The sequence below is a fragment of the Kitasatospora sp. NPDC097643 genome (assembly GCF_040302625.1).
In the GTDB taxonomy this organism is placed as follows: Bacteria; Actinomycetota; Actinomycetes; order Streptomycetales; family Streptomycetaceae; genus Kitasatospora.
The window spans coordinates 56,303-104,812 of the sequence record NZ_JBEOSA010000005.1 but is presented as its reverse complement, the minus strand read 5'-3'; the positions used below and the strand labels follow the sequence as shown (position 1 = coordinate 104,812).

Sequence of the window (48,510 nt, the reverse complement as noted above, 5' to 3'; positions counted from 1 at the left end):
GGTGGCTTCGACCGTGACCGTGGCGGCGACCGTGGCGGCTTCAACCGCGACCGTGGTGGCTTCAACAACCGCGACGACCGTGGCGCCCGCTCCGGTGGCTTCGACCGTGACCGTGGCGGCGACCGTGGCGGCTTCAACCGCGACCGTGGTGGCTTCAACAACCGCGACGACCGTGGCGCCCGCTCCGGCGGTTTCGACCGTGACCGTGGCGGCGACCGTGGCGGCTTCAACCGCGACCGCGACGACCGCGGCGGCCGTTCCTTCGGTGACCGTCCGGTCCGCTCCTCCTTCGGTGACCGCCCCTCCTTCGGCCGGGACCGCGACGAGCGCGGCGGCAGCAGCCGTCCGTTCTCGCGCCGTGACGACCACCGCTCCGGCGGCCGTCCGCAGGCCTCCGGCGGCTTCGGCCGGGACGACCGCGGCGCCCGCGCCGGCGGTTTCGACCGTGACCGCGGCGAGCGCGGCGGCTTCAACCGCGACGACCGCAAGCCGCGCTGGAAGAACTGACGCCGGACCACCCCTGACCGGGTGACCCGCTGATCGACGCCCGACGGGCCCGCTCCACAGCTGTGGAGTGGGCCCGTCGGCGTTTCCCCCCGAACGACCCCCCGTGTCCCCCGTGTCCCCCGTGCCCCCCTGGACATCCCCCCGAGGCGTTGTTCTGGGAGTGAGAATAACCTGTGGCGCGCGACGGTGGAAGTCCCGTAGCGTCTCGGCCATGAGTAGCAGACTGCATGACGTGGCACGGGTGAACGAGGAGATCGCCGAGCGGGGGAGCTACCGGGCAGCCGGTGGCCAACTCGTCCAGGTGGGGGAGCAGTTGACGGCCGCCCAGGCCGGTACGGTGTCCTACGCGCCGGGCGCGCTGGACGCCCTGGTGAAGGCCGGGGAGCCGGGGCCCGGGCCGCGCGGCCCGGTGGAGGTGACGGCCGAGGGCAGCATCGAGGCGGCCCGGCGCCTGGTCGAGGGCGGGGCCGGGCCGGTCGGGGTGCTCAACTTCGCCTCCGCGCGCAACCCCGGCGGCGGCTACCTGCGCGGCGCCCGCGCCCAGGAGGAGGACCTGTGCCGCAGCGCGCTGCTGTACAGCTGCCTGCTGGAGGCGCCGGACTACTACGAGGCGCACCGCGCCTCCACCGACCTGCGGTACAGCCACCGGGTGATCGTCTCGCCCGGCGTGCCGGTGATCCGCGACCGCAGCGGTGACCTGCTCGCGCGGCCGTACCCGGTCACCTTCCTGACCTCGCCCGCGCCCAACGCCGGTCAGCTGGAGCGGCGTTCGGCCGGTGCGGACGTCCGGGAGGTGCTCGCCGAGCGGGCCGTCCGGGTGCTCGCGGCGGCCGCCCGGCACGAGCTGCGCACCCTGGTGCTCGGCGCCTGGGGCTGCGGGGTGTTCCGCAACGACCCGGCCCAGGTCGCCGAGGCCTTCGAGGGCGCGCTGACCCGGTACGGGGCGGCCTTCGAGCGGGTGGTGTTCGCGGTCTGGGACCGCACGCCGGTCTCGGCGAACCGGGCCGCGTTCGAGGCCCGCTTCGGCGCGGCGGTGCACCCGTCCTGAGCGACGGTGTGACCAGGCCTCAGCCCCGGCGGGCGGACAGCGCCGTCGCGGCGGCGGAGGCCGCGGCCACCACGCCGGTGACGGCGAAGACGGACGGCCAGGCGCCGATCCGCTTCGCCAGCGGGTGCGAGCCGCCGAACGCCGCCACGTACAGGCCGGTCAGCGCCACCGCCGTGGCCGTGCCGGACTGCCGGCGCCACTGCGCGGCCGCCCCGGCGCCGGCCACCGCCAGCACCGCGCCGCCCAGTTCGCGACGGCCGCTCCAGCGGGCGACGCCGTAACCGCCGACCAGACCGCTCGCGGCGGTCAGCGCGGCGGGCGCGGCGGCCGAGAGCACGTTCGGGACCTTCGCCATCGTCGACTCCAGGTGGTGCGGCTGGTGGGGGTGTTCCGTCGTCCGACCATAACCCGGGCAACGCCACGGCCGGCCTCAGGCCTGGCCCGCCCCGAAGGCCTGCTGCGCCGACCGCGCGGGCGCCGTGGTGGCCAGCAGCCGCGCGGCCTCCGCCGGGGACAGCACCCGCTCCAGCCGCAGGTCGCCCGGGATCTCCTGGATGAACCGGCCGGCCGACCAGCTGCGCTCGTACGGCAGCGGGTCCAGCACCAGGGTGCGGACGCCGTCCACCACCGGGATGTCGCTCGGGGTCCCCTCGTTCCAGAGCCACGAGCCGTCCGGGGCGACCAGGTTGAACGCGCCGGTGGCGATCACCCGGCGGCCGTCCAGGAACTCCGTACGGGCCAGCGCCACCACCTGCGGGTCCTGCGGGACGCCCGGCAGGTGGCCGCCGCCGATCAGCACGTCGGCGAGCAGGGTGTGCAGCTGGAAGGTGTCGCTCAGCCCGCTCATCCGCAGCAGGTAGCCGGTGCCGGTCGGGCGGTCCAGGACCAGCAGCGGCTCGTCGTCGAGCATGCCCGCCAGGTGGGCCAGGCCCTTGAGGTCGTGCTGCTCGCCGCGGTAGCGGCGGATCAGCCCCAGCAGGGCGGCCGTCACCCCCGAACCGCGCGCCTCGGTCCGGACCGCCGGGTGCGCGTACACCGCCCAGGCGGCCCGCTGCCACAGGTGCAGCGTCCACCAGGCGACCACGGCCAGGTGCGCGTGCCACGCGTCCAGCACTGCCGGGTCCGCGATCCGCTCGTGCGCCTCGGCCGGGTCGTCCTGCTCCGGGTCCGGCAGCGGGCCGCCGCCGGTCCGTTCCCACCCCTCGACCAGCCGCTGCGCGCCGGTCAGCGCCCCGCGCAGGCCCGCCAGCACCGGGCCGGAGCAGGCCACCGGGTCGGCGCCCTGCTCCACGCAGGCGCCCACCACCATGGCCAGGTGCGCGCGGGGGAACGGCGGGGCGTCCGGCAGCAGCGCGGCCAGCCTGGGGCCGGCCGCCGCCGCCTCGCTCGGGTCGGCCGACCCGAACAGCCCGCCCACCAGGCCCAGTGCCGGGCCGAAGCCCTCGTCGTCGAGGTCGGCGACGACCGCCTCCAGTGCGGCCACCGCCGTCAGGAAGGTGGGCTGCTGACGGGGCGGGGGAGTGTGTTCGGAGGACATTCGCCGCAGCATAGGCGGCGGCGCGACCGGATCTGACGGCGGGTCCGGTGGTGTCCGGCCGGTACCCGTCCAGCGGAAACCCCGGCGCCGGGGCGGGTGCTTGTCGCATACTCGCGCGGTGACCGCGTTCCGTGCCCTCGACCCCCGTGCCGCCGCGATACCGCGAACCGCGCGCGCCGCGTCCGACGAATCGGGTGAACTCGCCGAGCCCGCGCTGAAGGCGGCCCCGCTCGAACTCTTCCTCGACCTCGTCTTCGTCTTCACCATCACCCAGCTCACCGGCAGCCTGGTGCACCACCTCACGTTCGGCGGGTTCACCCAGGTGCTGGTGATGCTGGCCGTGATCTGGTGGATGTACGACGCCTTCATCTGGCTCACCAACGCCATGCCGCCGAGCACCCACGGCCGCCGTGGGCTGCTGCTGCTGGCGATGGCCGCGTTCCTGGTGATCTCGCTGTCCATCCCGCACGCCTTCGAGGGCAGCGGCATCGCGTTCGGCTGGGCGTACCTGGTGGTGGTCGCCGTGCACACCGGGATGTTCGCGGCCGCCGGGCCGGCGCTCGCCCCGGTGCTGCGGATGGGCGGCTCCAACCTGATCGGCGGCGCCCTCGTGGTGACCGGCGGCTACTTCACCGGCACCGTCCAACTCGCCTGCTGGGGCCTCGCCTTCGCGTGGCAGTTCGTGACCCCGCGGCTGGCCGGACTGCCCGAGTTCCGGCTGCGCGCCGACCACTTCGTGGAACGCCACGGGCTGATCGTGATCATCGCGTTCGGCGAGTCGGTGATCGCCATCGGGGTCGGCGCCGGCACCACGGACGTCAGCCTGCCGCTGGTCGCCGTCGCCCTGCTCAGCCTCAGCGTCTGCGTCGGGCTGTGGTGGGCGTACTTCGGGCACGACGACGACGTCCGCGCCGAGCACCACATGGCGGCCCTGCCGTCCGACCGACGCAACGAGACCGCGGTCACCGTCTACAACCTCGGCCACTTCGGGCTGCTGCTCGGCGTCCTGCTGTTCGCCGCCGGGGTGAAGTCCGCCGTCGCCCACCCCGGCGACCCGATCAGCCCGCCGCAGGCCGCCGCGCTGGCCGGCGGCATCGCGCTCTACCTGGTGGTCAACACCGGCATCCGGCGCGCCTTCGCGCTCGGGCCCAACCTGCCCCGGCTGGTCGGCGCGCTGCTGGTGGCCGCGACCGTCCCGCTCGGCACCTCGACATCCGCCCTCGACCAGGTCGCCGTCACCGTGACCGTGCTGGCCGCGACCTTCGGCTACGAGGCCCGCCGCGACGCCCCGGACCGTCGGCGGCCGGTGGCAGACTGCCCCCGTGACTGACACCGCGATCACCGACGGCCGCTACCGGATCCGCAACGTCGGCAGCGGGCTGCTGCTGGAGGTCGCCGACGGCAGCCGGCGCAGCGGCGCCCGCATCCGGCAGGGCGCGGACGACGGCTCCGACGCCCAGCTCTGGCAGCTCACCGCCGTCCACCCGGGCGGCGCGCTCTACCACGTCGAGAACGTGGCCAGCGGCAAGCGCCTGGACGTCACCGGCGCCTCGCCCGACAACGGCGTCCCGATCCAGCAGTGGTCCGCCAACGCCTTCGGCGCCCAGGAGTGGCTGCTGGAGCACCACCTGGACGCCCCCGGCACGTACACCCTCACCAGCTTCATCAGCGGCAAGGCCCTCACCGTCCAGCCGCCAGATGCGACGGCCGCGGGCGCCCCGGTGCACCAGTGGGAGGACGTGGACTCGGCGGCGCAGTGGTGGCGGTTGGAGCGGCAGGCCTGAGGGGGTCGGGGCGGCCCTCAGCTCAGGTTGGCCCGGACGGCGGTGAGTTCGGCTTCGGTGGTGCCGTGCGCCCGGAGGTAGGCGGGGACGGAGCCGTGGTGGTCGTGGATCCAGCCGAGGGCGGAGGCGAGGAGTTCGGCGCTGACGGGGCGGGAGACGCGCTCGGTGCCGGTCTCGTCCACGTAGGGGGTGGGGCCGTCGAGCAGGTCGAGCCCGGTGTTGGAGAGCAGGAAGTCGGCGGCGATGTCGGCCTCGGAGGCGCCGAGCAGGGACTGGAGGACGGCGACGGTGAGGCCGGTGCGGTCCTTGCCGACGGCGCAGTGGACGACCGCGGGCAGCGCGCCGGGGGCGGCGAGGCGGCGGATGACGGCGGCGAGTGAGGGCCCGGCGGTCGCGGCCATGAACGGGTAGAGCGTGGCCTGGTCCTCCGGCCAGGGCCGGTCGACGTCCTCGCGGTTGGCGGGCAGGGTCGGCAGGTTCAGCGTCTCGTGGTCGAGGCCGTGCCGCAGGTCGGGCCAGACCTCCAGCTCGAACGGGCTGCGCAGGTCGATCACGGTGCGCAGCCGGAGGGCCTTGAGGCGCTGGGCGCCCTCCGGGGTGAGGGTGTGGAAGGAGCCGGAGCGGTAGAGCACGCCCCGGCGGAGGGCGCCGATCCCGCCGGCGTCACGGAAGTTGCGCACGCCGGGGATGTCGATGAAGGCGTCGGTCATGGTCCTTACCGTACGGGCGGCGGCCGGGCCGCGGAAGGAAACCGGAGGGGACCTTTCGGCGTCGGGCGGGCACGGCCGGCTCAGCGCCTGCCGGCACGCCCCGCTCAGCGCCCGCCGGAGACGTCGAGGAACGCGCCGGTGGTGTACGAGGCGGCGGGGGAGAGCAGGAAGAGGATCGTCTCCGCGACCTCCTCCGGGCGCCCGCCGCGCCGCATCGGCAGGTCGGGGGCGACCCGGTCGACCCGGCCGGGCTCGCCGCCGAGGGCGTGGATGTCGGTGTGGATGAGGCCCGGGCGGACGGCGTTGACCCGGATGCCCTCGGCGGCGACCTCCAGGGCGAGGCCGCGGGTCATCGAGTCGACGGCGCCCTTGGCGGCCGCGTAGTCGACGTACTCGTTGGGCGAGCCGATCCGGGAGGCGGCCGAGGAGACGTTGACGATGGCGCCGCCGTGCCCGCCGTACCGGGTGGACATCCGGCGGACGGCCTGGGCGGCGCAGAGGAACGGGGCGGTGATGTTGGAGGCCCAGATGCGGTTCAGCCGGTCCTCGTCGATCTCCTCCAACCGGCACTGCTTCTCCAGCGTGCCGGCGTTGTTCACCAGGCCGGTGAGCGGCCCGAGTTCGGCGTCCACGGTGGTGAACAGCCGCTCCACCTCGGCGGTGCGGGTGACGTCGGCGCGGACCGCGATCGCGGTGCCGCCCTCGGCGCGGACCGCGTCCACCACGGCGGTGGCCGAGGCCTCGTCCGTACGGTAGTTGACGCAGACGTGGTGTCCGCGGCGCCCGGCCAGCAGCGCGGTGGCGGCGCCGATGCCGCGGCCGGCGCCGGTGACGATGAGGACCTCGGGACGGGTGGTGTTCGCCATGGTGCGCACGCTACCCCGTGGGGCGCCCGGTCGCACCGGCGGCCGCCGCCCGGAGCGCGGCGATCTTCGGCGCCCGGCTCTTCGGCGAGTCGAGGCTGAACCCCCGTGCGTCGCCGAGCTGTTCGCGGATGAAGGTCTCGGTGCGGGCGACCGCGGCGCGCAGCGCGTCGTCGGGCGGGACGAAGGGCAGGTGGACGATCTCGGCCCGCTCGGTGTCGTACTCCCAGAGGCCGACGATCCGGCCGCGGTCGAGCACGACGTGGGTCTGCGGGTCGGCCTCGGTGCCGAACGAGCGGCCGGCCCGCCCGGCGGGCAGCGGGCGGGCGGCGTCGGCCGGGTCGAGCAGCCGGGGCAGGTCGCGGTGCAGCAGGTGGATGCCGTCGATGCCGGCCAGCAGGGTGTGGTGCGGCGCGGCGGGCGGCTCGAACGCGGCGAACTCGGCGGCGAGTTCGGGGTCGAGCAGGAGGTCCGAGCCGGCCGCGAGCGGGGTGATCCCGGCCTCGGTGACGGCCCGCCGGGCGGTGGCGGCGGTGAACCCGGAGAACCAGCGGAAGTGCTTGAGGGTGGCCGGGCCGGCCCAGGCGAAGTAGCGGCGGGCGAGGTCGGCGGGGCTTCCGGTGACCGGCTGGTCCCAGCCGACGTAGCCGTAACGCTGTTGGTCCAGACGGCCGTTGACGGGCACCCGGCGGATCCGGCCGCGCGACTGCATCAGCCCGAGGGCCAGCGGCAGGGTGGTGGCGACGCCGCGTTTGCGGCCGGCCTCGCCGAGCGGGCGGACGGCGTCGCCGACCAGCTCGCGGATGGTGGTCGGGTCCAGCGGCTCGTCCTCGGAGAGCACCCGCTCGACGGCCAGGCAGAGCTTCTCCACCTCGTCCCGGCCGACCCCGAGATGCTTCTCGGCGGCGGCCAGTTCAGCCGCCGGGGCGGGCGCCCCCGCCGCCAGGCCGAGCGTGAAGTCGGCGGCCGGCAGCAGGTAGGTGCATCCGCGCGCGGCGGGCAGCTCGTGCACCTCCAGCCGGGCCACGGCCGCGTCCACCTCGGCCCGCCCGAGCCCGGCCCGGGCGAACAGGCCGAGGTACGGCGCCGAGCCGCCCACCGAGCGGGCCCAGCCGGTGGCCGCCAGGACGTCGGCGGCGGACGCGCCGGTGTGCGGGCGGTCCAGCCACTGCCGGTGCGACCACCAGGCCCGCAGCTTCTCGGCACCGGCCGGCGCCCGGTGGGGGTCGTGGTGCGGATCGTGCTCCATGGGGCCAGTATCGGCGCCCGGACGGGCCCCGGACGGGAATTCGCTCGCCCGGCGCGGCCCGTTCCGGCGAGGATGCGGTACCGCCCGCGCTGCCGGAGCCAGGCCGAGAGGAGACCGCCCGATGTCCGCACCGCCCGCCGTACTGCCGGCCGTACTGCCCGCCGTACCCGGCACCGTCCTGCTCTCGGGCATCGTCGGCTCCACCGCCTACGGCTTCGCCGGGCCCGGCTCCGACGTCGACCGGCTCGGCCTGTTCGCCACCCCCACCGAGGAGTTGCACGGCCTGCACCGCCCGGCCGAGTCGCACGTCTCCACCACGCCCGACGTCACCCTGCACGAGGCCGCCAAGTGGTGCCGGCTGGCGCTCTCCTGCAACCCGACCGCCTCCGAACTGGTCTGGCTGCCGGACGACCTGTACGAGCTGCGCACCCCGCTCGGTGCCGAACTGGTCGAGATCCGGTCGAGTTTCCTCAGTGCCCCGGCCGTGCGGAAGGCCTATCTCGGTTACGCCGACCAGCAGTTCCGCAAGCTGATGACCCGGGACACCACCGAGCCGGCCACCCGCCGGCGGGCCGCCAAGCACGCCCGGCACCTGGTCCGGCTGGTCGAACAGGCCGTCCGGCTGCACCGGACCGGCCGCAACGCGGTCCGGCTGCCCGACCCGGAGCGCGTCCGTGACCTGGGCGAACGCATCGCCGACCGCCCCGCCGTCGCGGAGACCCTGCTCGCCGACGCCGCCGACCGCCTCGCCCGCCCCGGCGTCCTCCCCGACGCCCCCGACCCGCGCCCCGCCGAATCCTGGCTCCGCCGCGTCCGCGCCGCCCACTACGCGCCGCCGCCCGGCCCCGGCGCGCCCTTGCAATCCACTGGCGGAGCCCTGGGCCCCACCGGGTAGGATCGCGGTGGCCCTACCCTCCCGGGATCTCCCGGGGTCCAGGGCCACGGGCCACTAGCTCAATTGGCAGAGCTGCGGACTTTTAATCCGTAGGTTCAGGGTTCGAGCCCCTGGTGGCCCACCGCAGCCGAACGGGCGTCCTCCCCACCCGGGGAGGGCGCCCGTTCGGCTTCTCCGCCGGGGGAGCGGGGTCAGCTGTTCTGGTGGGCCAGCGGGGCGGCGGCGGGCTCCGGGGTGGGGGGCTGGGGGCGACGGCGGTCGCGCTGGAGCAGGTCGACGGCCGGGGCGGCCGCCGCCGTGGTGATGACGGTGATCAGGACGAGCACCGAGAAGATCTCGGGGGTGATGACGCCCAGCTGCATGCCGACGTTGAGCACCACGAGTTCGGTGAGGCCGCGGCAGTTCATCAGGGCGCCGATGGTGAGGGAGTCCCGCCAGGACTCGCCGGTGGCGCGGGCGGCGAGTGAGCTGCCGCCCCACTTGCCGACGACCGCGACGACGAGCAGGGCGGCGGCCCAGCCCCACAGGGTCGGGTCGGCGGCGAGCTTGGAGAAGTCGGTGTTGAGGCCGGTGCCGACGAAGAACATCGGCAGCAGGACCGGCACGGCGAAGGCGCGGAGTTGGGTCGCGGCGTGCTCCAGCGGGGCGTAGCCGCGCGGGGCCACCACGCCGAACAGGAAGGCGCCGAAGATGGCGTGCACCCCGATGCGGTCGGTGGCGAGGGCGGAGAGGCAGATGCCGCTGAAGAACACGACCATCAGGGCGGCGCCGGCCGGTCGTTCGAAGCGGGCGGCCAGCCGGGCGAGCAGCGGCTTGACCAGCAGGATCATGGCCGCGGCGAAGGCGACGGTGAGGACGCCCGTCAGCAGCGCCTTCTGCGGGTCGGAGTCGGTGCTCACGGCCGCGACGAGGGCCAGCAGGCACCAGGCGACGATGTCGTCGACCGCGGCGCAGGTCAGTACGAGCGTGCCGATCGGGGTGTGCTGCATCCCCCGGTCGGTCAGGATCCGGGCCAGCACGGGGAACGCCGTGATGCCCATCGCGACGGCGATGAAGAGGGTGAAGGCGAGTTGGCTGCGCTGGCCGTGCTCGACGCCGTTGTACATCGGCACCGCCACCGCCGCCCCGAGCGCGAGCGGGAGCAGCAGGCTGGCCAGGCTGACCGAGACGGCGGTGCCGCGCGAGCGGCGGACGGTGCCGAGGTCGAGCTCCAGCCCGAGCAGGAACATGAAGGCGAGCAGGCCCAGGTTCCCCATCGAGGTGAGAAAGGGCAGGACGGCGTGCGGGAGGAGCGCGTGTTGGACGCCCGGTGCGAGCCAGCCGAGCAGCGAGGGGCCGAGCGCGATCCCGGCCACCACCTCGCCGACGACGGGCGGTTGCCCCACCCGGCGCAGCAGGCGGGCGCCCGCGCGGCAGGTGAGGATCACCACCGGGACGGCCTTCAGCAGGTCCGGAAGCGGGTCATAGGCGGGCACGGTCGACTCCCTGGGAGGATCGGAAGGGGCGGTGCGGTCAGCGGTTCAGCGTGTCATCGGGGGAGCGGTCGGTGGCTCGGCGGTCAGCGGGCGGCGGCCGGGACGGCCACCGCGAGGGCGGCGGGCCCGGCGAGGTCGAGGGACTGCCAGCTCACCTCGTCCCAGCGCCCGGTGTCGGCGCCCGGCGGGACCGGGATCCGCCACGGCCGGCTGAGGACGCCGCGGCCCAGCGACTTCACACAGGCCTCCTGGACCGACCAGACCCGGGCGAAGGCCCGCGCGCGCGGCCCGGCCGGGAGCGCCAGCACGTCCTCGGCCCAGCTGCCGCAGACCCGGCGCACCAGCCGGTCGTCGAGCGGGTCGGGGGGCCGCTGGACGTCGATGCCGACCGGGCCCGCCAGCCGTACGGCGGCGGCGGTGCAGCCCTCGGTGTGCGACAGCGAGACGCCGGCCGGCAGGCCCGGCAGGTACGGGCGGCCGCCCGGTTCCAGGGCCAGCGGGACGAGCGCGCCCGGGCGGTCCAGCAGCACCTGCCCGACCAGGCGGCGCAGCAGGGAGCGGCCGCGGACGAACTCCGGCCCGCGCACGCCGTCCATCCGCTCGGCGGCCCGCTGCTCGTGCGCCGGCAGCTGGGTCCAGTCGGCCGCGAGCGGGCGCCGGCCGGCCCGCTCCACGGCCAGCAGCAGCGGGAGCTCGTCGGTGCCGACCGGCACCTCGATCACCCGGACCAGGCCGTCGGCCTCCGCCACCGCGAGGCCGCCCGCGGCGCCCGGGGTGGCCGGGGTGGCCGGGGCGCCCTGGCCGGGGCCGGTCATTCGCCGGCGCCCCGGATCAGGGCCCGGCCCAGCCGGGTCCAGCCGGCTCCGGCGGCGGCCTCGCCCGGGGTCGGCCTGGGGTGGTCGGGGTCGAGCGCGGGCAGTCCGTCGATGCTGTGGGCGTTCTCCTCCGCCGTCCGGTGCTCCCACTGGTCGGCGGAGTGCGTGGCCTGGACCTTGTCGAGCACCGGGCGTTCGCCCTTCAGCTCCATGTAGGGGACGGAGTACCCGCAGGAGTCGGAGATCCGCTCGACCTCGATGACGATGATCGCGCGCTTGCCCGGGTGGTCCAGGTTGAACGTGGCGCCGACCTCGGCGAACTCGGGCTCGTCCGGGCGGACGACCCGGCCGTGGCCGTGCAGCCGGACGATCCGGGAGCGGCGGTCGAAGGAGCAGAACATCACCACGATGCGCCCGTTCTGCCGGAGGTGGGCGATGGTCTCGGCGCCGGATCCGGAGAGGTCGAGGTAGGCGACGGTGTGGTCGTCGACGATGGTGAACGTGTCCCGGTAGCCCTTGGGCGAGATGTTGACGCGGCCGTCCGAGCCGGAGGGCGCGGTGCCGACGAAGAACATCGGCTGTGCCTCGATGAAGCGGCGCAGCTCTTCGTCGAGCGCGGGGAACACCTTGGACACGGGATCAACCTCCTTGCCGGCGCGGATGGTTCAGCGAGCGGTGCACGGGGCGGCTCACGGCTTCGGCGCCAGCGCGCCGAGCACCGCGTCGAGGATCTCCAGGGCCTCGGCCACCTCGGCGTCGGTCGCCACGATCGGCGGCAGCAGCCGCAGCGTGGTCGGGCTGCTCACACAGGGCGAGACCAGCAGGCCGCGCTTGGCCAGGGCCTGGACGGCCTGCCCCAGCAGGGCCTCGTCGCGCAGTTCCAGCGCCCACAGCAGGCCCTGCCCGCGGACCTCGTGCACCAGGGCGGCGTGCCGCTCGGCGAGTCCGGTCAGGCCGTCGCGCACGGCGGCCTCGACGGCCCGGCCGCGTTCGGCGTGCCGCTCGACGGTGGCCAGCGCGGCCGGCACGGTCGCGCAGGACAGCGGGTGGCCGCTGAAGGTGGCGGTGTGCATGGAGGGGTTGTCCTCCAGCGGCTGGTAGAGCGCCTCGGTGCACAGCATGGCGGACAGCGGCATGACGCCCCCGCCGAGCGGCTTGCCGAGCAGCAGGGCGTCGACCGGGAGCCCCTGGGCCAGGGCGAGCGAGGGTTCGCCGCAGCGGCGCAGGCCGGTCTGGATCTCGTCGGCGATGACGACGGCGCCGTGCTCGCGGGCGGACCGGCACCAGGCGGCCAGGACCTCGGTGGGCAGCGGGCGGACGCCGTACTCGCCCTGCACCGGTTCGAAGACCAGCGCGGCGACGTCGCCGCGCCGGCACTCGCGGTCGACCGCGTCCGGGTCGTCGGGGGAGAGGTGCGTGGTGGCGGGCAGGCTGTCCTCCAGGCCGGCCCGGAAGCCCGGATGGTGCGTCAGGGCGAGGGCGCCCAGCGACTTCCCGTGGTACGCGCCGGTCACCGCGAGGATCCGCGGCCGGCCGGTGACCAGCCGGGCCAGCTTGGTGGCGACCTCGACGGCGTCCGAGCCGTTGAGGCCGAAGTAGACCCGGGGCAGCGCGGGCCGGGCCGGGTAGGCGTCGGCGAAGTGGCCGGCGAGGGCGGCCGCGGCCCGGGCGGTGGTCGGGTTGGCCAGGATGCGGGTGCTGATGGTCATCCGGTCCAGCTGCTCCCGGACGGCCTCGACGACCTCCGGCGGCCGGTGCCCGAGCAGTCCGACCGCGTACGCGCCGAAGTCCAACGGGGTGCGCCCGTCGGAGAGTTCGACCCGGCAGCCGGAGGCGGCGGCCTCCACGGCGTTGCGGCCCATCAGGCGGTAGGTGACCGAGGCGCGGGCCGAGAAGTGCTGCTTGAGCTGGGTGAAGACCTCGGCGGGGGCGGGCGTCACCATGCTGCTTCCTCCATCAGGACGACGGTCCGGCCGGTGCCGGCCGGGGCGGCTCCGTTCACGACCGCGGGAAGGTCGTCGAGACCGATGCGGGTGTCGATCAGCGAGCCGAGGTCCAGCCGGCCGGCCCGGACGTGCTCGGCGAGCAGCGGGATGTCCTCGGCGGGGTGGCTGTTGCCGTAGACGCATCCGCGCAGGGTCCGGCCGGAGGTGCAGAGCTCCTGGACGCTGAACTTGACGGTGTCGGTCTTCCGGCCGATGCCGACGACGGTGGTCACGCCGCCGCGCCGGGTCAGCTTCCAGGCCAGGAAGATCGACTCGGACGCCCCGACGCAGTCGAAGACGTGGTCGGCGCCGAGCCCGCCGGTCTCGCGCAGGACGCCGCGCAGGGCCGAGGACTTGTCGCTGTGGAAGTGCGTGGCGCCCTGGAGCCGGGCGGTGGCCTCCTTGCCGGGCACGGTGTCGAAGGCGGTGATCGAGCCGGCGCCGGCCAGCCGGGCGGCCTGGATGACGGCCTGGCCGACCCCGCCCACGCCCAGCACGACCACCGATTCCCCGGGTTGCACGAGGGCGGTGCGGTGGACGGCGCCGAAGCCGGTGAGCACGGTGCAGCCGAGCAGGGCCGCCTCGGCCGGGGAGATGCCGTCCGGGAGCGGGACCACGGCGCGCTCGGGGAGCACCGCCTCCTGGGCGAACGCGGCGATGCCGAGCGCGGGGGCCAGCACCGTGCCGTCGGCCAGCCGCCCGTAGTCCGCGGTGCCCGCGGCCGAGGCCACCTGGCACAGGTAGGGCTGCTGCCGGGTGCACATGGCGCAGGTGCCGCAGGCGGGCATCCAGTTGAGCACCACCCGGTCGCCGACCCGTACGCCGGTCACCCCGTCACCGACCGCGGCGACCGTGCCGGAGGCCTCGTGGCCGAGGATCGCGGGCAGCCGGTGCGGGATGGTGCCGTCGGCGATCGAGAGGTCGGAGCGGCACACGCCGGCCGCAGAAATTCGTACCCGAACCTGGCCGGGGCCCGGTTCGGATATCTCGACATCGGCGATTTTGCAGGCGTCGTTCACCGCCGCGACTATGGCAGCCTTCACTGTCGCCAGAACCCCCTTGGCGCCTTTCCCGGCGCCGTCCGTTTCCCCGTGGCGAGTTTGGCCGGTGCGGGTGCCGGAAATGCTCGGCCCGGCCGTCGAATTCGCCGGGCCCGCGCTCCGGGAAAAGCCGGGAATGGTCTCGGGAGAGCGGGCCGAGGCCGTCTGCGTATGGCTCCGGGCCCCGCCGGGAGCCAAACACGGTGCCAACGTCGGTGTCAAGGACGGGCCGGTGAGCGGGCCGGTGGTCGGGGTTTGGCCGCTGCGAACAAGGTTCTGTCCGGATGAGACAAGACTTTGGATTGATTCTCAAGTTAGTGTCCGCAGTCGGATCTGTCATTCGGGTGCCGGTGGCACTCAGACCTGGAGAGAACGGGCGTCCTGTGCAGTGAGTGCCACAACAGCAGCAGAATCCTTCCGTCTTCTGTCCTGGCTGGACTCGGCGAGCCCGGAAAAGGGTCTTCGGGTAGCCGAATCCAACGGCGAATGGTCTTTCACGCCCTACAGCGAGCTGGCCGGCGAGGTCCGGCATTTCGCGAACGAGCTGCGTGCCACCGGCGCCGCGCCGGGTTCGGTGGTCACCATCCTGGCCACCGAGGTCAAGAGCTTCGTGACGTCCTTCATGGGGACGCTGGCCGCCGGACTGACGCCCTCCCCGGTCGCCCCGCCCCGTTCCTACCGGACCATGGAGCGCTACTCGGCGCACCTGACCCGGATCATCGCGGTGGCCGAGCCCTCGGTCGTGGTCACCCAGGAGGCGACCCACGAGGCGGCCGAGGCGATCTGCCGTGAGCTGGACGCCAAGGCCCGGCTGGTCGCGGCGCCGCCCGCGCACGGCGGGCCGACCGCGGCGGCCGCGGACTTCGCCCGCTCGGACCGCGCGGACGAGGAGCTGGCGCTGCTCCAGTTCACCTCCGGTTCCAGCGGGAACCCGAAGGGCGTCCGGGTCAGCTGGGGCGCCCTGACGGCGAACGTCGGGGCGATCCGGGACTGGCTCTCGGTCGGCCCCGAGGACGTCTTCGCCAGCTGGCTGCCGCTCTTCCACGACATGGGTCTGGTCGGGGCGATGATCATGCCGGTGGCGAGCGGGATCGACCTCTGGCTCATGACGCCCGAGCAGTTCATCCGTTCCCCCGAGCGCTGGCTCGCCTGCTTCGGGCGCCACGGCGCCACCCTGACCACCGCGCCCAGCTTCGGCTACTCCTACTGCGCCCGGCGGGTGAAGCCCGAGCAGCTGGCCGACCACGACTTCTCGGCCTGGCGGGTCGGCATCCTCGGCGCCGAGCGGATCGACCCGCAGGGCGTGGCCGACTTCACCGCGCTGACCGGGCCGTTCGGCTTCGACGAGCACGCGCTGGTCGCCGCGTACGGGCTGGCCGAGTCGACGCTCGCGGTCACCGGGGTGACCCCGGGCGACGGCTCCCCGATGGTGCGGCTGGGCAACGGCAACTCCGAGTTCGGCACGCCCGCCACGGTGCTGGCGGACGGCGTGCTCGGCCGCGACCGGGCCAGCGGGAACTGGCTGGTCGGCTGCGGCCGCCCGGTCGGCGACCTGGCGGTCCGGATCCTCGACGAGGACGGGAACCCCGTCCCCGAGGGCCACTTCGGCCAGATCGCGGTGACCGGCTCGTCCGTCGCCGACGGCTACCTGTACAGCGACGGCACCCGGACCGACTTCACCGGGGGCGTGCTCGCCACCGGCGACGGCGGCTTCCTGTGGCAGGGCCAGCTCTACGTGATCGGCCGGATCGCGGACTCCCTCAAGGTCCGCGGCGCGGCCGTGTTCGCGGAGGACCTGGAGACGGAGCTGGGCACCCTCCCGGGCCTGGGGTCGAGCCGGCTGGTGACCCTGCTGGGCAGCGTCGACGCGGCGGACCACGTGGTGCTGCTGGTGGAGGCGGCGGACTCGGCGGAGTGGCTGGACGCGGCGGTGAACACGCTGCGCGCCGCCACCGGCCCCGAGATCAACGTGTCGGTGCTGCTCGGCCGCCGCGGGGCCGTCGAACTCACGTCGAGCGGCAAGCCGCGGCGCCGGGTCCTGTGGCACCGCCTGCTGCGGGGCGACACGGCCGGCTGGCAGCCGGTGCACGGCACCGCGCCCCGCCCGCTCGCCGCCGAGACACGAACTGGAGAGATCGCATGACGGTGACCGACGACCACGTGGTGGACATCCTGGACGACGGCCCGGAGGACGCCGGGCCGGCCCGGGCCGGGCGGCTGCCCACGCCGCGCGCGCTGTACGACCGCTGGGAGAAGCAGCAGTGGAGCATCGCCGAGGTCGACGTCCGGCGTGACCGCGAGAGCTGGCAGCAGCTGCGCAGCTTCGCCCGCGGCCAGCTGTTCGAGGCGCTCGCGGAGCTGGAGGTCGGCGAGGTCTTCGTCTCGCGCACGCTCAGCGGGCTGGTGACGCACGCGCCGACCGACGAGGACCGGCTCTACCTCAGCACCCAGGTGGCCGACGAGGCGCGGCACGCCCAGTTCTTCCAGGACTACCTGCACCTCGCCGTCGGCGAGGAGCAGACCGTCAGCGAGTCCGGCACGCAGGACGCCGACTCGGCGTACGGCCGGTACTTCGAGCCGCAGCTGCGCGCCAGCATCGACCGGGTCCACGAACTCGGCGGCGACCGCGCCGCGTGGCACACCGCCATCGTGGAGTACCACCTGGTCACCGAGGGCGTGCTCGCCGCCGCGGCGTTGCAGAGCACCCGTCAGCTGGCCCGCCGGTTCGAGCTGGCGGCCCTGGAGGAGGGCCTGGGGAACGTCGCCCGGGACGAGTCGCGGCACCTGACCTACGGGCTGGCGGCGACCCGGCGCCTGGTCGACTCCGGGCAGGCCGACCCGGTCTTCGAGATCTACCGGTCGGGCGTCGTGCTGGCGGCCCGGGTGCTGGTGAACCCGGCGCAGAAGGCGGTCGCCCCGGTGCTGCGGCCCGCGCTGGTCGCGCGCGCCGCCCAGGTGAGCGCGCAGTGGCACGCGGCGCGCACCCGGGCCGTCCGGCAGCTGCGGCTGATCGGTCTCGCGGACCGGCACCAGGAGCTCGCCGCCGCGTGGGACGCCGCCTGTGACCGGGCCATGGACGAGTACGCGGCGAACTGGGGCGTGAAGCACCCGGTCGCCGTCGTTGCCGAGAACGCATAAGGAGCCAGAGAGATGTCGAGCACTGAAGTCGCCGCCCGGGTCCGCCAGTTGGTCGGAGAGATGGTCCCGTCCGGTCCCCGTGAGGTCGGTACCGCCGACCGCCTGATCGAGGACCTCGGCTACAACTCGGTCACCATGATCGAGCTCGCCCTGGTGCTGGAGGTCGAGTTCGACCTCCAGGACATGGCCGGCGAGGAGGCCATGGACCTGGTGACCGTCGGGGACATCGAGACGACCATCGCGCGTCTCGCGACCGCCGGCTGAAGGCGGGTCGGATGACCACCCACACCGAAGGCGCCCCGGAGCGGGACGACCCCTACGTCCTCTCCCCGCAGCAGGCCGACGACCTGCTGCGGGGGTTCCCGTGGCGCCGTTTCGCCGTCCTCGGCGACTCGATGGCCGAGGGGATCCTGGAGGCCTCCCCCGGCTACCGGAAGGCCTCCTGGGCCGACCGGGTGCACGGGGCGCTGCTGCGCGGCAACCCCGACCTCGCGTACCTGAACACCGGCTACCGCGGGGTGGTCTCGGCGCAGGTGCTCGCCGACCAGCTGCCGAAGGCCCTGGAGTTCGAGCCGGACCTCGCGGCCGTGCTCTGCGGCGGGAACGACTTCCTGGCGCCGGAGTTCCGGGTCGAGGCCTACCAGGAGAACCTGGACGCCATCGTCGGCGCGCTGACCGGGGCCGGGGCCACCGTCTTCCTGTACAGCCTGATCGACATCACCAGCGCGTTCTCCCGGCTGGCGGTGATGCGCCCGCGGATGGCGCAGCTGAACGCCGCCACGCTCGAAGTCGCCCGCAAGTACGGCGCGGTGTGGGTGCCCTGCTGGGAGCACCCGGCCGCCGGCGACCGGTCCGTGTACAGCTCCGACATGCTGCACATGTCGGCGCGCGGGCACGCGATCATCGCGTCGCTGACGGTCGAGGCGCTCGGCCGCCACCTGGGCAACGCCGCCGCGGCGGACGACCCGGCGGTTCCGGCCGCGGCGGCGCCCGCCCCGGCCGCCGGGGCGGGGGACGACACCGGGGAGCAGAGCATCTCCGGCGTCTACGACTACTTCCTCGGCGGCGCGGAGTACTCCGAGCACGAGCGGGTGGTCGCCGAACGGGCGCTCGCGGCCGTCCCCGGCATCAAGATCATGATCTGGGAGAACCGCAAGTTCCTGAAGCGGCTGGTCCGTTACGCGGTCGCCCAGGGGATCACCCAGATCCTCGACCTGGGCTCCGGGATCCCGGCCCGCGGCAGCGTCCACGCGCTCGCGCACGCCGTCGACCCGCAGGTCCGGGTCGTCTACGTGGACAACGACCCGGTGGCCGTCGCGCGCGGCCGGGAGCTGCTGGCCGACGTGCCGCACAGCACGGCGGTGCAGGCCGACCTCACCCGGCCCGAGGAGCTGTTCGCCCGGCCCGAGGTCCGGGAGCTCCTGGACTTCGACCGGCCGATCGCGGTGCTGTTCCTCGGCGTGCTGCACTTCATCCCCACCGAGGAGCTGGAGCCGGCGCTGCGGGTCTACCGCGAGGCCCTCGCCCCCGGCAGCCTGCTGGCGCTGAGCCACACGGCCAGCGGGGAGGACGCCGACTCCCAGGCGGCCTACCGGGTCTACGCCGAGGCCTTCGGGTTCGCGACCAAGCGGACCAAGGAGGAACTGACCGCCTTCCTCGGGGACTTCGAGCTGGTCGAGCCCGGGGTGGTGCAGGTGCCGGACTGGCGGCCCGACCCGTCCCCGCTGAGCAGCCGGTTCGCCGAGCAGATCGGGTCCGTCCACTACCTCGGCGCCGTGGCGACCAAACGTCCCCCTTCGAACATCGGAGCATCATGAGCAAGCCTGAGGCCGCGGGCGCCGCCCGGCCGGTCAACCCCGGGCTGATCCTTCTGGTCGCCTCGGGGGCGACCTTCGTGGCGTTCCTGGACACGACCGTCGTCAACGTGGCGTTCGACGAGGTCCACCAGAGCTTCGCCGGCGAGCCGATCTCCAACATGACCTGGCTCGTGACGGCCTACGGCGTGCTCTTCGCCGCGCTGCTGACGATGGCCGGCCGGCTCGCCGACGTCACCGGCCGCAAGCGGCTGTTCCAGCTGTCGGTCGGGCTGTTCACCGCGGCGTCCGCGCTCGCGATGGCCGCGCCCGGCTACGGCGTCCTGGTCGTGGCCCGCGCCCTCCAGGGCATGGGCGCGGCCGGCATGATCCCGGCCGCCCTCGGCCTGATCCTCTTCAACACCCCCGCCGAGCGGCGCGCCGCGGCGATCGGCTCCTGGGGCGCCGCGGGTTCGCTGGCCGCCGCCGTCGCGCCGGTGCTGGGCGCCGGCCTGGTCGAGGCGCTGGGCTGGCGGGCGATCTTCGCGATCAACCTGCCGTTCGGCCTGCTGATGCTGTTCGGCACGTCCCGCGCGGTGCACACCGACGAGCCGACCGGCCGGCCGCTGCCGGACCCGGTGGGCACGGCGGCCTTCACCGTCGGCATCGCCGCGGTGGTGCTCGGCCTCTCCCAGGGCGAGAGCTGGGGCTGGACCAGTGCCGGCGTGCTGGCCGCGCTGATCGGCGGCGCCCTGCTCACCCTCCTGGCGGTCGTGCTCTCGGCGCGCGCCGAGGAGGGCAAGGGCCGTACCGCCGCCCTCGAGGTGGACCTGTACCGCAACCGCCGCTTCGCGCTGTCCGGCGCCGGGTCGGCGTTCCTGGGCGCGGCGCTCTACACCTGGCTGCTCTCCGGCCCGATCTTCCTGGCGACCTACTGGCACTACTCGATCATGGAGATCGGGCTGGCGGTCACCCCGGGCGCGCTGACCTCGGCGGTCAGCGCCATCGTGGTGGGCCGGCGGATCAAGCCGCAGGCCCAGGGGATGGCCGTGCTGATCGGCTCGCTGCTGTTCGCGGCGGTCTGCGGCGTGATGGCCCTGACCCTGGACGAGCAGCCGGCCTTCCTCGCGGTCTGGCTCTGGGTCTCGATCTTCGGCGGTCTGGGCGTCGGCGCCGCGCTGACCGGCCTGACCGCGATCTCGGCCTCCGCGGTGCCGCCGCTGCGGTTCTCGGCCGGCACCGCGCTGACCCTGACCGCGCGTCAGCTCGGCGGCTCGGTGGGCATCGCCGTGATGGCGATCCTGCTGAGCGCCACGGGCAAGGACCCGCTGCACCAGATGCTGCTGGTGTTCGGGCTGAGCGGGGCTACCGCCCTGGTCGCCGCGCTCTGCGGGCTGCTGCTGCACACCGCGGCCAAGCCGGCGCCGGCCCCGGCCGCCGCCGCGCCCACCGCCGCCAGGACCCCGGCGGGCAAGGACTGAGCACGTGACCGTGAACTCGACGGCCGAGCGGTGGACGGCCGCACTGGAGAAGGTGTACCTCGTCCCGGAGGAGTACCGGACCGGGTACTTCGACCGGGCCGCGGCCCTGGACCTGCTGCGCTGCGGCGAGGAGGTCCTGGACCGCCTGGTCGCGGCCGGCCTGCCGTCCACCGGGGAGCCGGGGGACGAACGCTACGACCGCTACGACCTGTTCAACCTGGCACTGGCCTCCGGATCCGCCGAATCCGTCCCGGAGAAGGCGATCGCGTACGCCCTGCGCTGGATGAACCAGGGGCCGGAGAGCTGGACGGCCGAGCTCGGCTGGTCGTTCGCGATCACCGTGGAGTGCCCGACCGGCGAGTGCGGCGAGCAGTCCTCGCTGTCGCACGCGCGGATGCTCCCGGAGGCCGTCGGCGGCGAGGTCCACCGGTGGGACGTGAGCCCGGCGGCCGCGCGGCAGGGCGAGGACGGCCGGCTGACGCTGGACGGCGCCGGCCCGCTGCACTTCGAGGCCGAGCTCTCCACCCGCGGCCGGCTGATGCCGCTGCGCTCGCCCGTCCTGCGCGGGATCGTGGACGACTTCATGTCCGCGGGCTACCGCTGGGTGCGGGTGCCGGAGCGGCTCCAGTGGGACCACCCGCGGCTGCTCGCCGCCGGCGTGGCGCCCTGCATCTCGGCCAGCCTGTTCCTGGCCGAGGAGTTCACCAGGGCGGGCTACCAGGCGTTCGCCCGCCGCGGCTGGCTGCTGGGCATCCTCGACCTCGCCCACTCCTGGGTCGAGGTCGTCGACGACGACGGCGTGGTGAAGCCCGTCGACCCGATCGCCGCCTGGCTCTCGGAGTACGCGGACCGGCCCCACCCCGAGCTGGCGAAGGCCGCGATCGGCTCCTGGCTCAACCGGCAGCTGCCCGCCGCGCTGCCGGCCGACGGCCTGATGGCCACCCACAGCTGCCGCGGCCGCGCGGTCGAGCCCCGCCGCACCACCGTCATCCGTAGGAGCAGTACCCCCGTGAAAGGACCGGCATGACCCAGACGACTGCCGACGCCGCGGCCCGCACGGCCGGCTACCTCGCGGATCTGCCGTCCATCCTGGGCGGCAACCCGCGGTTCATCGAGATCCTCGACCGGCTCACGACGCTGTCGGAGCGCGGCTACTACGACCCGTACAAGCTCTTCGAGTGGCCGGACTCGCTCCAGGAGGACGCCTACTGGATGAGCCCCGAGCTGATGACCGTGCACGGCACCGAGGCCGCGACGAAGCTCGACGAGGCGCAGCTGCACGCCCTGAGCAAGTTCGAGAGCGTCAACTTCTACAGCCTCAACGTGCACGGCATCCGTGAGCTGCTCACCGAGATCGTCGCCCGGATCCACATGCCCGGCTACGAGGTGGCCTCCGAGTACTTCCACCACATCATCGGCGAAGAGAACGACCACATGTGGTTCTTCGCCAAGTTCTGCCTGACCTACGCCGGGAAGATCTACCCCGACCGGTCGATGTCCTTCGCGGTGCCCGGCGTCCCCGAGGCCGACACCTTCCTGCTCTTCTCCCGGCTGCTGATCTTCGAGGAGTTCGTCGACGTCTTCAACCAGAAGATGGCCGAGGACGAGCGGCTGGACCCGACCATCCGGAAGATCAACAAGGTCCACCACCAGGACGAGTCCCGGCACATCGCGTTCGGCCGGCAGATGGTCGCGCTGCTCCACCAGGACCTGCGCACCCGGATCAGCAAGGCCGAGCTGGACGACCTGGAGCTCTACCTCAAGCGCTACATGCGGGCCTCCGCGGAGTCGCTGTGCAACCCGGCGGCGTTCCGCGACGCGGGCATCCCCGAGCCGTTCGCGGTGCGCCGCTCGGTGATCGCCGACCCGGCTTTCGACGAGTTCGTCCACCGCGTGTTCAAGCGCTCCCTCGCATTCATGACCAGCGAAGACATCTTCGCGGACGGAAGGATCCCCCAGCGATGACCGACTCTGCCGCCGCAGTACCCGCCCGGTCCGGCGACCTGGTCCTCGACTTCCTGATGGCGCGCCGCCCCGACCTCGGCGTCATCGACCCGGACTACGACCTGATCGACAACCGGGTGCTCGACTCCCTGGGGTTCGTCAACTTCCTGTACGTCCTGGAGGAGCAGACCGGCCGGGAGATCAGCCTCGACCAGGTCTCGCCGGAGGACTTCCGCACGCTGCGCCGGATCAGGGAGCGGTTCTTCGATGCCGAGCAGTGAGACCCGGGGCGGCCTGGCCACCCTCGGACCCGTCGAGCTGGGCGTCCGCCAGCTGCTCGACCAGCTCTTCACCGCATGGGGCCAGGAGGCCGGCGCGGACCCGATGGCCTTCCCGCCGCTGCTGCGCACCTCGGACCTCGCGGCCTTCGACTACTGGACCAACTTCCCGCACCTCGGGCTGCTGGCGACCGGCGGCCACCCGGACCGGGTCGCGGAGCTGTCCGCCGGTCCGCACCAGGAGATCGCCCCCGAGCTGCTGTCCCCGGCCCAGTACGCGCTGCCGTCCGCGACCTGCTACGCCGCCTACCTGCACCTGGCGGGCAGCCGGCTGGACGGCCCGCGGCGGATCACCGCGGTCGGCACCTGCTACCGGCGGGAGGACCACTACGACGGCCTGCGCCGGCTGATGGGCTTCTCCATGCGCGAGGTGGTCTGCGTCGGCGAGCGGGAGACCGTGCTGGAGCACATCGCCGCGTTCACCGAGCGGGTGACCACCTTCGCCGACCGGCTCGGCCTGCCGCTCGCGGTGGAGGCGGCCACCGACCCCTTCTTCGAGAAGGACGCCGCCCGCACCCTCATGCAGCAACTGTTCCCGGTGAAGCGGGAGTTCGTCTACGGGGAGAAGCTCGCCATCGCCTCGGTGAACTTCCACCGGAACTTCTTCGGCGAGCGCTGCGACATCACGCTGCCCGACGGCGGCCCGGCCTTCACCGGCTGCGTGGCCTTCGGCCTGGAGCGCTGGCTGGCCGCGCTCGACGACCGGTTCGGCCTGCACGCGCCGGATCTGACCGACCGCATCCTCGCCGCGGCCGGCCGGTGACCCCACCGGCGCGGCCCGAGCGCGCGACGCCTACCGAACCACTTGGAAAGGGCCCCACCTTGTCTGACACTCCTGCCTCCCGGACGCGCGTCCTGGTGATCGGCGGCGGTCCCGGCGGCTCCACGGCCGCGACCCTGCTGGCCCGTCAGGGGATCGAGGTGACTCTCCTGGAGAGCGCCGTGTTCCCCCGCTACCACATCGGCGAGTCCATCCTGCCGTCGGTGCTGCCGATCCTGGACCTGCTCGGCGTCCGCGAGAAGGTGGAGCAGCACGGCTTCGTCCGCAAGGACGGCGCGTACTTCGAGTGGGGCCCGGAGAACTGGGACCTGAACTTCGACCACCTCTCCGGCGCCAACCGGCACAGCTACCAGGTGATCCGCTCCGAGTTCGACCACATCCTGCTGGAGAACGCCAAGGAGCAGGGCGTGCGGGTGCACGAGGGCACCCGGGTCAAGGAGATCCTGTTCGACGGCGAACGCCCGGTCGGCGCCCGCTGGGCGGCCGGCGAGGAGTCCGGCGAGATCGCCTTCGACTACCTGGTCGACGCCTCCGGCCGGGCCGGCGTGATGGCGACCAAGTACCTGAAGAACCGCCGCTACCACGAGGCGTTCAAGAACATCGCGGTCTGGTCGTACTGGCGCGGCATCACCCCGCTGGACCGCGGCCCCGAGGGTGCGATCGCCGTCTGCTCCGTCCCCTACGGCTGGTTCTGGGCGATCCCGCTGCACGACGGCACCTACTCGCTGGGCCTGGTGGCCAAGCAGTCCATGTTCGCCGAGGAGCGGGAGCGGCTCGGCAGCATCGAGGCCGTCTACGAGGACGCGTTGAAGCAGGCGCCGCGCATCGCCGCGATGACCGAGGGCGCCGAGCGGGTCACCGACTTCAAGGTGGAGCAGGACTACTCCTACGTCTCGGAGCGCAAGTGCGGCCCCGGGTACGTCATGGTCGGCGACGCCGCCTGCTTCCTCGACCCGCTGCTGTCCACCGGCGTGCACCTGTCCACGTTCTCCGCGCTGCTCGGCGCCGCGGCCATCTCCGCGGTCATCGAGGGCGAACTGCCGGAGGACGAGGCGATGTCCTTCTACGAGAAGGCCTACCACCAGGCGTACGAGCGCCTGTTGGTCGTCGTCTCGTTCTTCTACCAGAGCTACAACCGGCAGTCGCAGTTCTTCGAGGCGAACAAGCTGACCCGCCGCGAGCGCCACATGCTGCACCTGTACGAGTCCTTCCTGCACATCGTGACGGGCATCGAGGACCTGGACGACTCCACCGCCGGGGAGAAGGCGCTGGACGCCGTCTCCGAGCAGATGGCCGTCCAGCGGAAGATCTCCGCAGGTCACAACGAGGCGCTGAACTCGATGCCGACCGACCCGCAGAGCGCGGTCGGCGGGCTCTACCTCGAACTCGAGCCGAAGCTGCGGCTGCGGCGCGCGACGGCCCCGGTCGCCGGGGCGGCCACCGAGGCGGCGGGATAGTCCGGGTGTAGACCTGTGAGGTTATGATCACCCGGAGATAACAAGGGGGGATGGGCGCGGTGCTCCGTCACGTCGCACGCCCCGCCGTCCGGCTGTTCCTGTTCCACCACGCCGGTGGCTCGGGCACGTTGTTCGACGGGTGGGCCGAGCGCCTCCCCGCGGACTGGGACGTCGTCCCGCTCGAAGCGCCCGGCCGGGGAGCCAAGCGGACGGTGCCGCCGTGCGTGGACGCCGCCGGGCTCGCGGAGCACTTCCGGCAGGAGATCCGGCCGGGAACGGACGTGCCGTACGCCTTCTTCGGGCACAGCATGGGCGCGCTCGTCGCCCATGAGCTGGCGCAGCGGTTGTGGCAGGACGGGGAGCCCGGGCCGATCTGGCTCGGGCTCTCGTCCTGCGTCGCGCCGGGCCGCGCCGGTACTGTCACGGCGCGGTCCGGGCTGTCCGACCGCGCCTTGCAGGACTGGCTGGTCTCGCTCGGCGGGACCCCGGCCGAGGTGGTGCGGCACCCGTTCGTCTGGTCGATGCTCGGGCCCGTGCTGCGCGGCGACCTCCGCGTGGTCGAGTCCTGGCGCCCGACGCCCGCGGTCCCCCCGACCGGTACGCCGTTCACGGTGTTCGGCAGTACGGACGACGACCTGGTCCCGGTGGCGCAGCTGCGGGAGTGGCAGGACGTCGGAGATCACGTCCGGATCCGGCTGCACCAGGGAGGGCACTTCTACCTCCAGGCGCGGCCGGAGCCGTTGATCGACCAGATCGCCGCCGCCGTGCAGGCCTGTTTGACCGAGAAGGAAGGTATCGCCCGATGACCGCCTCCAGGATCACCGGAACCGGCTACTACCAGCCCGCCAGGGTGCTGACCAACGCCGAGCTGGAAACCATGGTCGACACCACCGACGAGTGGATCCGCAGCCGGGTGGGCATCGAGGCCCGCCGCATCGCGGACACCGAGACGGTGGCCGACATGGCCATCGAGGCCGCCGGCAAGGCCCTCGCCGCCGCCGGCGGGGGCGTCGACGACGTGGACCTCGTGGTGGTCGCGACGACCACGGCGATCGACCGCTGCCCCAACACCGCCAACCGGGTCGCCGCCGCGCTGAACCTGACCGGTTCGCCCGCCGCGATCGAACTGAACACCGCCTGCTCGGGGTTCAACCACGCGCTCGCGGTCGCCGACCAGTCCGTCCGGCTGGGCGTGGCCAAGCGCGCGCTGGTGGTCGGCGCCGAGAAGATGTCCCAGGTCACCGACTGGACCGACCGCAACACCTGCGTGCTGGTCGGCGACGGCGCCGGCGCGGTGGTCATCGAGGCCTGCCCCGACGAGGAGTGGGGCATCGGGCCGGTGCACTGGGGCTCCGTCCCGGAGAAGTCCCGTGCCGTGCTGGTCGAGGGGGACGTGCCGCGGTTCAGCCAGGAGGGCCAGACCGTCTTCCGCTGGGCCACCGGCGCCCTCGCCCCGTTCGCGCGCGAGGTCTGCAAGGCCTCCGGGGTCGAGCTCGACGACCTGGTGGGCTTCGTCCCGCACCAGGCCAACCTGCGGATCATCGAGCCGCTGGTGCGCCAGCTCGGCCTGGGCGACAAGGTGATCGCCCGCGACGTGGTGGAGTCCGGCAACACGGCGGCGGCGAGCGTGCCGCTGGCCTTCGCGAAGCTGGTCGAGCGGGGCGAGCTGAAGTCCGGGGACCTCACCCTGCTGCTCGGCTTCGGCGGCGGGCTGGCGGTCGCCGGGCACGTCGTGCGCTGCCCGTGAGCAGACCGGGACGCAGACCGGGGAACAGGCCCGGTCGCCGGGGTCCGGCGACCGGGCGCCCCGGCGCCCCGTGGCGGGGTGCCGGATGATCGAGCGCCTCCTCCCGGGGGCGGTGGCCGCCCACGAGAGCTTCGGCGACCTGGACGACGCCCGCCTGCTGCCCGCCGAACGCGACTGGATCGCCTCCTCGACGGCGGCCGGCCGGCGGCAGGAGTTCGCGACGGTCCGGCACCTCGCCCGCGCGGGCATGCGCGACCTGGGGCGTCCCCCACAGCCCGTGCTGCCCGGGGCCGGGCGGGCGCCGCGCTGGCCGGAGGGACTGGTCGGCGCCATCACGCACTGCGCGGGCTACCGGGCCGCGGTGCTGGCCAGGAGCTCCGAGGTGCCGGGCCTGGGCATCGACGCGGAACCCAACCGGGCGCTGTCCGCCGGAGCGCTCGGGGCGATCAGCCACCCCGAGGAGCGCGACCAACTGGCCGGGCTCGCGCGGGAGTTCCCGGAGGTGCACTGGGACCGGCTGCTCTTCTCGGCGAAGGAGTCGGTCTACAAGGTCTGGTACCCGCTGGCCGGGCGCTGGCTCGGGTTCCGGGACGCCCGGGTGGAGTTCGACCCGCTCGGCGGCCGGTTCACGGTGCGCCTGCTGGTGGCCGGCCCGGTCCTGGCCGGGGCGCCGTTGCAGGAGCTCGACGGACGCTGGCAGCACGCCCACGGCCTGCTGACCACCGCGATCGCGCTCGGCCCGGGCGACCGCGCTCTAAACGCCCGCTAAAAGCGGCGTTACCAGCCACCGGCCGTGCCCCTGAAGGCCGGTGGCCATCCCGCGGAACGGCATTGCGGGCCCCGGCGATCCGCTTCTAAGCTGCGAACGCGGGGGCGCTTCAGCGTGCGGTCATCACTGGGCCGGCGCGAATCAGCCAGCTGAACCGACGTCATTCGACTGGCCATGGGGGGCGAGATGGGCGACAGGCGTGCGTCGGCCGGAGGCGGGTGGCGAACACCGGTCGCGGCGGTGCCGGAGACCGACCGGCTTCCGGTCCTGGGCGCGGCGAGCGCGTTCGTGATGATGGAGACCGCCGGCCGGCTCGGGATGATGCCGGAGGAGTGCCTCGGCGACACCGGGCTCACCCGGGCGGCCGTCGCCGACCCCGGCCGGATCGTCCGGCTGGACCAGGAGTTCGCGGTCGCCCGCAACGTGCTGCGCAGCCACGGCCACGTGCCGGCCCTGGGCATGCTGTGCGCGGACCAGTACGGCGTCGCCCTGTACGGCAGCTTCGGGCTCGGCCTGCTGGCCGCACCGACCGGCCGCGCGGCGCTCGCGTTCGCGAACCGCTTCGCCGACCTCACCTACACCTGTGCCGCGGTCCGCTGCCACGAGCAGCAGGGCGAGCTGCGGCTGGTCGTCGACGGCAGCCATCTCCCCAAGGACATCCGGGAGTTCCTGGTCGACCGCGCGCTGATGGGCCTGATCCGGCTGCTCGGCGACCTGCTGCCCGGCACGGACTGGCTGCGCTGGGTCTCGCTGGCGCGGCCGGAGCCGGAGCACGCCCAGGCGTACCGCACGATCGTGCCCGCCGAACTGCACTTCGACCGCGAGCTGAACCAGCTGGCGATCGACGCGGCCGCGCTGGACCGGCCGCTGCCGATGGCCAACACGTGGGCGTACCGCGCCGCCGAGCAGGCCTGCGAACGGGAGGTGACGGATCGTCGGAGCCGGGTCGGCCTGGCCGAGACGGTCCACGCGTACGTGGCCAGCCACATGTCGGGCCGGCCGCGGATCGTCGACGTGGCCCGGCAGCTCGGCCTGAGCGAGCGCTCGCTGCGCCGCCGGCTGGCGGTGGAGGGCACCTCGTTCACCCGCGTGGTCGACGACGCCCGGCGGTCGGCGGCCGAGCAGCTGTTGCTCCAGGGGGCGACCCCGTCCCAGGTCTCCCGCAACGTCGGCTTCCTCGAACAGGCCGCGTTCAGCCACGCGTTCAAGCGCTGGCACGGCGTCTCGCCGAGCGAGTACGCGCGGACCCGGCGCGGGGGAGCGCCCACGCTGCGGTCCGTCCCGTGCACCGGGGAGCAGCTCCGGCACGGCTGGCGCGCCGGCGTCGACCGGCTCCGGCAGGACCTCCCGGCCTGAGTCGCAGGCCCCTGGCCTGTGTCCCGGGCGGACACCAATGCACCATCAGAACAGGGGACTTGAGCAGTGATCGGCTCTCGCATTCTGGCCCTCGGCCACTACCAGCCCGCCAAGGTGCTGACCAACGACGACATCTCCGAGCTGGTCGACACGAGCGACCAGTGGATCCGCAGCCGGGTGGGCATCCAGACCCGGCACGTCGCGGAGGACGAGTCGGTCACCGACATGGCGACCGAGGCCGCCGCGAAGGCGCTGGCCAACTCGGGCCTCGCGCCCGCGGACATCGACTTCGTGGTGGTCGCGACCTGCACCGCGCTGGAGCGCACGCCCAACGTCGCGACCAGGGTCGCCGCCCGGCTCGGGATCCCGGCGCCGGCCGCGCTGGACGTCAACACCGCGTGCTCCGGCTTCCCGCACGCCCTCGGGCTGGCCAATCTGGCCATCGGCGGCGGCTCGGCGCGCGCCGCCCTGGTGGTCGGGGTGGAGAAGCTCACCGAGTTCACCGACTGGTCCGACCGCAGCACCTGCGTGCTGGTCGGGGACGGCGCGGGCGCGGCCGTGGTGGTGCCCTCGCCGACCCCGGAGATCAGCCCGGTGGTCTGGGGCTCGGCGCCCGACCTGGGCCGGTCCGTGCTGATCGAGGGCCGCGAGGGCAGGTTCACCCAGGAGGGGCTGACCGTCTACAAGTGGGCCACCGCGACGGTGCCCGAGGTCGCGCAGCGGGTGCTGGAGCTGGCGGGCGTCCGCCCGGAGGAGCTGGGCGGCGTCGTGCTGCACCAGGCCAACCTGCGCATCATCGAGCCCGTGGTCCGGGAGATCGGCGCGGTCAACGCCGTCATCGCCCGGGACGTGGTCGACTCCGGGAACACCTCGGCGGCCAGCATCCCGCTGGCCTTCTCCAAGCTGGTCGAGCGCGGCGAGCTGGAGCGTGGCACCCCGGTGCTGCTGATCGGCTTCGGCGGCGGCCTGTCCTACGCCGGCCAGGTCGTCCGCTGCCCCTGACCGGGGCCGCCGCCCGCCGGAAGTCGCCGGAGGCCGCTCAGGCGGCCTTCGGCGACTCGTTGTAGGTGTCGGCGAACTCCTGGCCGGACAGCCGCTGGATCGCCGCCATCACCTCGGTGGTGACCTGGCGCCGGGCCTGCGCCGAACGGGCCTGGCCGTGCAGCTCGGTGAAGTGCAGCGGCTCGCCGAAGCGGACCGTCACCTTGCGGACCCGGGGGATCCGGGTGCCGACCGGGAGGATGTCCTGCGGGCCCTCCAGGGCGACCGGGACGATCGGGACCCCGGCGGTCAGCGCCAGCCAGGCCGCGCCGGTCTTCCCGCGGTACAGCCGTCCGTCCAGCGAGCGGGTGCCCTCGGGGTAGATGCCGAAGGCCTTGCCCTCGTTCAGCAGCACCAGGGCCTGTTCCAGCGAGGCCTGGGCGGAGCGGTAGGTGCCGCGCTCGACCGGCACCGCGTTGATCACGTTGGTGAAGATCGCCCGGGAGACGGCGCCGCGGATCCCGGTGCCGGTGAAGTACTCGGCCTTGGCGAGGAAGTAGACCTGGCGCGGGGCCGTCAGGGGGATCACCACGCTGTCGATGAAGGACAGGTGGTTGCTGGCCAGGATCACCCCACCCTTGCGCGGCACGTTCTCGATCCCCTCGATGACCGGCCGGTAGACGGCCTTCGCGAGCGGCTTGAACACGAGCTTGGTGATGAGATTGAGCATCGGCCCTCCCTGGCCAGTTGGCTCCGCTGCGGATCGGCGGCGGAGCCGAGGTCAGACCGCAGGCTACGACATGCGCCCCGGTGGGTGTCCACCGTCGGCCGGCCGGCCCCGGGCGGTGCCGGGGCCGGACGAATGGTCAACTTCCGTGGTTCTCCGGGGCCATGGTGCGCCAGAATCCGTCCAGCCAGGTCAAGGTGTCCCGCATGACGTAGTGGTTGGCGTTGGGCCGCAGCGCGGACAGCAGGAACGACCGGGCGCCCTCGGAGGGCACCCCGAGCACGGTGATCCGGGGGTCGGTGCCGCCGTCGGAGCCGACCGGGTGGAAGTCCGCGGTCAGCTCCAGCCCGCCCGGCTCGAAGGCGGTGCCGTCGGCGGACTCGTTGCGCCAGAGCCGGACGGTGCCCCGGGCCAGCAGGTTGCGGTAGAGCGGCAGGACGTCCAGCCGGGGGTCGAAGCCGTGCATCCGGGCCTCGACCAGGGCGTCGACCGGCCGGGAGTACCCGGTGTGCGGGCCCTCGACGACGACCCGGCCGGTCCGCTCGTCGAGCGCCACCCGGGCCTCGGGGCCGGCCCCGACGTCGAGCAGCCCGTGCTCGATCAGCGCGGCGATCTTCACCATGATCTCCGGGGCGGCTCCGTTGGCCAGCCGGTTGTGGTGGCGGACGTAGCGCTGGAGGAAGCACCGCTGGGACTCCGCGGTCAGCCCGGCGTGGTCCACGGCGTAGGAGATCACCGAGCGCAGGTCGCGCCAGACCCCGTCCGCGGCGGCCTTGTGCGGGTTGCGCAGGTTGCCCTGGCGGGCCCAGGTCTGGTCGTCGGCCATGAACTCCAGGACGGCGCCGCGGAATTCGTCCGGGGAGCCGGTGCGGCGCACCGGCTGGACGGCGGCCTGCCAGGAGAAGCGGTTGCCCTTGGGCGCGGTCTCCAGCGCCCAGGGCGAGCTCCGGCCGTCCAGCACCGGCCGGACCGGCTCCCCGGCGTCGACCAGGCGCTCGACCTCGGCCCGCACCGCGGGCCCGAACACCGTGTCGGTCCAGTGCAGCAGGACGTCCCGGACCGGCCAGGAGACCGACCGCTGGGCCGCGGCCAGGCCGAGCCCCCCGTCGAGGACGGCCGCCAGCACGTCGGCCACCTCGTCGACCGCGCCGTCCAGCGGGGCCAGCAGCCGGCCGGGATCCTCGCCCGGCCCGGCGGCGCCGCCCAGGAAGGCCAGGTAGCCCGGCAGGGCGCGCTGGGTCAGCAGCAGGGCGCTGCCGGGCCCGAACAGGGTGACGTAGTGCAGGTGGGCCATCTCCAGCACGATCAGCGGCAGCACGTCCTGCTCGAAGTCGAGCTGGGCCGGCCGGTCGGCCCCGCCGGGGTTCGGGCGGCCGACCTGGGCCCGCAGCCGGCGGATCGCCTCCTCGGTGAGGAAGGTGCCCGGGTGGTCGCCGGCGCCGCTGCTCGGCTTGTGGTTGTCGGGCCGGGCGAAGGTGAACAGGCCCGAGCCGCTGAACGCGACGATCCCGGCGGGCTCGGCCCCGCTGGGGCGGTAGACGAGGCCGCGCCCGGGCTCCTCGTGGAAGGTGCCGCCGCGGCCCTCGGTCAGGTGCAGGACCGCGTCGATGGCGGTGAGCCCCATGCCCGCGCAGCCGACGACGGCCCCGGGGCCGCTGTGCTCGGGCGCGAGTTCCACGGTCATCGGGTAGGGGTGGGCCACGTACCGGGCGCCGCCGCGCTCGGCCAGCTCGGCCAGCCGCCGGCCCGCCGGGGCCCGCCGCTCGTCGTGGTACGAGTGCCCGGTGAGCAGCACCACCTCGTCGGCCGGGTAGTGCTCGCCGTCCTTGGTGACGACCCGCAGGCCGTCGCCGTCCGGTTCGACGTCCACCACCTCCGCCTCGTGCAGGTGGAGTTCGGTGCCCGGGTGCCGGGTCAGGTCGGCGGCGAAGGCGTCGAACATGTCCCGCAGCGCGAGCCCGTGGACGTACCGCTTGGGCCAGTCCTCGGGGGCCAGGTCGAAGTCCGGCTCCCCGGTCTCCGCGAACCGGCGCCGGCACCACTCGTGCAGGGTCGGCCGCTCCGCCTCGGGCCGCAGCGGCCCCGCCCCGACGACGGTGTCGTCGGCGGCGAAGCTCACCTGGCAGCCGATCCGGTTGAGGTAGCTGGTCCGCGCCTGCGTGGGGCTGTGGGCCTGGCCGGCCCCGAACTCGCCGGTCCGCTCGAACACCCGGACGTCGAGCCGGCGCCCCTCGCCGAGCCGGTCGACGGTCGCCGACAGCCGCTCCAGGAGGTAGGTCGCTCTAGGACCCCCACCGACCAGGACCAGCCGGTACGGCCGGGTCGCCGGCGCGGTCCGGGCCGATGCGTCGTGCGCTCGCGGAGTGGTCACCTGTGCCTCATTCACTGGGTCTGCGGATTGCCTGACGGGGCGCGGGTCAACTGCGGGCGGGCAGCAGGCGGGCCAGCACGGCCAGGAAGCGCTCGATGTCCTCCGTGGTCATGCGACCCATGGTCGACAGCCGGAAGAAGTCCTTGGCGAGCTTCTCCTGCGCGCTGTAGATGACGAAGCCCTCGGCCCGCAGGCCCCGGTGGAGCTCCTGGTAGCTGCTGCCCGCGGGGATGCGGATGGCGGTCAGTCCGGCGGCCCGCTGGTCGGCGGGGAGCAGCAGCTCCAGGCCGAGCCGCTCCAGGCCGGCGCGCAGCTGCCGGGCCAGCCCGGCGTACCGCTCGTTGCGGGCCTGCCAGCCCTCGGCCAGCGCGAGGTCGAGCGCCGCGTCGAAGGCGTAGAAGGCCGGGATGCCGGGGGTGAAGGCGGGGGCGACGGCCTTCTCCTGCGCCGTGTAGTGCCGGTACAGGTCCAGGTAGTAGGTGCGGCGCGGGCCGCCGGCCAGCCCCTCGAAGGCCGTCCGGGCGGCGCTGACGAAGGCCAGGCCGGGGGCGCCCTCCAGGCACTTGTTGGCCGAGCCGGCCAGCCAGTCGATCCCGTCCTCGGCGAGCGAGAGGCGCTCGGCGCCGACGGTGCTCACCGCGTCGACGATCACCTGGCGGCCGTGGGCGTGCGCGATCCGGGCGATCGCGGCCACGTCGTTGAGCATGCCGCTGCTGGTCTCGTGGTGGACCACGCCGACGTGGGTCAGGCCCGGGTCCTCGGCGAGCGCCCGGTCGACCGCGGCGAGGTCGACCGGGGTGGCCCAGCCGAACTCCAGGTGCCGGGTGCGGATGCCGTGGGTGGCGGCGATGTGCTGGAAGCGCTCGCCGTAGTGGCCGTTGTCGACGACCAGCAGCGCGCCGTCCGCGGGCACCGCCGAGGCGACGGCCGCCTCCACGGCGGAGGTGCCGGAGCCGGTGAGGACGACCGAGGTGTGCCGCTCGTCGCCGCCGGCGGCGCGGGTGGTCTTCTCCCGCACCCGGGTCATCAGCTCGGAGAACTCGGGCTCGCGGTGGCACATGTCCGGGCCGGCCAGCGCCGAGCGGACCCGGTCGTCGGTGATGACCGGGCCGGGGTTCATCAGGACCAGGCGCTCGGGCCGGGACGTCGTACGGTCGCTCATCGGGTGATCGCCTCCGCGAATCGGGCTGCTGACTGGGGTGGGGCGAGGGCGGGGCGGCCGAGGCCCGGGTCCGAACCGGGGGCGATGCGCACCCGGATCAGGTGGGCGCCGCCCTCGGCCTGCGCCCGGACCACCGCGGCCCGCAGCGCGGGCCCGTCGGAGACGTCGTGGCTCGCGCGGTAGCCGCAGGCGGCGGCGATGGCGCCGAAGTCCACCCCGGCCGAGGCGGTCGGCTGGCCGCCGGTCGACTCGTACGCCTGGTTGTCGAGCAGCAGGTGGCACAGCCCGGTGCGGGTCTCGCGGCCGATGGCGGCCATCGCCTCCAGCCGCATCAGGGCGGCGCCGTCCCCGTCCAGCACGGCGACCGGGCGGTCGGTGTGCAGGGCGACGCCGAGCGCCACGCTGGACGCGCAGCCCATGGAGCCGACGATGTAGAGGTTCTCCGGCCGGTCGTGGTCCCGCTCCAGCTCCCGGGCGGTCTTGCCGGTGGTGGCGACCAGCAGGGTGCGCGGGTCCATCGCGGCGACGATCTGGCCGATCGCCTCGGCGCGCTTCATCAGCTCCGGCCCGGCGGCGGCCGGGGTCTGCTCCGCCTTCGGGTAGGGGGCGATGGCGCCCTTCGGGACGACGAAGGCGAACGGCAGGCCGGTGGCGTCCATGTGCGCCGCCGCCTCGTCCAGCCGCTCGGCGAGCACGGCCGGGTCGTCGGGCAGCAGCTCGTTGCGGATCCGCATGGCGGTGAGCATCTCGGGCGTGATCTCGCCCATCAGCTCGTGCTGCGGCTCGTCCGGGTTGCCCGGGCGGCCGCGCCAGGTGACCAGCAGCAGCACGGGCACCCGCAGGGTGTGGCAGAGCGAGGTGAGCGGGTTGACGGTGTTGCCCAGGCCGGAGTTCTGCAGGATGACGACCGGCCGCCGCCCGGCGAGCCGGGCACCGGCCGCGATGGCCACCGCCTCGCCCTCGTTGGCGGCGATGACGTAGTCCTGCGGGTGCTCGGCCTCCAGGCAGCTGATCACCGGGCCGAGGAAGGAGCAGGGCACCCCGGTGAACGGGCCGAAGCCGCGCTCGCGGAGCAGGCCGACGACCTCGCGCGCGGCCAGTCCGGCGGTCTTGGTGGCGGTGGCGGTGCTCATCGGCCGGCCTCCTGACCCGCCAGCAGCTCGGCGGCGCGGCGGACGTCCTGCGCGGTGCGCAGCTCCAGCCAGCCGGAGCCGATCTCGACCGCGCCGATCCGGTGACCGGCGTCCAGCAGGCCGGCGATCAGGTCGGCGAGGGTGGCCGGCTGCCCGTTGGCCCGGTGCTTCTCCGCGACGGTGCGGACGGCGGCCCAGCCCTGCGGGGAGAAGACGGCGGCGCCGGCCAGCTCCCCGTCGGCGTCCTCGCCGCCGATCCCCACGACCTCGCCGAGGTCGCCGGCGGCGATCCGGCGGCCGTCCCGCAGCACCGAGTTGAGCCGCAGCGGCAGCGCGTCGGCGCGGCGGGCGGCGCCGGCACCGGCGGAGACGTCGACCAGGACGGTGATGTCGCCGGTGGCCGCCGCGAGTTGACGCAGCGGGCCGCTCGCCACGAAGGCGTCGCCGGACAGCACCACGGTGCCGCCGGTCGCGGTGTCGGGCAGCGCCAGCACGGCGCCGGCCGCGTCGGTGTGCTCGGCGAGGACGGTCACGTCCTGCGGGCGGTGCTCGGGCGCGTCCGCCGCGACCGCGAGGGCGACCGACTCGATCCCGCCGCGGCGCAGGGCGGCGGTCTGCTGGTCGAGCACGGCGGCCGGCGTCTCGACGGCCTCGCCGGGCGCCCCCGGCACGACCACCGCGCGGGCCCGGGACTCGAACGGGGTGATGAACTCCGCCTCGTGCCGCTTCTGGACGGGCATGCCCTGGAGGTCGAAGACGGTGGACAGCGGGGCGATCCGGTGCTCGATGCCGGTGGTCCGGTCGTCCCGCAGGATCTCCTCGAAGACACCGCTGACGGCGGTGATGCCGGCCCGCAGGCCGTGGTTGGCGTAGATGACCATCTTGGCGCCGGCGTCGGCCAGTTCGCTCGCGGTGATGGTGTGGTAGGTGGTCGGGACGACGACGACCGGCGTCGGCAGGGTCCACTGCTCCAGGAAGCGCAGGACGGGCTCCGGGGAGTCGCCCTTGGCGTGGATCAGCACCGCGTCGGCGCCGGCCCGCGCGTAGGCCTCGCCGCGGCGCAGCGCCTCGTCCATCCCCCAGCCGGCGATCAGGGCCTCGATCCGGGCGATGACCATGAAGTCGGCGGTGCGCTGGGCGGCCTTGGCGGCGGCCAGCTTGCCGCAGAACTCCCCGATCGGGGCGAGCTCCTGGCGGCCCGGGATGAAGCTGTTGACCTTCGGGAAGCGCTTGTCCTCGATGGACACCGCGGCGATCCCGGCGGCCTCGTAGCGCCGGATCATGTTCATCACGTTGTGGGCGTTGCCGTAGCCGGCGTCGCAGTCGGCGACCACCGGGACGTCGACGGCGGCGGCCAACGAGGAGGCGACGCCGAGCAGTTCGCTCATCGTGAGGATGTCGGTGTCGGGGACGCCCTGGGAGGCGGAGACCTCCAGGCCGCTGGACCAGACGCCGTCGAAGCCGGCCCGCTCGGCGAGGCGGGCGCCGAGCGGGTTGTGCGCGCCGACGATCCGCACCGGGCCGGGCCGCTCGAACAGGGCGCGCAGCCGCCGGGCCCCGGGAGCGATCTCCTGGCCGGTTTCGATAGTCGCAGTACTCATGCCGAATCTCCTCGTACGTGTGGGGCGGCACAGCACCATTGGGGCAGCCCACGTGAAGCGGTTGATGAAGGGTCAGGACGGAGAGGGCGCAGCCCGCCGTCCCGGTCGGAGGGGGCGCCGGGCCGCGGCGGCGGAAGCCGTCACCGCGGTGGCCACCAACCCCCCGTCGACCAGCCAGCGCCCTTCCAGGCCGTGGCCGGTCGTGCTGCCGTCCGGCGGACCGGACGGCAGCAGACGGATCTCGAAACGTCCCTGGGCCGGGCCCGGGCCGGGCGCCGCCGGGCCGAACCGGACCTCGGCGTCGGTGAAGTCGAGCCGACGCCTGGTCACCGGGAGCCAGGCCCGGTGGAGCGACTCCTTGGCGCTGAACAGGAGGCGCTCCCAGTGGATCCCGGGCCGGGCCCGGGCGAGCTCCCGCAGGTGCGCGCGCTCGTCGCTGAGCGCGATCGCCTCCAGGACGCCGACGCACAGCGGCCGGTGCGGCTCGGCGTCGATGCCGAGGCCGGCCAGGTCGGCGGCCCGGGCCACCGCGGCGGCGGCGTAGCCGACGCAGTGGGTGACGGCGCCGACCACGCCGTCCGGCCACAGCGGCTCGTCCGTCGGGCCGGTGGCCAGCGGCCCGATCGGTGCCCCCAGCTTGCCGAGGGCCCGCCGGGCGCACCGCCGGCCCGCCGCGATCGCCCGCCGCCGGGACGCCAGCGCCAGGGGCGTCTGCTCCCGGGACGGCGGGCGGGTGACCGGTACCGGCGTACGCATCGCCGAACTGGCCACCGCGGCGGGCAGGATGCGTTCGATCACGTCGCCGGCGGTCCGTCCGGTGCGGGCCGCTCCGGCCGCGCCCACAGGCCGGCCAGCGCACCCAGGGCGGCCACCACGGCGGTGGCCAGGAGGGCGTGGTGCATCCCGTCCAGGAAGACCGACCGGCTGATCCCGGCCAGCAGCTCGTGCGCCGGTCCGGTCAGCCCGAGGTCCGGCGGCAGTCCGACCGCCGCGGCCTTGAGGGCCTGCTGGTCCTGCCCGGGCGGCACCGTGATCCCGGCGGCGGCGAGCCGGTCGGGCAGCGCCGAGGCGGTCTGCGCGGCGACGATCGCACCGGCGGTGGCGATGCCGAGGCTGCCACCGATCTGCATCGCGGTCTGCTGCATGCCGCCCGCCACCCCGGCGAACTCCACCGGGGCGCTGGACATGACGAGCTTGGTACCGCCGACCATGACCGGGCTGAAGCCGAGCCCGAGCAGGAAGAAGTAGGCCGTCATCTCGGGCGTGCCCGAGTCCGCGTCGAGGGTCGCCAGCAGGCACATGCCCAGGGCGGTGACGCCGAGACCGGCGACGACCGGCGTCCGCGGGCCCGAGCGGCTGATCCACATCGCCGCCGGCGGGGCGCCGACGATCATCAGCAGGGTCAGGCTCAGCACCCGGACGCCGGACTGCGCGGGGGAGAGCCCCAGCACGTTCTGGAGGTAGAAGACCAGCACGAACGGGGCGCCGACCATGACGAAGGCCATCACGATCACCGTGCTGACGCCCACCGAGAAGCGGGCGGAACGGAAGATCCGCAGCGGGACCAGCGGGTCCGCGGCCCGTCGCTCCCACTGGACGAAGAGCACGCCAAGCAGGACGGCCCCGGCCAGGTAGACCAGCGTCCCGGGGGCGCCCCAGCCGTGCCGGGACACCTCGGCCAGACCCCGGACGAGCGCGCAGAGCGCGCCGGCCAGGACCACGATGCCGGGCAGGTCGAGCCGGCCGCCCGAGCGCTCCGCGCGCACGTCGCGCAGGACCAGCAGGCCCAGGGCGAGGGCCGCCAGGCCGAGCGGCACGTTGAGGAAGAAGACCCAGCCCCAGCTGACGTGCTCGACGATCAGGCCGCCCACGACCGGGCCGGCCGCGGTGGAGGCCGCGATGACCGCGCTGCGCACCGCGATGGGCATGTTGAGCTTGTCCGCCGGGAAGGCGCTGCGCAGCAGCCCCAGCGTGGCCGGCTGCATCAGCGCGCCGAAGACGCCCTGGAGGACGCGCAGGCCGACCACCCAGCCCAGGCTGGTGGACAGGCCGATGGCGACCGAGGAGGCGGTGAAACCGATGACGCCGGTGAGGAACACCTTGCGGTGCCCGAACCGGTCGCCGAGCTTGCCCGCGGTGATCAGCAGGGCGGCGACCGCCAGCAGGTACCCGTTGGTCACCCACTGGACCCCGGTGAGGTCCGCGCCGAGGTCGGCCTGCATGGCCGGCTGGGCGACGGTGACGATCATGCCGTCGAGCGACACCATCATCGCGCCGATGGACAGGGTGATCAGGGTCAGCCACGGGTGGCCGCGGAAACCCCGCCGCGGGGAGGGGGCCGACGGGCCCCCTCCCTGGCGGGCGGACTCGGTGGTCTCGCTCACGCGGGCAGCTCCGCGGGCTGTCCGGCGGCGGCGCCGGTCGGCTCGCCGCCCTCCGGCCGACGGCCGCGGTCCTCGGCGGGCTGCCACCCGGGCGGGCCGAAGACGTAGCCGAGCTTGTGCCGGACGGTCCGGGCCTGGCGCACGTCCCGGAACATGTTCTTGAACTCGTGCACCTGGACGGTCCAGATGTTGTAGCTGTTCAGCTGCTTCGTCAGGCCGTAGGTCGGGCGCTGCACCTCCTGCTGGAAGGTGCCGAACATGCGGTCCCAGATGATCAGGATGCTGCCGAAGTTCTTGTCGATGTATTCCGCGTCGTTGCCGTGGTGCACCCGGTGGTGCGAGGGCGTGACGAATACGTACTCGATCGGTCGGGGCAGCCGACCGATCTTCTCGGTGTGCGAGAACAGGCCGAAAAGCAGGTGCGCCGAGTGCATGCCGAAGACCAGCGCGGGGTGCACGCCGAGCAGCGGCAGCGGCAGCCAGATCAGCTTCTCGAACCACTGCGCCCACTTGCGGCGCAGCGCGGTCGACAGGTTGAAGTACTGGCTGGAGTGGTGGACCTGGTGGCCCGCCCAGATGAGCCGGATGCCGTGCGCGGCCCGGTGGTACCAGTAGAGCAGGAACTCCACGGCGAAGAACAGGAAGACCCAGGTGGTCCACGAGGTCGCCGACAGGTGCCAGGGTGCGACGTACTCGTAGACCAGCAGGTACAGGGCCAGTGCGACGGTCCGCAGCAGGGTCGACGAGATCAGCGAGCCCAGGCCGGTGAGGATGCTCGTCCGGTGGTCCCGCAGGTCGTATCCGGCCAGGTCGTCGTCATCGCCGTACTTGAGCGCGAGCATCTCGATGCAGATCAGCAATGCCATGACCGGAAGGGCGTAGACCGCGGGGTCGTGCAGCCGATCCATCACCTTGTCGAGCATGTGTCCCTCCTTGATTCCGGCAGCCGTTTCCCCGGTCCGGCCGGCGGATTTCCGGACCCGCCACGGTGAATTCGGTGCCCGCGTCAGCATAATGCGGACCGGCTAAAGCAGGGCTTAAACAGGCACTATTCCGCAGGTGGTCCGCCGCTGAAACCCTGCGCTTCGGAGCCGGGTAGGGCGCGGCTTGCCGGTTTTTTAGGGCAGCTTTAGCGGGGCCGCGGTACGCTCGCCGACGACTCGGTCGAGAAATGTACGGCAGGCCCGATAAACCGTGGCCGCCGGGGCGACCGAATTTCGGAAATTCCAGGTCAGGCGCATTCGCCGGCCACCCGGGAATGGGGTACCTGATGAGTGGGAACGAGGGCCGCCCCGAGGTCCGGGTGACCGGGATCGGCGCGGTCAGCTGCCTCGGCCCGGGCGCGGACGCGTTCTGGGCGGGCCTGCGGGCCCCGGCCGGGCCGCCGGCCGCGGTGCCGGGGCTCACCGAGCGGGTCCCGGACGCCCTGGCCTACCAGGTGCCGGGCCGGTGGCCGGCCGACGGGGCGCCCGGACGGTACGGCCGGACCACGGAGTTCGCGCTGCACGCGGCCCGGGAGGCGGTCGCCGACGCCGGCCTCGACGCCGACGAGATCGCCGACATGGCCGTGGTGATCGGCACGGCGGGCGGCGAGACCGGGGAGCGCGACGGCGTCGCGCCCGGCGAGGCCGGCCGGTCCGAGCAGGACTGGTCGCCGACCTTCCCGGTCGCCTCCGCCGTCGGCGGTGAACTCGGCGCCTTCGGCCCCAACATCAGCGTGAGCAACGCCTGCGCCGCCAGCGGCTACGCGCTCTCGGTCGCCATGGACCTGGTGCGCCGCGGCGAGGCGGAGACGGTCCTGGTCGGCGGGGCGGAATCGCTGGCCTGGGTGCCGCTCGCGGCCTTCAGCCGGCTCGGCGTCAACGACCCGTCCGGCTGCCGCCCGTTCGACCTGGGCCGCCGGGGCACCGTCTTCGGCGAGGGCGCGGCGATGCTGGTGGTGCAGTCCGCCCGGGCCGCGGCCGGCCGGCCCGGCTACGGCCGGCTGCTCGGCACCGCCTGGAGCTGCGACGCCCACCACCCGACCTCGCCCGACCCGGCGGGCCGCCAGCTGGTGCGGGTCGCCGAGGAGGCGCTGCGCGAGGCCGGGCTCGGGCCCGACGCGGTCGACTGCGTCATCCCGCACGGCACCGGCACCCGGCAGAACGACGTGGTCGAGGCCACCGTGCTGCGCGAGGTGCTGGGCGGGCGGGCGGACGACGTGCCGCTGTTCAGCCTCAAGGCCTTCCTCGGACACTCGGCCGGCTCGGCCGCCGCCTTCGCCGCGGTCTGCGCGGCGCTGATGGCCCGGCACGGCGAACTCCCGGCCAACGTCCCGCTGGTGGAGCAGGACCCGGAGTGCCCGCTGTGGCTCCCGCAGGCGGGTGCCGTCCCGCTCGACCGGCCGACGGTGCTGGTCAACGCCTACGGGTTCGGCGGCAACAACTTCTCGATGGTGTTCGGAGGGGAGGCCCGGTGACGGCCTGGAACGCGGTGGCCGAATCGGTGGTCGCCGGGGTGGGCCTGGTCGCCCGCCCGGCCGGACTCCCCGACGGCGAGGTCTGGTTCGACTACAAGGCCCGGCTGGGCCCGCGCGGCTACAAGTACCTGCCCGAGTCCTGCCAGTACCTGCTGGCCGCCGCCCGGGAGGCCCAGGCCGGGCACCCGGCCGGGCTCGCCCCGTACGGCGAGGAGCGGTGCGGGGTCGTGGTCGGCACCAACAGCGCGGTGGCCGCGCTGCACGCCGAGATCGAGCAGACCGTGCGGAGCGAGGGCATCGGCGCGCTCAGCCCGATGACCACGCCGTTCTTCTCGGTCAACCTGGTCGCCGCGAAGCTGTCCACCGAGTACCGGCTCAAGGGCTTCAACCTGACCGTGACCTCGCCCCGGGTGGCCGGCGTCGAGGCGCTGCACCTGGCGGCCCACGAGCTCGCGGGCGGGCGCGGCGACGCGGTGCTGGCCGGCGCGACCGAGGCGGCGGACCCGCACGCGGGCCGCGCGGTGCCCGAGTCGGGGGCCGCGGTGTTCGTGCTGCGCCCGGCGGGCACCGCGGTGCCTCCCGGCGGCGCCGTGCTGCGTACGGCCCTGCGCTTCCTGCCGCCCGCCGCGCTCTCCGCGGCGGCCGGCCGCGGCCGGGCGGAGTGGATCGTCCGGGAGACCCTGGACGCGCTCTGCGCCGAGCGGCCCGAGCGGCCGACCGTCCCGGTGCGGCTGGTGACCGACGGCTCGCCGGTCGCGGAGCTGGTCACCGCGGCAGTCCGGGCCTGGGCGCCCGACCGGGTGTCCGTCCCGGTCGCCGCCCCGCACGCCGGTGCGCTGGCGCCCGTGCAGCTGCTGGCCGAGGGGCTCCGCGCGGCGGACCCCGGCCCCCGGCTGGTCGTGACCGCCGCCGGCCCGGGCAACCTCGCGTTCGCCCTGACCTCCCCGGCGGCGGCCCACGACACGCCCCAGACCTGACCTGATCTCACGAACCAAGAGGTGGAAATGCTGTCATCCGTCAAGGGATCGTGGTGCCTGATCCTCGGCGCCTCCAGCGGCATGGGCCGGGCCACGGCCCTGGCCATGGCCCGCGAGGGCGCGAACATCTTCGGCGTCCACTTCAGCACCGCGTCCCAGCAGGACGAGGTGGACGCGCTGATCGAGGAGCTCCGCGCGACGGGCGTCCAGGTCGTCTTCCACAACCGCAACGCGGCGAGCAAGCAGACCCGCGCCGAACTGGTGCCGCTGGTCGCCGAGGCCACCGGCGGGGCCGGGGTGCGGGTGCTGCTGCACTCGCTCGCCTTCGGCAGCCTGCTGCCGTTCATCCCGCAGGACGACCAGGCCGACGTGATCAGCCAGCGGCAGATGGAGATGACCGCCGACGTCATGGGACACAGCCTGGTCTACTGGACCAGGGACCTGTACGTGGCCGGCCTGCTGCCCCGGGGCGCCAAGGTGTTCGCCCTGACCAGCCGCGGCGACGAGCACGCGATGCCCAGCTACGGCGCGGTGTCCGCGGCCAAGGCCGTGCTCGGCTCCCACGTCCGCCAGTTGGCGGTGGAGCTGGCGCCCGCGGGCATCGCGGTGAACGCGCTGCGTGCCGGCATGACGCTCACCCCGGCGATGCAGCGCATCCCGAACAGCGCGGGGCTGGCGCAGCGGGCACGCGAGGGGAACCCGCACGGCCGCACGACCACCCCGGAGGACGTGGCGGAGACCATCCTGATGCTCTCGGCCAGCGACCTGTCCTGGATGACCGGCAACACGATCGCCGTCGACGGCGGCGAGGGCCTGGTCTGACGGCCTGCCGACCACCCGGCCGACGGCCCACCCGGCCCACCCGGCCCACCGATCACAACGAACCATGCAGGAGACACACATGCCGGAGCCGACGACCGTCCTGGACCTCGAGGACCTGCGCCGCACCATCGCCGAGATCCTGGACGTCGAGGAAGCGGAGGTGACCGACACCGCCGACTTCAAGGAGGACCTGGACGTGGACTCCCTGCTCGCCATGGAGATCATGGTCGCGCTGGAGCGCAAGTACCAGGTGACGATGGGGGAGTCGAACCTCCAGGAGGTGCGCTCGCTCATCTCGGTCCACGACCTGCTGGCCGCGAAGCTGGTGACGGCGTGATGACCGCGGAGGAGACCCCCGAGACCCCGGCCACCCCGGTCGCCGTCGTCACCGGCGGCTCGCGCGGCATCGGACGGGCCGTGGTGGAGCGCTTCCTGGCCGACGGGTACGACGTCGGCTACTGCTACCGCACCCGCCCCGAGGGCGCCGAGGAGATCGAGCGGCTGGCCGAGGAGCACGGGCGGGTGGTGTTCGGCGCGGCGGCGGACGTCGCGGACGAGCAGGCCGTGACGGAGTTCCTGACCGCGGCCCGCACCCGGCTCGGTCGGCTCGACGTGCTGGTCACCAGCGCGGGGATCGTGCGCGACTCGCCGCTGGCGACGATGAGCGGGGACGACTGGCGCAGCGTGCTCGACACCAACCTGACCGGCACCTACAACGCCTGCCGGGCGGCGGTCTTCCCGATGATCAAGCAGGGCGGCGGGAGCATCGTCAACCTGTCCTCGGTCTCCGGGGTGTACGGCAACGCGACGCAGTCCAACTACGCCGCGTCCAAGGCCGGGATCATCGGCTTCACCAAGTCGCTGGCCAAGGAGGTGGCGCGGTTCGGCATCCGGGCCAACGTGGTGGCCCCGGGCCTGATCGCCACCGACATGACCGACGGGATGGGCGACAAGGCCCGGGCGAAGGCCCTCGCCAAGATCCCGCTGGGCCGGGCCGGTTCGGCGGCCGAGGTGGCCGACGCGGTCGCGTTCCTGGCCTCCGGGCGCGCCGGGTACATCACCGGCCAGGTGCTGCAGATCGACGGCGGAATCGGCAACTGACCCGAACGCCGGGTCCCCGGCCGGTGCGCACGACGCGCCGGCCGGGGACCCGGTCGGTCAGGAGCGGACCCGCTCGGTCAGGAGGCCAGCGGGCGGGCCAGCACGAACCCCGGGTCGTTCAGCACCGGGTCGTGCTGGAGCACCGCGCGCTGCAACTGCTGGAGCCGGGGGCTCGGTTCGATGCCGAGCTCCTGGACCATGGTGCGGCGGATCCGGCTGTACGCCGAGAGCGCCTCGGCGGTCCGGCCGCTGCGGTAGAGCACCATGATGAGGTACCCGTAGAGGTTCTCCCACGTGGGCAGTTCGTCCATCAGGGAGTGGATCTCGCTGATCAGGGTGCGGTGGTTGCCCAGCGCGAGCTCCAGCTCGAAGCGCTGCTCGTAGGCGTAGATCAGCCGCTCGTCCAGGCGCCGGCCGAGGCTGTTGAAGGCGGGGATCGTGCGCAGGTCCTCGAAGGCGCGGCCGCGCCAGAGCGCGATCGCCGCGCTCACCGAGCGGGAGGCCTCCTGGACGTGCCCCCGGGAGTGCAGGTCCTGCGCGTCCCGCAGCAGGCCCTCGAACCGGTCCAGGTCCAGTGAGCAGTCGGCCAGGTTCAGCCGGTAGCCCGGGGGGTGCGTGGTGATCAGGGTGCTCGCCGGCAGGCCCAGGTCGTGGAGGTACTTGCGCAGCTTGGACACGTACACGTGCAGCGCCGTCGACGCGGTCTGCGGGGGCATCCCGGACCACAGGGCCTCGACCAGCCGGCTGGAGGGGACGGTCCGCCCGCTGTGGGCGCAGAGGTAGGCCAGGAGCGAGCGGACCTTGAGAGCCTTCGGCGATACCTGAGCCCCGTCGTGGGTTCGGATCTCGATCGGGCCAAGTACCTGGAACTCCACTGGCTGACTCCCCCTGATATTTGACGGGGGATCAGTCACCCCCCGGCAAAGTCTGCTTGTCACGGCGAGGCACAACAGCCCCCCCGAGCTGGCAGGTAATCCTTCGTGAGCCTGACAGCCGTGTCAACTCCGCTTGAGCTGAACTTGATGTTACTCGCGGGTAATTAATTGTGTCGGTGCGGTGTCCGGTGCGCCCAGGGCCGTCACACCGCCCACGTGTTCCGGGTGCCTGATTTCACGGTGTGGAGGTGGATTCCCGGGCCCGCTCGGCGGCTATCCGCTTTTTCACCGTCTCCGCGTACACGGCGACGTACTCCTGCCCGGACAGCCGGGCGATCGCCTCGGTGATGCGGTCGGTCACGGCCCGCCGCGCGCGGCGGTCGTCCTCCCGGCCGCGCTGGTCCGAGAAGTCCAGCGGGGCGCCGAAACGGACGTCGAAGCGCTCGACGTAGAGCCGCTTGCTGCCCGCCGGGTGGACCCGTTCGGTCCCGATCAGCCCGCACGGGACGACCGGCACGCCGCTGCGCAGGGCGACCCAGGCGGTGCCGGTGTTGCCCTTGTACAAGCGGCCGTCGGGCGAGCGGGTGCCCTCCACGTGGACGCCGACCGCATGGCCCTCGCGCAGGACCCGCAGCGAGGTGTCCAGCGCCGCCATCGTCCCGGAGCCGCTGGTGCTGTCCACCGAGATCATGCCGACGGCCCGGAAGAAGCGGGCCTGCAACCGGCCCTTGCGGCCGGGCATCGTGAGCCAGCCCTGCTTGCCGATGAAGTAGACCCGGCGCGGCGCCAGCAGCGAGATGAAGACCGAGTCGAAGAACGACAGGTGATTCGCCGCGATGATGAAGGGGCCCCGCGCGGGAATGTTCTCCAATCCCCGCACGCGTGGTCGGAGAATGACCCGCACTGGAATGACGAGGACCCATCGAAGTAGCATTCTGAGCATTCGCGATTCCTATCCCGCTGCTGAGTGAAATTTCTCGACGTGTCCCCGTCGGGGGTCGCCCGGTGAACTTAGGATTGCGGCAAACGGGCTGGCAAGTCCGATTAAGGGCGGCGGGCAACCGGAGGAAAGGGCTGCTTTAGCGGTAGATAAGAGCCCCTCGGATATGGTGATTCTTGGAATATTTACATATCCGTTGGAGGGCAGCATGTCCCAGACCGTTCAGACCCAGCACCTCGAGGAACTGCGGGAGATCGCCGCGGCCGCGCTCGAGATCGAGCCCGAGGACCTGGCCGACGACGACGACTTCATCGAGGACCACGACGGCGACTCGCTGCGCGCCATCGAGCTGCTGGCCCGCATCGAGAAGAAGTACAAGATCGAGCTCCCGCAGTCCGAGCTGCCCAACATGACCAGCGTCAGCGCGACGTACAAGGTCGTCGCCCAGTACGCCGGCTGGCAGGACTGAGCCATGGACCGGCGCGTAGTGATCACCGGGCTCGGCCCGGTCACCAGCATCGGGATCGGAATCGCGGCTTTCGGCGCTGGACTGCGCGCCGGGCGCAGCGGGATTTCCCCCATCAGCAGTTTCGACACCACCGGCTTTCCGCACGCGATGGCCGGTGAGGTCCGGGGATTCGAGCCGGCGGCGATCCTGCGCCGACTCGACCCGGCGGAGTGGGGCCCGGCGAGCCTGTTCGCCGCGGCCGCCGCCCGGCTCGCTGTGGAGGACGCCGGGATCGACCCCGAGCGCATCGCCGGGCCGCGGTCCGGGGCCAGCGTGGGCACCTGCACCGGCGAGGCGCAGGTCCTGCAGAGCCTCACCGAGGACTGGGTGCGGGACGGCTTCGGCGCCCTCTCCCCGGCGGACGCCGCCCTCGTCCCGACCGCCCGGATCGGCGCCGCCGTCAACCGGGAACTGGGCTTCACCGGCGAGTCGATGATGGTCTCGGCCGCCTGCGCGGCCAGCAACTACACCATCGGCAACGCCTACGACCTCATCGCCACCGGCGAGTTGGACTACATGGTGGCCGGCGGCGCGGACTCGGTGGTCCGCTGGGGCCACGCGGGGTTCTACCGCTGCGGCCTGATGGCCGAGAGCGAGTGCGCGCCGTTCGACCGCGACCGCACCGGCGTCCTGGCCGGCGAGGGCGGGGCCGCCCTGTTCCTGGAGTCCCTGGACTCGGCGCGGGAGCGCGGCGCCCGGATCTACGCCGAGGTGCTCGGCTACGGCCTCAGCTGCGACGCGCGGCACCCGGTGGCCCCCGACGCGGACGGCATCGCGCGGGCCATGCGCCGGGCGCACGCCAACGCCGGCGTCACCCCGGCCGACGTGGACTACATCTGCGCGCACGGCACGGGCACCCCGGCCAACGACCTCACCGAGGCGACCGCCGTCCGGTCGGTCTTCGGCGACACCCCGCCGCCGATGAGCTCGATCAAGTCGATGCTGGGCCACACCATGGGCGCCGCCAGCGGTCTGGGCGCGATCGCGTCCGTACTCGGTATCAAGGAAGGGTTCATGCCGCCCACCATCAACCACCGCCAGGCGGACCCGGCGCTGGTCGGGATCGACCCGGTGCCCAACGAGGCGCGGCCGGCGCGGCTGCGCGTGGTGCAGAACAACGGCTTCGCGTTCGGCGGGAACAACGCGGTCACCGTCTTCGGCGAGGTGGCGTGATGACGACCTCGCTGGCGATCACCGGCTGGGGGGTGCTCTCCCCCCAGGGCGTGGGCGCGGACGCGTTCGCCCGGGCGATGGCGCAGGGCCGGAGCGGACTCGCCGACGTCGGCGGCATGTTCGACGAGCCGCTGCCGGCCCAGAAGGCGCACGCGATCGTCGACTTCGACGTCCGTGAGCACCTCGGCCGCAGGCGCACCGGCAACCTGGACCGCAGCACCGCGTTCGCGGTGACGGCCACCGGTCTCGCGCTGGCCGACGCGGGCCTGGTGCTCGCGGAGGAGGACCGCGAGGAGGTCGGCGTGGTGCTCGGCTGCACGGCCGGCAGCCTGCGCGCCACCGCCGACTTCGACCGGGAGACCCTGGTCAACGACCGTCCGTACATGGTCGAGCCGCTGCTGTTCCCCAACGCCGTGATGAACTGCGCCGCCAGCCGGTGCGCCATCTGGCACGACCTCCGGGGCGTCAACGGGACGGTGCCGAGCGGCCAGCTGTCCGCGGTCTCCGTGCTGCGCTACGGCCGCACCCTGATCCGGCGGGGCCACGCCCGGACCCTGCTGCTGGGCGCGGTCGAGGAGTTCGGCA

47 protein-coding genes, 1 tRNA gene and 1 pseudogene (1 of these 49 running past the window's edge) are annotated in these 48,510 nt (G+C 73.7%); 29 read left to right on the top strand and 20 right to left on the bottom strand.

Going from position 1 to position 48,510, the window contains the following annotated elements; translation table 11 throughout:
• Both ABTY15_RS05525 and ABTY15_RS05520 read left to right on the top strand, forming a co-directional pair.
• Positions 1-507 (top strand): annotated as a pseudogene (locus ABTY15_RS05525) (DEAD/DEAH box helicase); the annotation flags it as partial.
• A 211-nt stretch (positions 508-718) separates the two neighbouring features.
• On the top strand, positions 719-1,555 hold the full coding sequence (locus tag ABTY15_RS05520) for a TIGR02452 family protein (protein WP_350576475.1): 837 nt from the start codon (positions 719-721) through the stop codon (positions 1,553-1,555).
• A gap of 19 nt (positions 1,556-1,574) precedes the next feature.
• Here the strand turns inward: ABTY15_RS05520 and ABTY15_RS05515 are convergent, their stop codons facing one another.
• Positions 1,575-1,910, bottom strand: a complete 336-nt coding sequence (locus tag ABTY15_RS05515; RefSeq protein ID WP_350576472.1) for a hypothetical protein — start codon at positions 1,908-1,910, stop codon at positions 1,575-1,577.
• 75 nt (positions 1,911-1,985) lie between these two features.
• Positions 1,986-3,092 (bottom strand): hypothetical protein, encoded by a 1,107-nt coding sequence (locus ABTY15_RS05510; protein WP_350576470.1) that lies wholly within the window; start codon positions 3,090-3,092, stop codon positions 1,986-1,988.
• A 118-nt stretch (positions 3,093-3,210) separates the two neighbouring features.
• Between ABTY15_RS05510 and ABTY15_RS05505 the strand changes: the two genes are divergently transcribed.
• Positions 3,211-4,422, top strand: a complete 1,212-nt coding sequence (locus tag ABTY15_RS05505) for a low temperature requirement protein A (RefSeq protein WP_350576467.1) — start codon at positions 3,211-3,213, stop codon at positions 4,420-4,422.
• A complete protein-coding gene (locus ABTY15_RS05500) occupies positions 4,415-4,876 on the top strand; it encodes an RICIN domain-containing protein (RefSeq protein WP_350576464.1) in 462 nt (153 codons plus the stop codon). Before ABTY15_RS05505 ends, ABTY15_RS05500 begins: the two co-directional genes overlap by 8 nt.
• A gap of 17 nt (positions 4,877-4,893) precedes the next feature.
• Here the strand turns inward: ABTY15_RS05500 and ABTY15_RS05495 are convergent, their stop codons facing one another.
• The 3 genes from ABTY15_RS05495 to ABTY15_RS05485 form a co-directional block, all read right to left on the bottom strand.
• Positions 4,894-5,586 carry a tyrosine-protein phosphatase gene (locus ABTY15_RS05495; protein WP_350576461.1) on the bottom strand — a complete coding sequence of 231 codons (693 nt, stop codon included), beginning with the start codon at positions 5,584-5,586 and terminating at the stop codon, positions 4,894-4,896.
• A 104-nt stretch (positions 5,587-5,690) separates the two neighbouring features.
• On the bottom strand, positions 5,691-6,452 hold the full coding sequence (locus ABTY15_RS05490) for an SDR family oxidoreductase (RefSeq protein WP_350576459.1): 762 nt from the start codon (positions 6,450-6,452) through the stop codon (positions 5,691-5,693).
• A 10-nt stretch (positions 6,453-6,462) separates the two neighbouring features.
• The gene (locus ABTY15_RS05485) at positions 6,463-7,698 is read right to left on the bottom strand and encodes a DNA glycosylase AlkZ-like family protein (protein ID WP_350576456.1); all 1,236 of its coding nucleotides are present in this window, start codon (positions 7,696-7,698) and stop codon (positions 6,463-6,465) included.
• Positions 7,699-7,819: 121 nt separating this feature from the next.
• Here ABTY15_RS05485 and ABTY15_RS05480 point away from each other — a divergent pair, with 121 nt between their 5' ends.
• A complete protein-coding gene (locus ABTY15_RS05480; protein ID WP_350576453.1) occupies positions 7,820-8,593 on the top strand; it encodes a nucleotidyltransferase domain-containing protein in 774 nt (257 codons plus the stop codon).
• A 48-nt stretch (positions 8,594-8,641) separates the two neighbouring features.
• Positions 8,642-8,714: transfer RNA gene (locus ABTY15_RS05475), tRNA-Lys, on the top strand.
• Positions 8,715-8,784: 70 nt separating this feature from the next.
• Here ABTY15_RS05475 and ABTY15_RS05470 read toward each other — a convergent pair.
• The 5 genes from ABTY15_RS05470 to ABTY15_RS05450 form a co-directional block, all read right to left on the bottom strand.
• Positions 8,785-10,068, bottom strand: a complete 1,284-nt coding sequence (locus ABTY15_RS05470; protein ID WP_350576450.1) for a cation:proton antiporter domain-containing protein — start codon at positions 10,066-10,068, stop codon at positions 8,785-8,787.
• A gap of 83 nt (positions 10,069-10,151) precedes the next feature.
• Positions 10,152-10,883, bottom strand: a complete 732-nt coding sequence (locus ABTY15_RS05465) for a 4'-phosphopantetheinyl transferase family protein (protein WP_350576447.1) — start codon at positions 10,881-10,883, stop codon at positions 10,152-10,154.
• Complete coding sequence (locus tag ABTY15_RS05460; protein WP_350576444.1) at positions 10,880-11,518, bottom strand: pyridoxamine 5'-phosphate oxidase family protein; 639 nt, start codon at positions 11,516-11,518, stop codon at positions 10,880-10,882. The genes ABTY15_RS05465 and ABTY15_RS05460 overlap by 4 nt, the downstream gene beginning before the upstream one ends.
• A gap of 54 nt (positions 11,519-11,572) precedes the next feature.
• Positions 11,573-12,826, bottom strand: a complete 1,254-nt coding sequence (locus tag ABTY15_RS05455; protein ID WP_350576441.1) for an aspartate aminotransferase family protein — start codon at positions 12,824-12,826, stop codon at positions 11,573-11,575.
• A complete protein-coding gene (locus ABTY15_RS05450) occupies positions 12,820-13,920 on the bottom strand; it encodes an alcohol dehydrogenase catalytic domain-containing protein (RefSeq protein ID WP_502893427.1) in 1,101 nt (366 codons plus the stop codon). The genes ABTY15_RS05455 and ABTY15_RS05450 overlap by 7 nt, the downstream gene beginning before the upstream one ends.
• On the opposite strand from ABTY15_RS05450, the gene ABTY15_RS05445 reads away from it, so the two are divergent.
• The 15 genes from ABTY15_RS05445 to ABTY15_RS05375 all read left to right on the top strand — a co-directional run bounded on the left by ABTY15_RS05445 (position 13,898) and on the right by ABTY15_RS05375 (position 29,714).
• A complete protein-coding gene (locus ABTY15_RS05445) occupies positions 13,898-16,051 on the top strand; it encodes an AMP-binding protein (protein ID WP_350576436.1) in 2,154 nt (717 codons plus the stop codon). The two genes, ABTY15_RS05450 and ABTY15_RS05445, sit on opposite strands and share 23 nt — an antisense overlap.
• Entirely contained in the window at positions 16,048-17,046 is a 999-nt protein-coding gene (locus ABTY15_RS05440) for a ribonucleotide-diphosphate reductase subunit beta (RefSeq protein WP_350576433.1), read from the top strand. Before ABTY15_RS05445 ends, ABTY15_RS05440 begins: the two co-directional genes overlap by 4 nt.
• A 12-nt stretch (positions 17,047-17,058) precedes the next feature.
• The gene (locus tag ABTY15_RS05435; protein ID WP_350576430.1) at positions 17,059-17,310 is read left to right on the top strand and encodes an acyl carrier protein; all 252 of its coding nucleotides are present in this window, start codon (positions 17,059-17,061) and stop codon (positions 17,308-17,310) included.
• Between the two features lie 11 nt (positions 17,311-17,321).
• A complete protein-coding gene (locus ABTY15_RS05430) occupies positions 17,322-18,863 on the top strand; it encodes an SAM-dependent methyltransferase (protein WP_350576428.1) in 1,542 nt (513 codons plus the stop codon).
• A complete protein-coding gene (locus tag ABTY15_RS05425) occupies positions 18,860-20,320 on the top strand; it encodes an MFS transporter (RefSeq protein ID WP_350576426.1) in 1,461 nt (486 codons plus the stop codon). The genes ABTY15_RS05430 and ABTY15_RS05425 overlap by 4 nt, the downstream gene beginning before the upstream one ends.
• Before the next feature lie 4 nt (positions 20,321-20,324).
• The gene (locus tag ABTY15_RS05420; protein ID WP_350576423.1) at positions 20,325-21,347 is read left to right on the top strand and encodes a hypothetical protein; all 1,023 of its coding nucleotides are present in this window, start codon (positions 20,325-20,327) and stop codon (positions 21,345-21,347) included.
• The gene (locus tag ABTY15_RS05415) at positions 21,344-22,285 is read left to right on the top strand and encodes a diiron oxygenase (protein WP_350576420.1); all 942 of its coding nucleotides are present in this window, start codon (positions 21,344-21,346) and stop codon (positions 22,283-22,285) included. The genes ABTY15_RS05420 and ABTY15_RS05415 overlap by 4 nt, the downstream gene beginning before the upstream one ends.
• Positions 22,282-22,545: an acyl carrier protein gene (locus ABTY15_RS05410; protein WP_350576417.1), complete on the top strand. Its 264-nt coding sequence runs from the start codon at positions 22,282-22,284 to the stop codon at positions 22,543-22,545. The genes ABTY15_RS05415 and ABTY15_RS05410 overlap by 4 nt, the downstream gene beginning before the upstream one ends.
• On the top strand, positions 22,532-23,365 hold the full coding sequence (locus ABTY15_RS05405) for an aminoacyl--tRNA ligase-related protein (protein WP_350576414.1): 834 nt from the start codon (positions 22,532-22,534) through the stop codon (positions 23,363-23,365). Before ABTY15_RS05410 ends, ABTY15_RS05405 begins: the two co-directional genes overlap by 14 nt.
• A 59-nt stretch (positions 23,366-23,424) precedes the next feature.
• Positions 23,425-24,840, top strand: coding sequence for an NAD(P)/FAD-dependent oxidoreductase (locus ABTY15_RS05400; RefSeq protein ID WP_350576411.1), 1,416 nt, complete (start codon positions 23,425-23,427; stop codon positions 24,838-24,840).
• 59 nt (positions 24,841-24,899) lie between these two features.
• Positions 24,900-25,646 carry a thioesterase II family protein gene (locus ABTY15_RS05395; RefSeq protein WP_350576408.1) on the top strand — a complete coding sequence of 249 codons (747 nt, stop codon included), beginning with the start codon at positions 24,900-24,902 and terminating at the stop codon, positions 25,644-25,646.
• Positions 25,643-26,587, top strand: a complete 945-nt coding sequence (locus ABTY15_RS05390) for a beta-ketoacyl-ACP synthase 3 (RefSeq protein ID WP_350576405.1) — start codon at positions 25,643-25,645, stop codon at positions 26,585-26,587. The genes ABTY15_RS05395 and ABTY15_RS05390 overlap by 4 nt, the downstream gene beginning before the upstream one ends.
• Before the next feature lie 85 nt (positions 26,588-26,672).
• A complete protein-coding gene (locus ABTY15_RS05385) occupies positions 26,673-27,356 on the top strand; it encodes a 4'-phosphopantetheinyl transferase family protein (protein WP_350576402.1) in 684 nt (227 codons plus the stop codon).
• A 186-nt stretch (positions 27,357-27,542) separates the two neighbouring features.
• Positions 27,543-28,712 (top strand): AraC family transcriptional regulator, encoded by a 1,170-nt coding sequence (locus ABTY15_RS05380; RefSeq protein ID WP_350576399.1) that lies wholly within the window; start codon positions 27,543-27,545, stop codon positions 28,710-28,712.
• 66 nt (positions 28,713-28,778) lie between these two features.
• On the top strand, positions 28,779-29,714 hold the full coding sequence (locus tag ABTY15_RS05375; protein ID WP_350576396.1) for a beta-ketoacyl-ACP synthase III: 936 nt from the start codon (positions 28,779-28,781) through the stop codon (positions 29,712-29,714).
• Positions 29,715-29,751: 37 nt separating this feature from the next.
• Here the strand turns inward: ABTY15_RS05375 and ABTY15_RS05370 are convergent, their stop codons facing one another.
• From ABTY15_RS05370 to ABTY15_RS05335, 8 genes are all read right to left on the bottom strand, one after another.
• Positions 29,752-30,423: a lysophospholipid acyltransferase family protein gene (locus ABTY15_RS05370; RefSeq protein WP_350576393.1), complete on the bottom strand. Its 672-nt coding sequence runs from the start codon at positions 30,421-30,423 to the stop codon at positions 29,752-29,754.
• A 136-nt stretch (positions 30,424-30,559) separates the two neighbouring features.
• Positions 30,560-32,791 (bottom strand): FAD/NAD(P)-binding protein, encoded by a 2,232-nt coding sequence (locus ABTY15_RS05365; RefSeq protein ID WP_350576386.1) that lies wholly within the window; start codon positions 32,789-32,791, stop codon positions 30,560-30,562.
• A gap of 46 nt (positions 32,792-32,837) precedes the next feature.
• Positions 32,838-33,953 (bottom strand): 2-aminoethylphosphonate aminotransferase, encoded by a 1,116-nt coding sequence (locus ABTY15_RS05360; RefSeq protein ID WP_350576378.1) that lies wholly within the window; start codon positions 33,951-33,953, stop codon positions 32,838-32,840.
• The gene (aepY, locus tag ABTY15_RS05355; RefSeq protein ID WP_350576375.1) at positions 33,950-35,086 is read right to left on the bottom strand and encodes a phosphonopyruvate decarboxylase; all 1,137 of its coding nucleotides are present in this window, start codon (positions 35,084-35,086) and stop codon (positions 33,950-33,952) included. Before aepY ends, ABTY15_RS05360 begins: the two co-directional genes overlap by 4 nt.
• Positions 35,083-36,687 carry an isocitrate lyase/phosphoenolpyruvate mutase family protein gene (locus tag ABTY15_RS05350; protein WP_350576372.1) on the bottom strand — a complete coding sequence of 535 codons (1,605 nt, stop codon included), beginning with the start codon at positions 36,685-36,687 and terminating at the stop codon, positions 35,083-35,085. Before ABTY15_RS05350 ends, aepY begins: the two co-directional genes overlap by 4 nt.
• A gap of 72 nt (positions 36,688-36,759) precedes the next feature.
• The gene (locus ABTY15_RS05345; protein WP_350576369.1) at positions 36,760-37,485 is read right to left on the bottom strand and encodes a 4'-phosphopantetheinyl transferase family protein; all 726 of its coding nucleotides are present in this window, start codon (positions 37,483-37,485) and stop codon (positions 36,760-36,762) included.
• On the bottom strand, positions 37,482-39,071 hold the full coding sequence (locus ABTY15_RS05340) for an MFS transporter (protein ID WP_350576366.1): 1,590 nt from the start codon (positions 39,069-39,071) through the stop codon (positions 37,482-37,484). Before ABTY15_RS05340 ends, ABTY15_RS05345 begins: the two co-directional genes overlap by 4 nt.
• On the bottom strand, positions 39,068-39,994 hold the full coding sequence (locus tag ABTY15_RS05335) for a sterol desaturase family protein (protein ID WP_350576363.1): 927 nt from the start codon (positions 39,992-39,994) through the stop codon (positions 39,068-39,070). Before ABTY15_RS05335 ends, ABTY15_RS05340 begins: the two co-directional genes overlap by 4 nt.
• A gap of 347 nt (positions 39,995-40,341) precedes the next feature.
• On the opposite strand from ABTY15_RS05335, the gene ABTY15_RS05330 reads away from it, so the two are divergent.
• The 5 genes from ABTY15_RS05330 to fabG all read left to right on the top strand — a co-directional run bounded on the left by ABTY15_RS05330 (position 40,342) and on the right by fabG (position 44,429).
• The gene (locus tag ABTY15_RS05330) at positions 40,342-41,529 is read left to right on the top strand and encodes a beta-ketoacyl-[acyl-carrier-protein] synthase family protein (RefSeq protein WP_350576360.1); all 1,188 of its coding nucleotides are present in this window, start codon (positions 40,342-40,344) and stop codon (positions 41,527-41,529) included.
• On the top strand, positions 41,526-42,506 hold the full coding sequence (locus ABTY15_RS05325; RefSeq protein WP_350576357.1) for a beta-ketoacyl synthase N-terminal-like domain-containing protein: 981 nt from the start codon (positions 41,526-41,528) through the stop codon (positions 42,504-42,506). The genes ABTY15_RS05330 and ABTY15_RS05325 overlap by 4 nt, the downstream gene beginning before the upstream one ends.
• 27 nt (positions 42,507-42,533) lie before the next feature.
• Positions 42,534-43,328, top strand: a complete 795-nt coding sequence (locus ABTY15_RS05320) for an SDR family oxidoreductase (RefSeq protein WP_350576354.1) — start codon at positions 42,534-42,536, stop codon at positions 43,326-43,328.
• A 79-nt stretch (positions 43,329-43,407) separates the two neighbouring features.
• Positions 43,408-43,665, top strand: a complete 258-nt coding sequence (locus ABTY15_RS05315; protein WP_350576351.1) for an acyl carrier protein — start codon at positions 43,408-43,410, stop codon at positions 43,663-43,665.
• Positions 43,665-44,429: a 3-oxoacyl-ACP reductase FabG gene (gene fabG, locus ABTY15_RS05310; protein ID WP_350576349.1), complete on the top strand. Its 765-nt coding sequence runs from the start codon at positions 43,665-43,667 to the stop codon at positions 44,427-44,429. The genes ABTY15_RS05315 and fabG overlap by 1 nt, the downstream gene beginning before the upstream one ends.
• A 77-nt stretch (positions 44,430-44,506) precedes the next feature.
• Here the strand turns inward: fabG and ABTY15_RS05305 are convergent, their stop codons facing one another.
• Positions 44,507-45,304 (bottom strand): AfsR/SARP family transcriptional regulator, encoded by a 798-nt coding sequence (locus ABTY15_RS05305; protein ID WP_350576346.1) that lies wholly within the window; start codon positions 45,302-45,304, stop codon positions 44,507-44,509.
• Positions 45,305-45,539: 235 nt separating this feature from the next.
• Positions 45,540-46,238: a lysophospholipid acyltransferase family protein gene (locus tag ABTY15_RS05300; RefSeq protein ID WP_350576343.1), complete on the bottom strand. Its 699-nt coding sequence runs from the start codon at positions 46,236-46,238 to the stop codon at positions 45,540-45,542.
• A 214-nt stretch (positions 46,239-46,452) separates the two neighbouring features.
• On the opposite strand from ABTY15_RS05300, the gene ABTY15_RS05295 reads away from it, so the two are divergent.
• The 3 genes in view from ABTY15_RS05295 to ABTY15_RS05285 are tightly spaced (at most 3 nt apart) and all read left to right on the top strand, a layout consistent with a single transcriptional unit that may run on beyond the window.
• Positions 46,453-46,713, top strand: a complete 261-nt coding sequence (locus ABTY15_RS05295) for an acyl carrier protein (RefSeq protein ID WP_350576335.1) — start codon at positions 46,453-46,455, stop codon at positions 46,711-46,713.
• A 3-nt stretch (positions 46,714-46,716) separates the two neighbouring features.
• A complete protein-coding gene (locus ABTY15_RS05290) occupies positions 46,717-47,925 on the top strand; it encodes a beta-ketoacyl-[acyl-carrier-protein] synthase family protein (RefSeq protein ID WP_350576332.1) in 1,209 nt (402 codons plus the stop codon).
• Positions 47,925-48,510, top strand: partial view of a beta-ketoacyl synthase N-terminal-like domain-containing protein gene (locus ABTY15_RS05285; RefSeq protein ID WP_350576329.1) — the 5' portion only. 545 nt of this gene lie beyond the right edge of the window; 586 of the gene's 1,131 nt are visible here — the first part of the coding sequence; the start codon lies at positions 47,925-47,927; its stop codon lies beyond the right edge, outside the window. Before ABTY15_RS05290 ends, ABTY15_RS05285 begins: the two co-directional genes overlap by 1 nt.

Bases quoted from the DNA above. Each gene is read 5' to 3' on its own strand.
- ABTY15_RS05490 (WP_350576459.1), bottom strand. From the start codon at position 6,452: ATGGCGAACACCACCCGTCCCGAGGTCCTCATCGTCACCGGCGCCGGC.
- ABTY15_RS05320 (WP_350576354.1), top strand. From the start codon at position 42,534: ATGCTGTCATCCGTCAAGGGATCGTGGTGCCTGATCCTCGGCGCCTCC.
- ABTY15_RS05445 (WP_350576436.1), top strand. From the start codon at position 13,898: ATGGCAGCCTTCACTGTCGCCAGAACCCCCTTGGCGCCTTTCCCGGCG.
- ABTY15_RS05335 (WP_350576363.1), bottom strand. From the start codon at position 39,994: ATGCTCGACAAGGTGATGGATCGGCTGCACGACCCCGCGGTCTACGCC.
- ABTY15_RS05295 (WP_350576335.1), top strand. From the start codon at position 46,453: ATGTCCCAGACCGTTCAGACCCAGCACCTCGAGGAACTGCGGGAGATC.
- ABTY15_RS05380 (WP_350576399.1), top strand. From the start codon at position 27,543: ATGGGCGACAGGCGTGCGTCGGCCGGAGGCGGGTGGCGAACACCGGTC.
- ABTY15_RS05300 (WP_350576343.1), bottom strand. From the start codon at position 46,238: ATGCTACTTCGATGGGTCCTCGTCATTCCAGTGCGGGTCATTCTCCGA.
- ABTY15_RS05465 (WP_350576447.1), bottom strand. From the start codon at position 10,883: ATGACCGGCCCCGGCCAGGGCGCCCCGGCCACCCCGGCCACCCCGGGC.
- ABTY15_RS05410 (WP_350576417.1), top strand. From the start codon at position 22,282: ATGACCGACTCTGCCGCCGCAGTACCCGCCCGGTCCGGCGACCTGGTC.
- ABTY15_RS05480 (WP_350576453.1), top strand. From the start codon at position 7,820: ATGTCCGCACCGCCCGCCGTACTGCCGGCCGTACTGCCCGCCGTACCC.
- ABTY15_RS05430 (WP_350576428.1), top strand. From the start codon at position 17,322: ATGACCACCCACACCGAAGGCGCCCCGGAGCGGGACGACCCCTACGTC.
- ABTY15_RS05515 (WP_350576472.1), bottom strand. From the start codon at position 1,910: ATGGCGAAGGTCCCGAACGTGCTCTCGGCCGCCGCGCCCGCCGCGCTG.
- ABTY15_RS05495 (WP_350576461.1), bottom strand. From the start codon at position 5,586: ATGACCGACGCCTTCATCGACATCCCCGGCGTGCGCAACTTCCGTGAC.
- ABTY15_RS05360 (WP_350576378.1), bottom strand. From the start codon at position 33,953: ATGAGCGACCGTACGACGTCCCGGCCCGAGCGCCTGGTCCTGATGAAC.
- ABTY15_RS05485 (WP_350576456.1), bottom strand. From the start codon at position 7,698: ATGGAGCACGATCCGCACCACGACCCCCACCGGGCGCCGGCCGGTGCC.
- ABTY15_RS05290 (WP_350576332.1), top strand. From the start codon at position 46,717: ATGGACCGGCGCGTAGTGATCACCGGGCTCGGCCCGGTCACCAGCATC.
- ABTY15_RS05315 (WP_350576351.1), top strand. From the start codon at position 43,408: ATGCCGGAGCCGACGACCGTCCTGGACCTCGAGGACCTGCGCCGCACC.
- ABTY15_RS05370 (WP_350576393.1), bottom strand. From the start codon at position 30,423: ATGCTCAATCTCATCACCAAGCTCGTGTTCAAGCCGCTCGCGAAGGCC.
- ABTY15_RS05455 (WP_350576441.1), bottom strand. From the start codon at position 12,826: ATGGTGACGCCCGCCCCCGCCGAGGTCTTCACCCAGCTCAAGCAGCAC.
- ABTY15_RS05350 (WP_350576372.1), bottom strand. From the start codon at position 36,687: ATGAGTACTGCGACTATCGAAACCGGCCAGGAGATCGCTCCCGGGGCC.
- ABTY15_RS05510 (WP_350576470.1), bottom strand. From the start codon at position 3,092: ATGTCCTCCGAACACACTCCCCCGCCCCGTCAGCAGCCCACCTTCCTG.
- ABTY15_RS05440 (WP_350576433.1), top strand. From the start codon at position 16,048: ATGACGGTGACCGACGACCACGTGGTGGACATCCTGGACGACGGCCCG.
- ABTY15_RS05520 (WP_350576475.1), top strand. From the start codon at position 719: ATGAGTAGCAGACTGCATGACGTGGCACGGGTGAACGAGGAGATCGCC.
- ABTY15_RS05415 (WP_350576420.1), top strand. From the start codon at position 21,344: ATGACCCAGACGACTGCCGACGCCGCGGCCCGCACGGCCGGCTACCTC.
- aepY (WP_350576375.1), bottom strand. From the start codon at position 35,086: ATGAGCACCGCCACCGCCACCAAGACCGCCGGACTGGCCGCGCGCGAG.
- fabG (WP_350576349.1), top strand. From the start codon at position 43,665: ATGACCGCGGAGGAGACCCCCGAGACCCCGGCCACCCCGGTCGCCGTC.
- ABTY15_RS05435 (WP_350576430.1), top strand. From the start codon at position 17,059: ATGTCGAGCACTGAAGTCGCCGCCCGGGTCCGCCAGTTGGTCGGAGAG.
- ABTY15_RS05390 (WP_350576405.1), top strand. From the start codon at position 25,643: ATGACCGCCTCCAGGATCACCGGAACCGGCTACTACCAGCCCGCCAGG.
- ABTY15_RS05425 (WP_350576426.1), top strand. From the start codon at position 18,860: ATGAGCAAGCCTGAGGCCGCGGGCGCCGCCCGGCCGGTCAACCCCGGG.
- ABTY15_RS05330 (WP_350576360.1), top strand. From the start codon at position 40,342: ATGAGTGGGAACGAGGGCCGCCCCGAGGTCCGGGTGACCGGGATCGGC.
- ABTY15_RS05405 (WP_350576414.1), top strand. From the start codon at position 22,532: ATGCCGAGCAGTGAGACCCGGGGCGGCCTGGCCACCCTCGGACCCGTC.
- ABTY15_RS05385 (WP_350576402.1), top strand. From the start codon at position 26,673: ATGATCGAGCGCCTCCTCCCGGGGGCGGTGGCCGCCCACGAGAGCTTC.